Consider the following 41,441-nt stretch of genomic DNA (forward strand, 5'->3'; position numbering starts at 1 on the left):
TGGCAGCACTATGAAGCCAACCTGAAGGGGCGGCGTGTGGCGTTGTGGGGCGCTGCCTTCAAGCCAGGAACGGCACGCATCGACAATGCGCCTTCCTTGCGCCTGATAGAGGCCTTGTGGGCGCAAGGGGTAGAGGTGCACGTGCATGACCCCAAGGCCATGGGCACCCTCGGGGCCTGGGCCAAAGAACAAGGGCAGGTGCTGGCCTTGCATGATGACCCCTACGATGCGCTGCAGCAGGCGGATGCCTTGTTGCTGGTGACGGAGTGGAAGGGGTACTGGAGCCCGGATTTTGCGCGTATGGCGAAATTGATGCGCCATAGTGTCCTGCTGGATGGCCGCAATATCTGGGATCCGGATTTCGTCAAGGAAAGCGGTTTCGTGTACCACGGAATAGGCCGGCATTGAGCGCGGCGCCGGTGTCAGAGCGCAGGGCCGGGCAGTTCTGCCGGTTCTGGCGCGGCCCGGCGTGTGTGCAAGACCGGCAAGGGCGCCGGCAGGATATGCCGCCTGCGCGGCCTGCGAATCTTTCTGTGCCGCCAAGGTGCAGGGCATAAAGGTGTGAAATCTATGAGCTGGAACGCATTGCTGCAGCATGCGCTGGATATGAAGGTGCGCCATGTCGCATCGCTGTTTGCTGATGACCCTGAGCGCTTTGAGTCTTTGCATTGCCGCTTCGGGCCGCTGCTGTTCGACTATTCCAAACAACGCCTGCTGCCGCAAACCCTGGATATGTTGTGCGATGTGGCGCGTGAGGCCGGCCTGGAACACTGGATGAACGAGCTGTTTTCCGGCGCGTCGGTGAATGCGACGGAAGGGCGCGCTGCGCTGCATTGGGCCTTGCGTGTTCCCGACGATATGCCATGCGTGCTGGAAGATGAAGATATTGGCGTGCAGGTGCATGAGCAGTTGCGCCACATGGAACGCATCGTGCGCAAGGTGCATGCCGGGCAATGGCGCGGGGTAACGGGCGAAGCCATTACCAATGTGGTCAATATCGGTGTGGGCGGTTCTGATTTGGGGCCGCAAATGGTTTGCCGCGCCCTGACCGCCGATTTCGGCGATACCCCCGTGCGTTTGCACTTTGCCTCGACCATGGATGGCAGCCAGCTGGCTTATCTGCTGCGCACCTTGAATCCGCATACGACACTATTCATTATTTCTTCCAAGTCGTTCACGACGGTGGATACCCTGGCCAATGCGGAAACCGCCTTGCATTGGCTGCGCCGCAGTCTGGGGGATATGGAAGGCCTGCTGCGTTGCCACTTTATCGGTGTGTCTTCTGTCGCAGAAAAAATGACGCAGTGGGGGATTCCGGAAGAGAACCAACTGCGTATCTGGGATTGGGTCGGGGGCCGCTTTTCGCTTTGGTCGGCAATCGGCCTGCCGATTGCGCTGGCCCTGGGGATGGACGGATTCCGCAGCCTGTTGCGCGGCGCACGCGATATGGACCAGCATTTCCGGCATGCGCCCTGGCGTGAAAATCTGCCAGTGCTGATGGCCTTGATTGGTGTCTGGAACATCAATGCCCTGGGTGTTCATGCCCTGGCTGTTTTGCCTTATGACGGGCGTTTGCATCATTTGCCCGCCTATCTGGAACAGCTGGAAATGGAGTCGAATGGCAAAAGTACCCGCCGTGACGGCAAGCCTGTCAGCCGGGCGACTTGCCCCATTATCTGGGGCGGCGTTGGCCCGAATGCCCAGCACGCTTTCTACCAGCTGCTGCATCAGGGCACCGAGGCCGTCGCTTGCGATTTCATCGTGCCGGTGCGCCGCTACCGCGAACACGCTTATACCGAAGCCATGCGTGAACTGGTGGCGCAGCATGAGCTGGCGCTGGCGAATTGCCTGGCGCAGTCGCGTTTGCTGGCGCTGGGCGATGCCGCGCTGCCCGAAGCGGTGGCGGATTTGCCGGTGCACATGCGTTACCGGGGCAATCAGGCATGCTCCACCTTGTTGCTCGATGAGTTGTCACCCTATAGCCTGGGCGCGCTGGTTGCCATGTACGAACACAAGGTATTCGTGCAATCCGTGATCTGGGGCATTAACCCCTTCGATCAATGGGGGGTGGAAATGGGCAAACGCATTGCGACCGAGACCCTGAAACGCATACGTGCGCCGGAAGAAGACGTCAGCGGCACGGATGCATCGACCGCCGGGCTGCTGCGCCGTATCCGTCAGGCGTGAACAAGGCCTGGCAGGCTAAGGTCGCCTAAGCCTGCCAGGCCTGGCCTGCCAAGCCTGATCTGCCAACATGCCGCGGCGCAGCGCCGGGGTGCCTGGCCTTGGCCTTTCCCCGCGTTCAGCCTGGAGAGGGCGCCAGGTCGGTGGCAGACGCCACGCCATGGACTTCCACGCGGTTGCGGCCATTATGTTTGGCCTGATACAGCATGAGGTCCGCATACTTCAGGACGGCGCCAATATCGGCGTCATCTTCGGGCCAACTGGCCACACCCAGTGAAATCGTAATATGGCCGACGATGGTGAAGTCCACGGCGGCAATGCGCAGGCGCAAACGCTCGGCGACTTGGGCGGCCAGGGCTTTATCGGTGCGCGGCAGCAGAATCAGGAATTCCTCGCCGCCTACCCGGCAGGGCAAGTCCAGGTGGCGGGAGGCTTGCATCATTTCCTGCGCCAGCATCTGTAGCACGACATCGCCCGCATCATGGCCGTAGGTGTCGTTGACACGCTTGAAGCGGTCGATATCAACGGAAATAATCGAAAAGCTGGTGCCGGTCTGGCGGTGTTGCTCCAGGGCGGCATCCAGGCTGCGGCGGTTGGCAAGCCGGGTCAAGGGGTCGGTTTCCGCGTCTTCCCGCAATTTGCTGATTTTCTGGTTCAGCAGGGTAACGCCCAGCAACATGACGCGTTTGAGTTCGTGCGCTTCGAAATACCAGGATCGGACGCGATTGATTTTGTCCCCGGTATTCGGGTCTTCCATATTGCCTGCTTCATTGGCCAGCAATTGCAGCGGCTGCGACACCTTGCTGGCGCACCACCAGATCAGGATAAAGATCAGGACGGCGAAAGGCACCGTATGGAAGAGCATTTTCTGCATCAAGGCATCCAGTGGCGCCAGCGTGGCGCTGACTGGGCGCTGGGCCACAATACCCCAGTTGGTCAGGGGCATGATCGCATAGCCGGTAATCATCTCTATGCCTTTGCTATTGGTCACGACGCCGCTGCCTGAGCGTTTCTGCAGCAGGCTTTCTATCGTGGCATTGCGCCGCGCCGCAGCACCGATACGGGTACTGTCGGGGTGATAGAGGATAGTGCCGTGCTGATCAATGACGTACAGATAGGATCCGTCACGGTAATAGTGGGTGCCCAGCAGGCGGTTCAGAATGCTGTCCTGTTTCAGGTAGATGGAGCCGCCCACGACACCGAGAAAATCGCCATTCGTGGAGAAAACCGGCTGTGACATGAAAATCAGGAAATTGCCGACAGTGGAAAGATAGGGCTTGCTGATCAGCGGCTTGCGGGCAGCCAGGGCTTCCTGGATGCCTAGCGTGGTCAAGCGGCGGCCAAGGATGCCCAGGGTATTGGGTGAGGTCGAAAGCACATCGCCGTTAGCGTCGGTGATAACGACGGAGTTGAATGTATCAGTCTGGGTGTGCAGCCGCGCGGCTTCTTCTTCCAGCCGTGGCGTATTGTCCATCTGGGAGGCCAGAATCTGGGCGGCTGCATGCAATTGCTGCAGCGAGGCATTCAGAAACTCGTCGGTGCTGGTGGCCAGCTTGTTGGCATACAAATAGCTGCTTTCCAAGGTTTGGTCTATCAATTGCTGGCGCTGCACCGTATAGCTGGAATGAAAGGTGCTGATCAACGCGGCAAAGGCGCTGAGCAGTGAAAGAAACAGGATGAGGCGGCGAAGATTGATTCGGAGTGAAAAAGAGTGGGGCATCCTGTCAGTCCGCACGAATGGGTTCAAGCCGTGCCACTCAGGGATGGCACGCGCAGCATGGCGTTTGTCTGCGCGGCCCTGGTGGCAAGGGCCGCGCGCGAACGGAAATACGGAGAATTAAAACGTGGCTGCTGTGTGCTCGTGATGTAGCGGTTCGGCAGGGCTGCCGTCACATTGCGCGCAGTGTGACAGCCCCTGAATGATGGCACATTCTTCTACGGGATGGTCGCCATTGCATTGGCGGCGCAGGCTATCGAGCCGGGTGCGCAGATCGTTCAGGGCCGCCATGCGCTGTTCGATCTCTTCGATGTGGCGGTCCAGCAGGGTATTGACCTGCTGGCAGCCTTGCCGGGGTTCTTCGCGCAGGGCCAGCAAGGTGCGGATCTCGTCCAGTGACATATCCAGGGAGCGGCAATGGCGCACGAACAGCAGGCGCTCATGGTGCTCGGCGCCATAAACGCGGTAATTGCTGCTGTTGCGCAAAGGCGGCGGCAGCAAGCCGATTTGTTCGTAGTAGCGGATGGTTTCGACCCCGCAACCGGTGTGTTGGGCAAGCTGGCCTATTTTCATGGCAGTCTCCGGGACGATAGGGAAAGGGCGGTATCTCGTCTTTCTCATTATAGCGCTTGACCCTATAGCCACTACAGGGTTTGTAATGAGGGCAAGATTAATGCAACAGCAGGATGCATGCCATGGAAAACAATCGGCTCAAACAGGCGGAACATGAGGCCTTGCCTGGCGGCCCCGTCAGCGGGCGCCCCGATGGCAAGCGGGAGCACCAGCAGGATTCGACGCAGGCGCATCAGCATGAGGGTCATCATGGCCACAGCCATACGCATGCCCATGCCCATGCCGGCGCCCACAGCCATGACCATTCGCAGGGCCATGGCAACGGCAATGGCAAGGGCAGCGCATGCTGCGCGCCGGGGAATGTGCCGGGGAGTGTGACGGGCAATGCGGCGGCGTGCGCGGAACCATGTGCCGCGGATGCTGGCGGGGATGCCTTGTCCTGCTGCGACCATGGCGATCATGGGCATAGCACCGAATTCGGCTGGCCGCTCTGGGTAGCGGGGGCCGCCGCGCTGGGGTCGGAAATCGTTCACTGGATGCTGGGGGACGGCAACTGGGCCGTTTTGCTGCTCGCAGTCATCGCCATTGTTTGCAGCGGTTTTTCGACCTACAAGGCTGGTCTGGCCGCATTGGCGCGCCTGGATTTGAACATGAACGCGCTGATGACCGTCGCGGTCACAGGCGCGGTGCTGATCGGGCAATGGCCCGAGGCGGCAATGGTCATGTTCCTGTTTACCCTGGCGGAACTGATTGAAGCGCGTTCTCTGGAGCGCGCCCGCAATGCCGTCCGCACCTTGATGGATATTGCGCCTGAAACTGTGGATGTGCAGCAGGCAGACGGCAGCTGGTCGCCGCAGCCGGCCGCGCAGGTGCCGGTTGGCAGCCTGGTGCGGGCGCGCCCTGGTGAACGTATCGCCCTGGACGGCGACATTGTCGAGGGGCAGGCGGCGCTGGATCAGTCTCCCATTACAGGGGAAAGCTTGCCGGTCGAGAAAGGCCCGGGGGATGCTGTCTTTGCCGGCAGTATCAATACCTCCACGCTGGTGCTGTATCGCAGCACGGCACCGGCGGATGGCTCGAAACTGGCGCGCATTATTGCGGTCGTGGAAGGCGCGCAGGCTACCCGGGCGCCGACGCAGCGGTTTGTGGACCGGTTCGCCCGGATTTATACGCCAGCTGTGTTTGTGATTGCGCTGCTGGTTGCGCTGCTGCCGCCGCTTTTGTTGGGCGGCGCCTGGATGGACTGGATTTACCGGGCCTTGGTGCTGCTGGTCATTGCCTGCCCCTGCGCCTTGGTCATTTCGACACCCGTGACGATTGTCAGCGGCCTGGCGGCTGCGGCGCGAGTCGGGGTGCTGGTCAAAGGGGGCGCTTTCCTGGAGCAGGGGCGCAAGCTTTCCTGGGTGGCGCTGGACAAGACCGGCACGCTGACGCATGGCAAACCGGCATTGACCGATATCCGTCTTCATAACGGCATGGGAATGGCCGCGCCGCAAGAGGCGGCGCAGGGGGATGCCGTGCTGGTGCTGGCCGCCAGCCTGGCGGCCCTGTCGGATCATCCGGTCTCACAGGCGGTGGCGCGGCATGCGGCGAGCCGCGGCTTGGCGCTGCGTGAGGTGGATGGGTTTGAGGCTGTCAGCGGGCAAGGCACCAAAGGCCGGATGGACGGGCAGGATTACCGCCTGGGCAACTGGAAGCTGATGGCAGACGGCGGCGTGGCGGATGGCGCTGCGCAGGCCGCCATGGATGCGCTGGCCAGTGAAGGCAAGACCGTGGTGGCCCTGGCCTCAGGCACGCAGATGCTGGCCCTCTTCGGGGTGGCGGATACCTTGCGGGCCAGCAGCCGCGAGGCGATTGCCGAGCTGCATGCGCTGGGCGTTTCCACCTTGATGCTGAGCGGGGACAATCAGCATGTTGCGCAAGCGATTGCGCGTGAGGCCGGAATTGATGATGCCCGGGGCAATCAGTTGCCGGAAGACAAGCTGGCCGCTGTGCGTGGTTTGCAGCAGCGCGGCATCGTGGTGGGTATGGTGGGGGATGGCATCAATGATGCGCCCGCGCTGGCGCAGGCCGATATCGGTTTTGCCATGGGGGCGGCGGGCTCAGATACCGCGATGGAGACTGCCGATGTTGCCCTGATGGATGACGACCTGCGCAAGCTGCCGTACTTCGTCCGGCTCGCGCGCCGCACGGCGAGGGTGTTGTGGCAGAACATCGGCCTGGCTCTGGGCATCAAAGTCATTTTCCTGGTGCTGGCCATTGCCGGTGAGGCCAGCATGTGGATGGCGGTGTTTGCCGATATGGGGGCCAGCCTGCTGGTTGTCTTCAACGGCCTGCGCCTGTTGCGCGCCAAGGCATAGTCCAGATAGCCCCAGCCCCGCGCTAGCGGTGCCTCAAGGGCTGGGCAAGCGCTGCGTCATGCCCCGTATTTCATGCCCCGCTTGCCGGGGCATTTGTCTGCTTGCGGCGGTGGGAGGGGGCGGTCGGGGGCGGGCCGCAAGTCAGGTGGTCTGGAAGTTTCAGGGAAACTGGTCTGTCTGAGGCTGGCGCTGGCGCGATATAAATCAGCGCAAGCCCGATGCAATAGGCATGGGCGCAGCGTTACCGGCCGATTGCCGGTGCCAGAACATCGCCAGCCCAGGCTGGCAAGGATTGCACCATGACAACAGCAGTAAACACCTTGATCGCGGTTCGCCCGCTCACGCAAGCAGACTTCGGGGCATGGCATGCCTATTGGGCTGCGTATCAGATTTTCTATCAGGTCGAGCTGGATGCGGCGGTGACCCAGACCACCTGGGCGCGGTTTTTCGACCCGGCGGAACCGGTGCATTGCGCGGTCGCGGCCGACGAGACGCGGATCTACGGTTTTGTGACCTATGTCTATCATCGCTCCACCTGGGGGCGCCATGACTTTTGCTATCTGGAAGACCTGTATGTGGATCCGGCGGCCCGTGGCCATCATGTCGGCAAGCAATTGATCGAGTATGTGCAGGCCCAGGCTCGCGAACAGCAATGCGATCGCCTCTACTGGCATACGCAGGAAAGCAATCATACCGCTCAGCGTTTGTATGATTGGGTGGCGCAAAAGCCGGGTGTGATTGAATACCGGATGCCAGTGGGCAGCGCCGCCTGAACGGTTTGTACCTTCGCAACAGCCTAAGAAAAACCGGCCCTGCAAGCAGATTGCAGGGCCGGTTTTTTGTCTAAGGCCAAGTGCGGCAGCGCGGTTGCGGGCTGCTGGTTGCGAGCTGTTTTGAGCAACTGCCTTGAGCGGCTGTTGCGGGCTTTGATCCAGCTGTAATCCGGCAGCTTTATTCCGGCGGTTTTACTCTGGCGGCGTTACTCTGGCTTGTGGGCCGCCTGTTGCAGCTTCCGGCTGCGGCGCCGCTGAATCCAGACTTGCCCCATGGGCAGCAGCACCGAGATGGCAATGATGGCCAGCGCGAGCAGCGTCAGGTTGTTGCGCACAATGGGCAGGTTGCCGAACAGGTAGCCGGCATAAACGAATAGCGCCACCCACAGAATTGCGCCCAGTGCGTTAAAGAGCATGAAGGTGCGGTAGTGCATGCGGCTCATACCGGCTACAAACGGGGCAAAGGTGCGCACGATGGGGGCGAAACGGGCAATGATGATGGTGGAGCGGCCATGGCGTTCATAGAACTGTTCCGCCAACATCAGGTGGCTGCGCTTGAACAGCCGGGAATCCGGGTTGCTGAACAGTTTGGCGCCGAAATATTTGCCGATGGTGTAGTTCACTGTATCGCCAATAATGGCGGCAGCGAGCAGCAGCAGGGCGATGCCGTGCACGTTCAGCGGGGTATCCGGTAGCGCCGCAAAGGCGCCTGTCATGAACAGCAGCGAATCCCCTGGCAGGAAGGGGGTAACCACCAGACCGGTTTCGCAAAAGACGATCAGGAACAGGATCAGATAGACCCAAACGCCGTAATCCCGTATCAGCTCAGCCAGGTGGGCATCTATGTGCAGGATGAAGTCAAAAAGATAGACAAAAAGATCGCTGATGTAGCTGAAGAATTCCATTACAGGTCAGGCTAGGGGTCTGCGCGTATCGCGGAGCCGAAAGCATAGCGCTTTGCGATACGCAAGGGGATGACGAGGGGTAACTTATTGCTGAGGTTTATCGCCCGGCGCGTCGGCAGCCGCTGCTTTCGGTTTGCGGCGGCTGGTTTTTTTGGCCGGTGCGGCGGCTGCGGCAGCCGCAGTGTCCGTATCCGCGGCTGTCTCGGGGGCTTCCGCAGCGCGGGCCGTTTTGCTTGGTCTGGCTGTTTTGGCGCTTTTTGCGGCCGCCCGGGGTTTGCCAGGTTTGCTAGTGTTGGTCGTGGCGGTTTCAGGCGAGATAGGCGAGATGGCGGATGTTTGGCCGGGCAGCGCAGCCGATGGGGCCAATGGCGCCGTGCTCACACTATCGGCGCTGCTTGCCGCAGCAGGCGTGGCAGGCGCAGCAGCAGGTGCACCAGTGGCGGGCTGGCTGGTTTGCGGGCTTGCCGCTGCATGCGCTTGGCCGCCCTGGCTCTCCGCATGCTTGTCATGGCCGCTGGTATCGCGGCTCTCGCTGCTGTTGCGGTTTTGATTGCCGCCGCCACTGGTATTGCGGCCATTGCGCGGTCTGGCGGCTGACCTGCGCGCCGGTTTGGCCTGCTCCGCCAGCGCCGTCTCTTCGGCGGGGAGGGCGGCGCCAGGGGCGTTTCCGCCTTCTGGTGTTGCCGTTTGCGTGGCTGTCACTTGCGTGGTTGCTATTTGCGCGGCTGCCGTTTGTGACCTTGCCGGGGCAGGCGTAAGGTCTTCCGATGGCATGCGGGGGGTATGGCCGTCGGCCGGCTCAGTGCTCAGGTGTGCCTCTGTGTGGCGCTCGCGGGCCGCGGTATCGCCATGGCGGTGCTCATCCTTGCGCTTTTTCCGGTCGCCCTGGCGCTTGTCCTTATCGCGCCGTTCATCGCGTCTTTCGTCGCTGCGCCGGGCTTTGTCGCTGCCAGCGCCGCCTGACGGGTCGCTGCCTTCTTGCAGGCGTTCTGCGCGGTCCGCGCGTTCTTCGCGGTCTTCGTGCTGGGCTGGCGTGTCCGGGGCAACCGTACTGCCATCACGCCAGACATAGGTGCCGGAGCGCTCATCGCGGCCGACATGCAGCAGGCCGCGCGTCTGGGCATCTTCGAGCAGGTTGCCGAAGGCGCGGAAGCCATAGTAGGACTCGTTGAAATCAGGCCGGCGGCGCTTGATCGCGTCTTTCAGGACGGAAGCCCAGAGCTTGCTGCCATCCCCGCGTTCGGAAGACAGCGCATCATAGGTTTCCATGGCGATTTCAAGAGCCTGGGCGCGCCGCGTCTCCAGGTCTTCGCGGCGCGGCCGGTTGTCTTCGGGGCTGGCGCTGCGCTTGCCCTGGCCCGCGTCGCGAGTGCTCTGACGGCCGGAGCGGCGTGCCTGCTCACGGACCAGGTCATCATAAAAAATGAATTCATCGCAGTTGGCGATCAGCAAATCCGAGGTGGATTGTTTGACGCCCACGCCTATGACTTGCTTGGCATTTTCACGCAGCTTGGAGACCAGCGGAGAAAAGTCCGAGTCCCCGCTGATGATGACGAAGGTATCCACATGCGACTTGGTGTAGCACAGGTCCAGTGCGTCAACGACCAGCCGGATATCAGCCGAATTTTTGCCGGAATGGCGCACATGGGGAATTTCGATCAGTTCGAAGTTCGCTTCGTGCATGGCGTTTTTGAAGCCTTTGTAACGATCCCAGTCGCAATAGGCTTTTTTCACCACAATACTGCCTTTGACCAGCAGGCGTTCCAGTACGGGCCGGATATCGAATTGCTCGTACTGGGCGTCGCGAACGCCCAGGGCAACATTCTCGAAATCGCAGAAAACGGCCATGCTGATGCTGTCGCTATTGCCTGTTGCCATGCGTGAAAGCCCCAAAAAAACGTGCAAAAACTGCATATTAATGTGTTTCTCTGCGAGAGATGTGCAAAAACTAGAATTCGCATGATGGCGGATGCTGTAACACATGGTGTATAAATCAGCCTGATCGCAGTACGGCTGAACCGCTAGGACGATTCTGGGTTCGCTCTGAGGTATTTCGCGGCTGGATTGCAAAAGAGAGCGTATCAATGGAAAAAGAAGAAGACTTTGGTACGTGCGATGAAAGACTTCCTCTAGCCTTGCTGGGGGAAGCGGCGGTGGCCATGGTGTTTATGGACCAGGACGGCCGTATTTATTTTTTCAATCGTGCGTCAGAGCGGCTGTGGGGTTATGGTCGTTCGGAAGTTGTGGGGCGCGATGCCGGATTTCTGCTGCCTGCCGCGTTGCGGTGCAGCAATCCGCTATCGGGCGGCATACCGCCTGAAGAATATGGCCATGAGCAGGCTGAGGCCATTTGCTCGGCGCAAGGACGTGACGTCCGTGTGGCGCGCAAGGATGGCAGCTATGTGCATGCCGTGATGGCGCAAGTGCGCCTGGGCGATGGCGGCAGCCTGCTGGTAGGCTTGTGCCGTGGCGTGCAATGCGAGGAGGTCCACCTGGAGCCCTGGAAACGGCTGCAGGGCAGCGACGGCTGCCAGCTGTGGTCGCCGCATGAGCAGGCACGCCAGGCGCAGGAACAGAAAATCCGGGAGCTTGAGCGCGATATGCTGGCGGCTTTGACCAGCGGCATGTCGTTTGAAGAGTTGGGCCGCTACTTGTGCCAACTGGTGCATGGCATCGTGCCGGAAGTGTTGCCCTCGCTCATGACCGTGGATCAGGACGCAGGCACGCTGCAGGAATGGTTCATGGGGTTTTTATCGGAAGGCTACACCAGCACCATCGTCGGCCATGCCGTCGGGGAAGGTGTGGGCAGTTGCGGCACCGCCGCGGCGCGTGGCACCCGCGTGCTGGCTTACGATATTGCCACAGACCCGCTATGGCAGAATTTCCGCAGCGTGGCGCTGGCGCATAGCCTGCATGCATGCTGGTCGTATCCGATCAAGCGCCGTGACGGCAGTGTTGCCGCCATCTTTTCGTTCTACTCCCATGAAGCGCGCTGGCCGTCTGCGTTGCACGAGCGGATCATCAGCGCCTGCGTGCATTTGTGCGCCCTGGCGATCGAGCGTGAAGAAAGCCGCCAGCAGATGGCAAAACTGGTGCAATCGGATGCCTTGACGGGGCTGCCCAACCGCGGCCGCCTGCATGACTATGTCGATGCTTTGTTGCGCCGGTCGCCCGAGCAGGAAATGGGTTTTTTCTGCCTGGACATTGACCGTTTGCAGGATATCAATGCCACTTTGGGCCATGTGGCGGGTGACCATGCCCTGGTGCAGATTGCCAATGCCTTGCAGCAGACGCTGAAGTCCGGCGAGTTCCTGTCCCGTGCGGAAGGCGATTTGTTTGTCATCGTGATTCCAGGCTGCACCATTCGCCATGCCGCTGCCATGGCCGAGCGCTTGCTGGCCGCCGTGCGGGCGCCTGTCAATCTGGGCGGGCATCAGTTGAGCATGTCGGCCAGTATCGGGATCAGCCATTACCCTGATGGCAAACTGGATCGCGATATTCTGTTCAACAACGCCAAGAACGCCATGTATCGCGCCAAGCAGGCGGGGGGCGATGCCTATCAGTTCTTCAGTCCCGAAATGAATCAGCTGGCGCGCAGCCGTTTGCTGCTGGGGGCCGCTCTGAAACGGGCCATTGCGAATAATGCCTTGACGCTGGCGTATCAGCCGCAGGTATATACCGCCAACGGCCAGCTTCATTGCATGGAAGCGCTGGCACGCTGGAACGACCCGAAACTGGGCGAAATTCCGCCGGGACGCTTTATCAATCTGGCGGAGGAAATCGGCCAGATTGACGCGATAGGCGCCTGGGCATTGCGCGAGGCTTGCCGTCAGCTGGCGCAGTGGCGTCTGGACGGCCTGGATGTGCCTGCGGTGGCGGTGAATCTGTCACCCTTCAATTTCCGCAACCGCGATTTGCCGGACATGCTGGCGGGCTTGTTGAAAGAGTTCTGCCTGAATGGCACGGACCTGACCATAGAGATCACTGAAAGCGCCATGATGGCTATGACGCCTGAAATGCAGGATTTGCTGCATCGTGTGCGCCAGCTTGGCATAGGCTTGTCGGTGGATGACTTCGGGACGGGGTTCTCCAGCCTATCCAATCTGGTGAATCTGCCGGTCACGGAAGTCAAGATTGACCGCAGCTTCATCAGCAGGAGCCAGGAGGACCCCCGCTTGCAGGCGCTGGTCGCCTCGGTGATCGGGATTGGCCGCAGTCTGGGGCTGGCGGTGGTAGCAGAAGGGGTGGAAACCCGCGGGCAGTGTGAATTATTGGTGGCTTATCGCTGCCCGATTTCGCAAGGTTACCTATTTTCGCGCCCCTTGCCGGCGGCGGATGTGCCTGCCTGGCTCAAGCAGCTGGAAGAAGATAGCGGCTTTGTTTTTCAGCGCTGCCAGGGCGCCGAGTAATTTTCGCCTTGTTCTGTATCAGGCCCGCAGCGCGCCGCTGCGGGCCTGATACACCGTTGCCGGATTTCAGGCAACCTGCCTGCGGTTGGCTGCCAGCCGGCGCTTCAGGCTGATTTCCGCCATGTCGATTTCCTGCACCAGGCCGCGCATGGTTTCATCATTGATGAGATTCTTGCGGCGCAGGGCATAGATGGCGCGCCGTTCCGCCTGCAGGCCGCGCAAGCGCATTTCCTGTTCAATGAGATAGCGCTGCTTGCGTTCGATCACTGCACGCGAATCACTGAGCCCATCGACTTCTTTTTCGGGATCGTCCGCACCTTCGGCCTGATGGGCTTCCATCATTTCGATGCGGCGGCGGTACTCCTTGGTCAGCAAACCGATGATTTCCTGGTGTTGCGTCAGCCATTTTGCATCGTGTGCGGCAATCTCGGCATCGGTAATGGCCATGCTGTTGATGGCTTGCTGGCAGGCCTGGATGCGTGCCAGACGTTCTTCTTCCTCAGCGTGGTCTGTCGTGGCCTTGGGCAGACCGCGCAGCAGCAGCGGCAATGCCACGCTGCCCAGGATCAGCGTTAGCAGAATGACGCCCGTGGCCAGAAAGACGACCAGGTCGCGTGCCGGGAAGGGCGTTTTTGCATTGAGCATCAATGGAAAGGAGAGCGCTGCCGCCAGCGTGACCGCGCCCCGGATGCCGGCAAATGTGGTGGCGACCAATAGCCGCTGCGGCGGGCGTTCCGAGATTTTGTCTGCGGTACGGATGCGGAACCAGCGGCCATAGACCACGAAGGTCAGCCAAAGCCAGCGCACCAGCAGCAGCGCGGCAGCGATGATGAAGACAAACCCCGTGAGTTCCCACCAGTGATAGCTGTGGGAGTCCATCATGGTGCGGGAAATTGTGGGCAGCTGCAGGCCGAGCAACAGGAAGATGGCGCCGTTGAACGACGATTCCACCATGGACCAGGTGCTGTCCGTCTGCAGGCGTTCGTGAATGAATTCCCCCCGGTCCAGGTCAGCCATATTCGTGGTGATCCCGGCGGCAACCGCAGCCAGAATGCCGGAGGTGCCTATGACTTCCGCCAGCAGATAGACGGCAAAAGGCAGCAGCACCAGTAGCAGCACCATTTGCGTGGCGGCCATATCGCCCAGGCGCCGAGTAATGTTTTTGCGCGCGGTGCTGAAGCCCCAGCCCATCAGGGCGCCCAGGCTCAGGCCGCCGACACACATCCAGACGAAATCGCGGGCGGCGTCCAGCGCGGAAAAAGCGCCAGTCAGCGTGGCTGCCAGCGCGAATTTCAGCGCCACCAGGCCCGAGGCATCATTCAGCAGCGATTCCCCTTCCAGGATATGCATAGTTTTATGCGGCATGCCCAGGTTACGGGTAATCGCCGACACGGCCACGGCATCGGTGGGCGACACCACTGCCGCCAGGGCGAAAGCCACCGACAGCGGCATGGAGGGCAGCAGCCAATGAATCAGGTAGCCCAGCCCCAGCACGGTAATGAAGACCAGCCCGAACGCCAGCAGCAGCACCGGGCGGTGCAGGCCGAAGAGTTCACGCTTGGGAATGCGCCAGCCATCGGCGAACAGCAAGGGAGGGATAAACAGCAGCAGGAACAGTTCGGGATCGAAGCCGATGTGCAGGCCCGCCTGAGGCCAGGAAAGCAGCGCGCCAATGGTGATCTGGATCAGGGGCAGGGGGATGGCCGTCAGGTAGCGTGACGCTACGCCGGTGACGGCACCGAGCATCAATACCAGTAGGATGATCTCTACGGTGTGCATGGTGATTTAGGCTGCGGCAGAACAGGAATGGGAAGGATCAGGATGCCATTGTTGCATGTGCGTCCCGTCATCGTGCAGGAGATTGATCATTTTTGTCTGTAGGAATGCGCTTGATTTGAGGGGGCGGCTGCGGCTATTATTCGATATATAAAAATATATATTATTTATATGTATTTCGTTATGGAAAAGCTCAATTCGGGCCGATCATTCTTTGGGAGCGCATGACATGCAACAGACCGATTTCGTCGCAACCGTATTCGACGGGCGCAGCAACCCGAATAAAGTCACGGTGACGTTCACCATGGCCCTCAATGCCGTGCGCAAAGGGTATAGCGCGACCGTCATCCTGATGGTGGAAGCCGTTGAGCTGGGCAAGCCCGGTGCGGCCGAAGGCCTGGATATCGGCAAGCCTTTCGAGCCGGTCGCGCATTTGCTGGCGCAATACCTGGCGCTAGGCGGCAAGGTGGCCATCTGCGGTTCGTGCATGATTCACAATGGCTTGCAAGCCGAAGAGATGGACCCGCGCTATGCCATTATTACCGCGCCTGATGTCATTGATTTGCTGATGGGCGCGCGCGGGTCCTTGCAGATTACCTGATGGCGTTCATGGCTGGCTGGCAGCGGGCGTCAGGGTCCAGCCCTGGGCTTGTTGCTGGCTGCGCCAGAGACGGGCATAAAGGCCAGTTTGGGCCAGCAGCTCTTCATGCGTGCCCTGTTCGGCCAGGCGGCCCTGGTCCATGACCAGGATGCGGGCGGCGTGACGGATGCTGCGCAGCCGGTGGGCAATGGCGATGACAGTGCGGCCTTCGGCCAGTTCGGCGATGGCCCGTTGCAGCAAGGCCTCGGCAGAGGGATCCACGCTGGCGGTGGCTTCGTCCAGCAGCAGGATCGGCGCATCCTTGAGCAGGGCGCGGGCGATGGACAAGCGCTGGCGCTCGCCGCCTGACAAGGAGGCGCCGCCTTCGTCCAGCAAGGTGTCATAGCCTTGCGGCAGCGCCATGATGAAATCGTGGGCCTGGGCGCGGCGCGCGGCGGCCTTGACCTCTTCAAGCGTGGCTTGCGGGCGGCCGATGCGCAGGTTATCCAGCACACTGCCGGAAAACAGGACGACATCCTGAAACACCATGCCGACATAACGGTGCAAGGGTTCCGTGCCGATTTCACGCAGATCGACACCGCCCAGGCGGATGCTGCCGCGATCAACATCCCAAAGCCGCGCAATGAGATGCACCAGGGTGCTTTTCCCTGCGCCGCTGGGGCCGACGATCGCCGTCAGGCCCAGGGGGGCGATTTGGCAGCTCAAGTCTATCAGTGCCGGGGCCGCTTCGTCCTCGTAGGTGAAGCTGACATTTTCGAACACGATGGTACGGCCGGCAGGCTGGCGCGGCGTTTCCGGTTCCGGCAGGGGCTGCTGCGCGAGAATCGCTTCGATACGCGCCAGGGCGCGGGTGGCAAAGCGCAGCAGCAGCGTGGATAGGCCCAGGTCATACAGTTGCCGGTAAACCGGCAGCGCCAGCACCAGGAACAGCACCAGGACATCTGGCCGCAAGCTGCCGTCCAGCAATAGCCAGGCGCCTATCAGCGCCAGCAGGGCAAAGCCGGTTTCGAGGATAAAGCCGTAAAGCGAAATCCAAGGCGCTGGCCGGCATTCGACGGCCAGCGCGGCATTGAACTGATCATCCAGAGCTTGTTTCAGCCTGCGCCAGGCGCTGCCAAAGCGGCCGAAACTGCGTATCACCGCAATGCCCTGGATATAGTCCAGCAATTCTGACTGGGCGTGCGCATTGGCAGACAGAAATTTTTCTCCGGGTTTGGCCGCAACGCGCTGGCCCAGCCAGAGCGCCGCCAGCGCCAGCGGCGCCATGGCCAGCACGGCCAGCGCCAGACGCCAATCCAGCCAGAGCAGAAAGCACAACAGGAAGCCGGGCATGGCCAGGCCCGCGACGAAAATACCGAGAAAATGCGACCACAGGTTTTCCACCAATTCCAGGTCGGATGTCAGGCGCGCGCCGAGATCACCGCTGCGCTGGCGCCCGAACCAGCCCATGGGCAGACGGCGCAGATGGTCGGCAATGCGCAGGCGGGCCTCGCCCATCATGGCATAGGCGCCCGCGAAAATGAGGGGCATGCTGCGTATGCCGGCAAAGAGACGCAAGGCGATGCATAACACCATGGCCAGCGCCTGCCAGGCGATAGAGAAAGTGCTGGCGGTACCGGCGAACAGGTCGCGCAGCAGCAGGTACAGCACAGGGTAGGGGGCGGCGGCGAACAGGCCTTCCAGCACGGCCCAGCGCAAGCCTCGGGACAGGCGGGGGTCTTTGGTGCCGGAGAGGCGGAAGCCGGATTGAACCAGGGCGCGTATCATGAGGGCAGGTCTCCTTCGGCCGGCGGGAGGGTCGGGTGCAGTGTCCAGTTGCGGGCGGATTCGTGGTCCAGCCAGAGCTGGCGGTACAGCGGGCAATCTTGCAGCAGCGCCGCATGGATGCCCTGGCCGGCGATATGCCCCTGGTCGAGCACAACAATATGGTCGGCATGCATGATGGTATGCAGGCGGTGAGCAATGACGAGTACCGTGCGCCCTTGGCAAAGGGCTGCCATGGCTTCCTGCATCAGGGCCTCATTTTCAGGGTCCGCATAAGACGTGGCTTCATCGAGAATCAGGATAGGCGCGTCTTTGAGCAGGGCGCGGGCGATGGAGAGGCGCTGGCGTTCTCCGCCGGACAGGCGGGCGCCGCGATCACCCAGCGGGGTGTCGTAGCCTTGCGGCAGCGCCATGATGAACTCATGGGCGCGGGCCGCCTGCGCAGCCGCGATCATGTCGGCCTCGGCTGCGCCAGGGCGCGCCAGCAGCAGGTTGTCGCGCACGCTGCCATGAAACAGGTAAACCTCCTGGAACACGACGGCAATACGGGACAGCAGGGCATCCAGCGGCCAGGCGCGGATATCCTGCCCGCCAACCAGAATTTGGCCGGACTCGTATTCATAAAGCCTGGGCAGCAGCCGGGCGATCGTGCTTTTTCCTGATCCGCTGGGGCCGACCAGCGCCGTCAGCCGGCCGGCAGGCGCGTTGAAGCTGATGTCATCGAGGGCCAGCCGTGTACCGTAGCAATGGCGGACATGCTGGAAAGAGAGCGCCAGGGGCGCCGTTGGCAGGGGCGCTGTTTGCGGGATTTCCTGAAGAATGGGCGCGCGCAGGATGGCGTCGATGCGGCCCAGGGCTTCTGCTCTATGCATTTGTTCGCCCAGCGCGAAGGTCAGGCGCAGCAAGGGCAGCAGAACGCTAGGGGCCACCAGCAAGAACAGCAGATAGACCGGCATATCTATGCTGCCCGCCAGCAGCAGCCAGGCCCCCAGGGGGGCGACAACGGCGATATTGGCGGCCAGCAAACCAGTGAACAAGACCCAGCCGGTGGAACTGCTGCGCGCATAATCCGCGACCCAGGCAACCGCACCGCGCACGGCGTCAGCCAGTTCTGAGAACGACCGTGAGGAAAGCCCGAAGGCCTTGACGACATGCACGCCCCGCACATATTCGCCAACGCGGTTGGCGATCCGTTTTTGCAGGGCGCTCCATTCCGCCATGCGTGCGCCAGCGCGCCGCATCATCCAGGCCTGGGCCAGCAACGCCAGCGGCAAAGGGGTCAGCGCCGCCAGCGCCAGGCGCCAGTCCACCAGAAAGAGCAAGGTCAGCGCGGCCAGCGGCGCGGCGGCCGCGGCAGCGGCGTCGGGCAGCATATGCGCCAGAAAGCCTTCCAGGCTATTGATATCGTCGGACAGGGTGCGGCGCAGGCTGCCGGAACCCCGGTTGGCGAAAAATGACAAGGGCACTTCTCCCAGCCGGCGGGCCAGGGCCAGCCGCAATTGGTGCTGGGCGGCAAAAGCGCCTTTGTGGGCCAGGATGTGGCTGGCCGTCATGAGTATCCAGCGCAGGGCCAGAAACGCCAGCATAGCGCCCAGGTCCAGCCAGACGGCCTGCATATCCGGTACGGGCGCCAGCAACTGAATGAGGGCGAGATAAAGCAGCCAGAAAGGCAGAATGCTGAAGATGGCGGACACAATGGCAAACAGCGCAGCCAGTCCCAGGGTGCCTGGCGCCATGCGTATCAGCTGGCTGAAAGTCAGGGCCGTGGGCGGGCTGGCAGGCGGCGGGGCTGCGCCAGGCGAGGCGAGTTCGGGGGCGGGCGTGGGCATGAAGCAGTCTCTATCGAGATCGTGATGGAGAAGACATCATTGTGAGCGCCGCGCGGCCTGCTGACTTGTGCGCAATGCCGCAGATTCTTGGCATGCTGCCGGAAATGCTGAAGACCAGCGCCTGCGGCGGCTGCCTGGCACATGCCGCGCGCTTGCCGCCGCCAGCCCTGCCATGGCGGGGCTGGCCAGTTACCAGTGGCTGGGCGCGACGCCAAAGCGGCGGCGGAAGGCCGCGGTAAAGCTGCTGGCATGCCGGTAGCCGACACGCTCGGCGGCTTGTTCGATACTCCAGCCTTCCTGCCGCAGCCCCTGGCTGGCGCGCTGCAGCCTGCATTCACGCAGGAAATTGAAGATGGATAGGCCGTAAGCCGCCTGAAATTTTTCACGCAGGCTGCTGCTGCTCATGCAGGCCAATTGGGCCAGCTCGGCCAGGGTGTGATCCTGTTCCGGGTAGGTCAGCAGATATTCCTTGACGCGCTCCAGGCGGGCCAGATCACGGCTGGCGGGCGCGGCAGGCATGCTCTGGCCGCGCCGGTCGGGGTTGAGGGAGGTGGCCAGAATTTGCAGGGCGACACCTTCCTGCCACAGCCGCCCGAGACTGCCTTGCCAGCCCGGGTCGAACAGGCTGTTGGCCGCTTGCAGCAGGGCCGGGTCCAACTGCAACTGCTGCAGCCGCAAGTGCGGGTCATCCAGCCATGCCCCCAGCTCGGGCAAATGCGTGGCGGCGGCTTCGGCCAGTTGCTCAGACCGCGCCATCAGCGAGACGCTGCGCAATCTTTTGCCAGCCGGATGGCAGCCTGTCATGGGTTCGGTATGGCGGTGGCCAGCGGTGATAGCCTGATTTGGCGCCAGCGTCAGGGCCTGGCGGCTAGTGCCCAGGTTGGCGTGCGCATGCCCATCTAGCATCAGGATGGCGCTAAAGCCGGGCGCGATCAGGGAGCTGCTGTCGTGGCCGTGATGATTGATCACATCCGAGATGATCAGGGTGAACCCGTTGCTGACCGGGATTTCCTGGATGACGCCTTCGGCCAGAATATGATCTTCTTCGCGGATACCGGAAGCCTCGGCAAGTGGCCAGCGATACTGGAAACCATGCCGTTCGCCGAAGCGGCGGTAGTCTGCCAAACTGAAGCGTTGAATAGCAGCCATAGCCCTGAAGATAACAATGGAATGCGTGATGGCTGTCATGCCGCCCTGGGGAATACGGGGCAGCAGGGGGCATGACAGAATGACCGGGAACAGCATAAAGCGCGGAACCGATAGCGGATCTGCTAAGCGGCCTGTTAAGTGGTCAGGCCTGCTAAGTGATCGGCTCAATGAGCAGCTAAATGAGCGGCTAAATGCGCAGCTAACTGGCTTGTTAGTTGAGCCAATCACTGACGCCAATCACTGGAGTCAATCACCGGCGCCATGGCGGAACGGTCAGCAGAACAATCAGCGGAACTCGCAACGGAACTCGCAACGGAACCAATGGCGAAGCATATTCATTATTGATAATCATTGTCAATAATGGGCTGGCCAGGATAGTGGGGAAAAACCAGGGAGCCTTTCTAGACCATGCACTGGGGGGGCCATGCGCTGGCACCGCGCTGCATGCCCGGCAGCGCATGGCATAAAAAAACCGCCAGGCGGCGCGTGGCCGGATGGCGGTTGTAAAGCGGGTATCCCGTGCCCCGGCTGCCCGATGGGCAGCGCAGGCGGCCAGCAAGCAATCAGGCGGTAGGCGCCTGACGGCTGGCTTCAAACAGGAACCAGGTGCGGCGCTCGGCCTCGTCGATCCAGTTTTCCAGCAGGCTGGAGCTGGCGATATCGTTGTACTCGTCGGTGACAGCGTGCGCAGCGCGCAGGGTGGCGGCCAGCGCCTTGTTGTCATCGCGCAGTTCAGCCAGCATGTCTTGCGGCTCAACGTAATCAGCGTCATTGTCCAGCACGCGTTGCGAGCGGGCGATATGGCCGATGGAGCGCAGCGTGGTGCCGCCCACCTTACGGATACGCTCGGCGATGTCGTCGGTCATGGCAAACAGCTGATCCCCTTGTTCGTCGAACATCAGGTGATAGTCGCGGAAATGCGGGCCGCTGACATGCCAGTGGAAATTCTTGGTTTTCAGGTACAGGGCGAAAACATCGGCCAGGAGTTGATTGAGGGCGGCGGTGATGTCACGCGTTGCGCTCGTGCCGAGGTCGGTCGGGGTTGCCAGCGGACGCTTGCGGCGTTGTGCTGCGGAACTAGCTTGTTTCGAATCCAGTTTTTTTGCCATGGCAAAACACTCCTGTTGGGTTGAGTTCTGTTGCTACTGGCAATGCCTGGCTGTTTGCCCTGCATCGCCGAAAGTCTTGGCTCGACTGACTATCGTTAGCCTAGCATCAATCAAATGATTTAGTTGTGTTGCAGATCAAGCAAAAATTAAAAAATCTTTTCTGTCTGGCGCCAATCTTTACTCTGCCGGCATCAATACCGCAGCCAAAAAGGCGGCGGCAATGAAAAAGCGGTATGGCTGGGCTGCCATACCGCTTTGCGGATGATTGTCTTGCGCGGCGCCTGCTGACGCGGTATTGCCTAAAAACTGTAAACCGCTCCGATGCTGCCGAAGACATTGGTTTTCTGGGCGGTAAGCGGGCTGTTCTTGGCATCCCCGAATAGGCGGTTGACGCCGACGGTGGTCAGCGCGGACCAATTGCTGCTGAGGCGATAGCTCCAGACCGAAAACAGCGACGCGGATTTGAAACCGGCCGAGGGCGAGTAGGCGGACAGGCCAGCCTGGCTGCTCAGCGCTTCTTCTTGCGTCACGCCAAACCAGGTTTTCATGGCGCTGCGGCTATTCCATTGCGTATCGACGCCGATACGGACACGGTGCGGGCCGCTTTCCCAGGCGGCGTAGGAAGCGCGTAACTCAACCACGCTGCCATAGCCTGTGTGCGCAGCCTTGCGGAAGGCGGCGCCCAAGGAGAAGGGGCCGGGCGTCCATTCCAGATAGCCGCCATAACTGGCGTGAAAATGGATATTGTCCAGGCCTTCGGTGCGTGCTGTCCGGCTGGCTTTGCGGCCGAGATCCAGGCCGACAAACACACCAGCTTCCAGGTCTTGCGCCAGCTCGGTTTTCAGGCCCATGGCGGGCAGCCCGGCGCGCGGCGTAATGAAGAAATTGCCCGACTCATAGTTGATGAGGGGCAAAGGCAGTACCCGGTAGGTGCTGGAGCCTTCATAAACGGGGATGACAGCCACGCCTGCGCCGATATAGTTCTGGGCCTGAGCGGCGCCGGCCAGGGTGAAACAAGCAAGGGTGCTGGCGCTCAAGGCCAGGCGGCGGAAGTTCATGGGTTGTCCTTCGAAGCAGGGCCGGAGGGCCGGGAATCGTTGCGATGCAGCACCATTGTATAGAGGGCGCCCACAGCTGGCTTGAGGCGGAGGAGGATAGTCATGGATCGTGACGGTTTTTTGCCTTTATCGGCAGCTGCTTGTGGCGCGAAAGCATCGCGGGCGCGATTCAGGTAATTTGCCGCAGCAGCGGAATTCGGCGCATCAGCCAGGTTGCGCCCAGAGAAAGCGCCACGATACCGGCAGTCGCAAGCGGGATCTGCCAGGCGGCATGTTGCGAAGGAGCATAGAGCTGCAGGGTTTTGGCCACATCCAGAAAGACGGGGTGCAGCAGGTAAACGCCAAAGGTCAAGGGGGCGAGCACGCTGAGCCGGGGCAGTGCCCGTGTTTGCAGCAGCCACTGGAAAGCGGCCAGCGACATCAGAATGACCACAGGATTGAAGGCATCATAGAAGTAGAAATCCAGCGCCGCCGGTTGTGACATCACCGCCACGCCCAGCGCGCTCAGGCCTATGCTCAGGCCGAACAGCAGGCCAGGCCGGGGCAGCTTGAGCGTTTGGGCATAGATCAGCCTGCCAGCCAGAAAATAGGCGGTATAGGGCAGAAAAGCATTGAAGAAAAAGCCGGGCCTGCCGTCGGCGGCCAGGTGCCGGTACGCCGCATCGGCGGCCGCGCAGAGCAGCATGGCGCCCAATGCGGCCAGACGCGCGCGATCTGAACAGGCTTGATACAGGCGCTGCAGAAAGGGGGCGAACAGGTAAAGCCCGACAATCATGTAGAGATACCAGAGATGGTAATAAGGAGCGCCCTTGAGCAACTTGCCCAGCCAGGCAGCCAGGCCTAGCGGTTCCTGTTGCCAGGCATGCATGAAAGCGCTCCAGCCGAGATAAAAGACGCTCCAGAACAGCAGCGCGGGCAAAATGCGGGCGGCGCGGCGCCGGTAAAAGCTGGCAAGGCCGCTGACTCTGTCCGGGTCAAGCAGCAAGGCGCCGCTGATCATGACGAACACCGGAACGCACCAGCGCGCGGCGGCGTCATAAAAGTTGGACCAGTGCCAGGGCACGCTGCCGAAATCGGTCGTGGCCTGCAGGGGGTATGCCGCGCAGTGCACCAGCACAACGGCAATGGCCGCCACCCAGCGGGCGCGGTCTAGCGTTTGCAGGGAGAAACGGGGGGTATCAGTCATGCGGTTCCTGTTCTGCGTGCCAGGAACCAAGATAACAGCGCGGCCTCACGACAGACTGTTGCAGGCTGTGTCTGTTGCTGACCGTTCAAGGCGGGCATTGCCGTGCGGCGCAATGTCACCATGCCAGGGGCAGCGTGCGGGGCGGCCCGCGGGAGGGAGAACGGGGCAGGGGGGGAACGGCGGGAAGAGACGGAAAAACGAAAAAGGCGGAAAAACGAAAAAGGCGGAAGACCTTTCGATCTTCCGCCTTTTGGAATTAAGTGGTGCCCAGGAGAGGACTCGAACCTCCACACCCGAAGGCACTAGTACCTGAAACTAGCGCGTCTACCAATTCCGCCACCTGGGCACTGCATTGCTGTTATGCTTCCAGCAATTTCCTGCATGCTGCGCATATTACACTAGAAATCTTCCTAATGGAAGCCTGCCTAACCTTTTGCAGCTCGTTTAGCGACTCTTGTAGAACAGTGCGCTAAACTGTGGAAGCTGCGCATTATAGAAGAGAATTTTTTATTTTGGCAAATAGAACGCAAAAAAGTGGGGCCAGGCCCCGTAGACCGGCTGCTGATGCGGCTGAGCAGGCCGTTGCACCGGCCACAACAGGCGTGCCGCTGCCGCCGGATTTTGACCCGGATGTGCCTAGCCGCGAGAAATTGCTGGCCGCGCTGCGGACGGTGGGCGAGCCGCTGACGCCTGATGAATTGGCGCGGCAAATGAATGTCGTGCGCGAAGCGACGCGCCGCGGTTTTGACCGCCGTTTGGCCGCCATGGAACGCGATGGCCAGCTGCATACCAACCGTAAAGGGGTGCTGCTGCTGGCCAATAAACTGGATTTTGTGGCCGGACGGGTGCAGGGGCACCGTGACGGTTTCGGTTTCCTGGTGCCGGATGCCGGCGGGCAGGATTTGTTCCTGTCACCGCGCGAAATGCGCAAAGTGCTGCATGGCGACCGGGTACTGGTGAAGCCCACGGGAGAATACCGTGGTAAGCCGGAAGGGGTGATTGTTGAAGTGCTGGAGCGCCGCACGAATCGCCTGGTTGGCCGTTTCCTGAATGAAAGCGGCGTGAATATCGTGGTGCCTGAAGATCAGCGCATCAAGCATGATGTGCTGGTGCCGCCAGCGGAGACCGGCGGCGCGGAGCCTGGCCAGGTGGTGACGGTAGAGATCATCGCCCAGCCGTCGCGCCATAGCCAGCCGCTGGGACGGGTGGTGGAAGTGCTGGGGCAGGTGGACGACCCGGGCATGGAAATCGAGATTGCCGTGCGCAAATTCGATGTGCCGGTCGATTTTTCCGACGCAGGGGCAGCTCAGGCCGAGCGCACGCCGGATAGCGTGCGGCGCACGGATTTGCAGGGCCGTTTCGATTTGCGCGATGTCCCGTTCATCACCATTGATGGTGAGGATGCGCGTGACTTCGATGACGCCGTGTATGCGGAAGCCATAGAGCTCGGCACGGACAAGCGCCGCCGCCCGGGCTGGCGCCTGCTGGTGGCGATTGCCGATGTCAGCCATTATGTGCGCGAAGGCGATGCGCTGGATGTGGATGCGCGTGAACGCGGCACCAGCGTGTATTTCCCGCGCCGCGTCATTCCGATGCTGCCTGAAGCGCTGTCCAATGGCATCTGCTCCCTGAATCCTGGCGTGGACCGGCTGGTGCTGGTGTGCGACATGGTCATTCCGGCGTCGGGCGCCAAGGCCGGCCAGGTTACGGCTTATCAGTTCTATAACGCGGTAATAAATTCACATGCGCGCACGACCTACAACCAGGTGTGGGAAGGCTTGCAGCACCCGGAAGGCCCGGCTGGCCGGGTGCTGGGCGAACGCCTGAAGGATGTGCAGTCGCTGTATGAGCTGTACCGTTTGCTGGCGCAAGCCCGTGTCAAGCGCGGCGCCATTGATTTCGATACGGTGGAAACGCGCATTGTCTGCAATGCGCTCGGCCGCATCGAGCAAATCGTGCCGATGGTGCGCAACGATGCGCACAAGCTGATCGAAGAGTGCATGCTGGCGGCCAATACTTGCGCCGCAGATTTCATGCAGCGCAGCAAGCATCCTGGCCTGTATCGTATCCACGAAGGCCCGAGCAACGAGCGTTTGCAGGCCTTGCGTGAATTCCTGCGCCTGCAGGGGCTGACGCTGGGTGGCGGCGACGAGCCGCGTCCGGTGGATTACCTGACGCTGCTGGATTCCGTGCGCGCGCGGCCAGATTATGGCCTGCTGCAAACCATGTGCCTGCGCTCCATGCAGCAGGCCATATATGGCCCGGATAATGTCGGCCACTTTGGTTTGGCATATACCTCTTATACCCACTTCACATCGCCTATCCGCCGTTATCCGGACTTGCTGACGCACCGCGTGATCAAAAGCCTGCTGGCAGGCAAGCGTTATGTGCCGCATCTCGAAGGCAAAATGCCGGCGACCAGCGTGCGTGAGAAGCGCGCGCAAGAGCATGACACCTGGGAGCGCCTGGGCCTGATGCTGTCCGCGACCGAGCGCCGCGCTGACGAGGCATCGCGTGATGTGGAAGCCTGGCTGAAGTGCTGGTTCGTCAAGGAGCGCGTGGGCGAAAGCTTTAGCGGCCGGGTGACGGGCGTGGCGAGCTTCGGTATTTTCGTGACGCTCGATGGCCTGCATGTGGAAGGCATGGTGCATGTGTCGGAACTGGGCACCGAATACTTCCAGTTCAACGAGGCCTTGCACGAATTGCGCGGCGAACGTACCGGCATGCGCTATCGCCTGACCGATGCGGTGCAGGTGCAGGTGGCCAGGGTGGATCTGGAGGCGCGGCGCATTGAATTCCGCCTGGAGAAAAGCACCAGCTACGATGCTTTGCGCAAGGTGGCGCGCAAGGGCGCGGAGGAAGAACCGCGCCGGGTGCGCAAGGCGGCAGCGCCCAAGCCATCCGAATTGAAAGGAACGGCCTCGCAACGCCGTGCCGCCGCAGCCAAAGCGCTGAGGACGGAACGCACTGCGGGGCAGGCGAAGCAACAGTCCGCCAAACAGGCAGGACGCAAGAGGCGTTGATATGGCAGCAGATGTACAGGTGTTGGCAGGGTTTCATGCGGTGGCGGCGCGTTTGCGCCATGCGCCGGATTCGGTCAAAGAGGTTTATTACGATGCCCAGCGCCGCGATAAGCGCATGGGCACGCTGCTGGAGCAGGTGAAGCGGGCAGGCTGCGCGGCGCATGGCGTGCCTGCCGAACGGCTTGATGGCCTGGCCAAGGGCTTGCGCCATCAAGGCTTGGTCGCGCTGGCCGATACGCGGGTGCTGGCAGTCGATATCGACGAAGTGCTGGACGAAATCGAAGGGCCGCCGCTGCTGCTGGTGCTCGACGGGGTGACGGATCCGCATAACCTTGGCGCCTGCCTGCGGACGGCGGATGCCGCCGGGGTGCATGCGGTGATTGCGCCGCGTGACCGGGCGGTGGGTTTGAATGCGACGGTGCAGCGCGTGGCTTGCGGCGCGGCGGATACGGTGCCCTACATCATGGTCACCAATCTGGCGCGTACCTTGCGCGGCTTGAAAGAGCGGGGCATCTGGGTGGTGGGAACGGACGATCAGGCGGAAGCGTCCATTCATGACGTGGATGCGCGGCTGCCGACGGCCTGGGTCATGGGGGCGGAGGGCGAGGGCATGCGCCGCCTGACGCGTGAAACCTGCGATCGCCTGGTCAATATTCCCATGCTGGGGGCAGTCGAAAGCCTGAACGTCAGCGTTGCCAGCGCCGTCTGCCTTTATGAGTCCGTACGCCAGCGTCAGCAGGCGTAAACTATTTCGCTCTTCTTCCGTTAATGGCTGCCCGCGGGGCAGCCTTATTGCCGAACATGACCAAGCAGCAAGGTTTCACCACTACTATCCTGCACGCCGACAGGCGCTCCAATGTCGAGCACGGCGCAGTGCACAAGCCTATGCATACCTCGTCCGAGTATGCCTACCGGGACGCCAGGGAACTGGCGGAGGTCTTCCAGGGCAAGTCGGGCTTCACCTATGCGCGCCAGGGCACGCCGACCACCCAGGCGCTGGAAGCCAAGCTCACCGCGATGGAAGGCGGGCAGTCAACCGTCACGTTTTCCACCGGCATGGCCGCGCTGGCAGCGATTTTCACGACGTTGCTGCGCCAGGGCGACCATCTGGTATCCAGCCGGCATATTTTCGGTAATACCAATAGCCTGTTTCTGACGCTCAATGAAATGGGTGTCGATGTCACGCTGGTGGATGCGACGGACGCGGCCAATGTCGAAGCGGCCTTGCGCCCGGAAACGCGCATGGTCTTCACCGAGACGATAGCCAACCCGGGGACGCAGGTCGCGGATCTGATGGCCATCGGCGAAATCTGCCGCCAGCGCGGCCTGGTGTATGTCATAGACAACACTTTGACCTCCCCCTGGCTGTTCCGCGGCAAGGATGCGGGCGCGGCGCTGGTCATGAATTCCTTGTCCAAATATATCGGCGGGCATGGGCATGCGCTGGGCGGTTCGGTGACGGCTACCGGCTGCTATGACTGGCAGGATTATCCGAATATCTTCGATAGCTACCGGCAAGGGGATTCCCTGGGCTGGGGGCTGCTGCAGATCAAGAAAAAAGGCCTGCGCGATATGGGCGGCACGCTGGCGGCAGAGCCTGCGCACCGTATCGCTGTGGGGGCCGAGACCCTGTCGCTGCGCATGGACCGGGCCAGCAGCAATGCGCTGGCGCTGGCGCGCTTTCTGGAGCGTCATCCGCAGGTTGCCAGGGTGCATTACCCCGGGCTGGCTGCGCACGCCCAGCATGAGCGCGCAGGCCGTCTTTTCCGCGGACGTTTTGGCGGATTGATGGGCGTGGAACTCGCGCCAGGCCTGGATTGTTTTACATTCCTTAACCACTTGAGGGTTGTTGCCCTCTCGACTCACCTCGGTGATACCCGCACACTGGCACTGCCGGCGGCCCATACCATTTATTATGAAATGGGTGCGGCACGCCGTGCGGAGATGGGGATTGCGGACAGTTTGATCCGGGTTTCGGTTGGCATTGAGGAAGAAGAAGACCTGATTGCCGATTTCGACCAGGGGCTGGCGGCAGCACAAGCCAGTATCCAGGACGTCTGAGCGCAGTGCCGAAGATCGTGGCGGGCCAGGGCTGGCGGCATTTTTTTTCTTGACAGTGCCGTCTGCCGCAAGGCCTAATACGCATCTGCGTCTGCGATAAGCTGGTATGCCGACTGGCGGTGCAATATGACTGGGCCGACAGGCGGCAGCGCTGTAAAGGAAGCAGCTTCTGCCAACAGGATGCCTGCTTCGCGTAACGACAACTTCATACCTAATGAGGGGTAATTTCTAAATGAACAAGACCGAACTGATCGACCACATTGCCGGTGAAGCAGATATCTCCAAGGCTGCCGCTGGTCGTGCGCTTGACGCTTTCGTTGAGGCCGTGAAGGCTGCCCTCAAGCAAGGTGATTCGGTAACGCTGGTTGGCTTTGGCACGTTCGACGTGTCCGAGCGTTCCGAGCGTTCGGGCCGCAATCCGCGTACCGGTGAGGTCATCAAGATCGAATCCGCCAAGGTGCCCAAGTTCCGTCCGGGCAAGGCCCTGAAAGACGCGGTTAACTAAATCGCGCTTGGCGGGCACTGTACATCCATGTATAATGCTCGCTTTCGCTGTTCGGCGGGGCCTGCTTTGATCTTTACCGGCAGGCTATCGTGAGCAGCACGGATGGATGTTTAGCTCAGCTGGTAGAGCGGCGCCCTTACAAGGCGTAGGTCGGCGGTTCGAACCCGTCAACATCCACCAGAATTCAGCAGTGAAGCAGGCACTTAAGGCGACTTAAGTGCCTATTTTTTTGCCTATTTTTTGGGCGGTTTTTTGTCTGTCTTTTTCGCTTTTTTTGGCCTGTTTTCTATTTTTATCTGACCCTCTCTGCCATGGCTCTGCCCGGGGAGGGTGCCGTGCCAGGCCGCCAGCGGCCTGCGCGTTTTGCATTTCTTTCCCTATATCAGCGATTTCCAGCCAGGCGTCGCGCCAGGGCGGGCATCGCCAGACTGGAGAATCTGCTATAAGTTATGCAGGTATCTCATTGATGGAGTTGAATATGCGAGCAATGATACGGCGCAGTGGCGTTTGGGGAATGGTGCTCGGCGTGCTGCTGATCTCCGGTTGCTCGACCTTGGGCCTGGGCAGTTCAGATCGCGGCGGCAATTGCGAAGCAGACCCTAGCGCCTGCGCCTACGGGCCGGGAGAGCGTGAGTTTGCAGAAAAGGAAGCCGCGCGCCTCAATAAGGAATCTGCCGCCAAATTGCGCCGCAGTTCACGGCGCTGAAGGCTGCCCACCCCAAGGGTGGGCCCCGGAGGGATGGCGCCGGAAGACAGGCTCCGGCGCTTTGACTCGGCCGCCAGGCAATCAAGCCTGGCGGCCGTTTGCGTACAGCGCGGCCGATGTCTTGTCCATAAAAGGCAGGCGGCCATATTCAACCAGTTCCAGCTGGTTGCCAAAGGGATCCAGAAAGTATTGAACGCGCAGGCCGGCGCAGGGGCCTTCCGTGGTTCACATGCTGCAGACCAGGCAAGGTTTGGTGCTGGGGCATTAGTCTCTCTCCCTATTGCCGCATAGAGGCGCGGCATTATTTTCATTTGGATAAATATAGTTCTTAATGAATTGCGCGGCCAGTATGGCAGCCGGTATCTGTCTGGCGGCTGAATGGCAAGGCAAAGGGGAGAGCACAGGCAAGCGACAGGCAAGCGGGTGCCTTGGGGCAGCAGTTCTGACGGCGGCGGCGCTGTCAGAACTGCCGGCAGGCATGCCCGGCTATCAGGCGGGCTAGGCGAGCTAGGCGGGCTAGGCGGGCTGCGCCTGCCAGTAGCGCCGCCAGACGAAAATAGTCATGGTCAGCGCCAGGGCAATGAACAGGCCGCCCACGGTGCCCAGGCTGTTGATGTCATAGTGCAGCAGCACCGTGCTGCCCATCAGCGCGCCGCCGCCGATGCCGATATTGAAGATGCCGGAATAAATCGAGGTGGCGACATCGGCGGAATCTGGGGCGCTGGCCAGTACCTTGGATTGCAGCCCCAGGTAAACGATGGTCATGGATGCGCCCCAGATCATGCAGAGGATGACGGTCATCGTGGCCGTGGCGGCAGCGAAGTTGAGCGCCAGCAGGCACAGCAGCAGCACGGCCAGAGGGCCGGCGAATGCCTCGAAGGGGTGGCGCGGGGCATGACGGGTGAAGATCAAGGTGCCAACAATACCGGCGCCGCCGATGACCAGCAGCAGGGAGACGACAAAGTTTTCGCTGAAGCCGCCAACACGCGTCATGAAGGGCGTGAAATAGGTATAGGCCGTAAAGTGGCCGGTGACGATAATCAGCGTCAGCAGATAGGCTTGCAGCAGGGCCGGGCGCCGCAGCACATGGGAAAGATTCTTCAGCGGTGCGGGATTGGTGCTGGGCAGGGTGGGCAGGAGTTTGCGCAGGGTCAGCATGACGAGCAGGCTGATACCGGCGATGCACATGAAGGTAATGCGCCAGCCGGTCTGGTGGCCCAGCAGGGTGCCCAGCGGAACGCCCAGCACAGTCGCCAGAGAGCTGCCGGTCACAATCAGTCCCAGGCCTTTGGCTTGTTTTCCGGCAGGCGACAGGCGCACGGCCAGGGGAATGGAGATCGACCAGAAAATGGCGTGACTACAGGCAATGCCTATGCGTGCGGCCATCAGCGAAGCAAAGCTCCAGGCGAAACTGGCCAGAATGTGGCTGCCGATGAAAATCGCGAACAGCACGAGCAGCAGGCGGCGGCGTTCCTGCGCGGCTGTCATCAGGGTGAGCGGCAGCGACAGAATGGCGACGGTCCAGGCATAGCCGGTCAGCAAGAGGCCGGTGTGGGCGACATCCATATCGAAGCTATGGGCGATGTCGGGCAGCAGGCCGATGGGAACGAATTCCGTGGTGTTGAAGATGAAGGCTGCCAACGCCAGGCTGACGACAGGCAGCCAGTCACGCCAGCCGGGGGTGGGGGAGGTTTCCATAGGGTGCGCAGCAAAGCAAAGAGGGGGCCGGGAAATTATAGAAGCGTATCAGGGTTTATACGGGGCCGTCGGTATTCCCCTGCTGCTGACTGTTGCCATCATGCGCGGCAAAATCCTGCAGCAGCCAATGGCGGAATGTTTGCAGCGAAGGCAAATGTTCATTGCGCGCAGGATAGACCAGAAAATAATTGCGCCGGCTTTGTACAGGCTCGAAAAGCTGCACCAGCTGGCCGCTGGCGAGTTCTTCGGTCACCAGTACCTGCGGCACGAGTCCGACCCCAAGCCCGGCGGTGACGGCCTGGATCAGATGGCCGGTCAGTTCAAAGCTGGGCCCCATGCGCATGCGGCGGTGTTCGAGGCCATGTTTGTCGAACCATTCGCTCCAGGCTTCAGGCCGCGTAGTGATACTGAGCAGCGGATAGGCCATGATGTCCGCGGGGGTGGCTTGCTGGGCGGAAGGAACGGTGTCCGGGCTGGCAATGACAACGAATTGTTCGGCTTGCAGCGCATGGGCGCGTAAATCGGGCCAGGGGGCAGTGCCGCTGCCGGCGCAAATGGCGGCATCGAGCTCGCTGGCATTGAAATCCGGCGGGGCGATGCGTGAGTGCAGGTGAATCATGATGCCAGGATGCTGCGCATGGAAATCCGCCAGGCGTGGCATTAGCCATTTGGAGCCGAAAGTCGGCAGAACTGCCAGATGCAGCGAGCCTTGGCCCGATTCGTGCGCCAATGCCTGGAGCGTCGCGCTGCGGATGCGGCCCAGCCCGGCAGCCAGCTCCCGCAAATAGAGCGACCCTACGGCCGTCAGTTCGATCTGGCGGCCATGGCGCACCAGCAGGTTCAGGCCCAGGGTTTGCTCCAGCGCCTGCACCTGGCGGCTGACGGCGCTTTGTGTCAGGCCCAGTTCTTCGGCTGCGCGGGTGAAGCTGAGCAGGCGCCCGGAAGCTTCAAAGGCCGTCAGCAGTGACATGGATGGGGTCAGTTTACGTGGATTCATTCATAAAACTCATGCAAAGCGGGCATAAAATCCATTTTGCATTCTATCTCCGAAGTCGCACAATAGCGCCATTGCACTCCGCGTTCAGTGAAGCAGGATAGTTCCCGCAGGAACGGACGGACGCGCTGCACGGGCATGAATCCAGTGATTTGCGATTCATTCACATTTGTCATTTACTATTATTCATCAGACAGACGTGCCCCGCACTGGCGCCGCTGCCGCGGCTGGGCCGGCTGTCAGGTAAGAAGCCCATGATTGCTACCCTTCCCGTAGAGCGCAAGCTCGCTCCCCATTGCCATGCTTTCCTCGATGCGCTGGCCCGCAGCGGTTTTGAGGGGGATATTGCGCGCGATGACGCCATGCTGACGGTGTTGTCCACGGATAACTCGGTGTATCAGCGCTTCCCCCAGGCAGCGGTTTTCCCGCGCCATGCGGAAGATGTGCAGCGTTTGGCGCGGCTGGCTGACCAGGCCGAGTTTCAGCAGGTGGTGCTGACGCCCCGTGGCGGCGGCACCGGCACGAATGGGCAATCCCTGACAGACGGCATTGTGGTGGATGTGTCGCGCCACATGAACCAGATTCTGGATATTGATGTGGCGGCGTGCCGGGTGCGGGTGCAGGCCGGGGTAGTGAAAGATCAGCTGAACGCGGCGCTCAAGCCGCTGGGCCTGTTCTTTGCGCCGGAACTGTCCACCTCCAACCGAGCCACGCTGGGCGGCATGATCAATACGGATGCCAGCGGGCAGGGCAGCTGCCGCTACGGCAAGACGCGCAACCACGTGCTGGAACTGGATTATGTGCTGCTGGGCGGGCAGCGGATTTCCAGCCATGTGGTCGATGACGACGAGCTGGCGCGCCGTTGCGGCCTGCCGGGGCGCGCGGGGCTGGTGCACCGCGTGGCCAAGGATATTTTCGATCGCCACCACGAACGTATCGTGGCGGGTTTCCCGCCGCTGAACCGTTGCCTGACGGGTTACGACCTCGCGCACTTGCGTGATGAGGCAGGGCGCTTCAACCTCAATAGCGTGTTGTGCGGCGCGGAAGGGTCTCTGGGCTTTGTCGTGGAGGCAACGCTGAATGTGCTGCCGATTCCCAAGCATGCCACCCTCGTTAACGTGCAGTACGCTGGCTTTATGGATGCGCTCAAGGATGCGCGCGCCTTGATGGCGACCGAACCTTTATCCATTGAAACCGTGGATTCCAAGGTGCTGGGCCTGGCCATGAAGGATATCGTCTGGCACAGCGTGGCGGAATTCTTCCCCGAGCAGGAAAGCGGCCCGGCGCTGGGGATCAATCTGGTCGAGTTCAGTGATGACGATCCGGTGGCCTTGCAGGCCATGGTGGACCGTTTCCTGGAAGTGCTGCGCACCGACAATAGCGTGCGCCGCCTGGGTTATACCCTGGCCGAAGGCCGTGACAACGTGACCAAGGTGTATGGCATGCGCAAGCGTGCCGTGGGGCTGCTCGGGAATGCGCAAGGGGAAGCCCGGCCGCAGCCTTTTGTTGAGGATGCCGCCGTGCCGCCGGAAAACCTGCCGGAATTCATTGCCGAGTTCCGGGCGCTGCTGGATAGCCACGGGCTGCAATATGGGATGTTTGGCCACGTGGATGCGGGGGTGCTGCACGTCCGTCCGGCCCTGGATATGAAGGATAAAGTCCAGGCGGCCCTGTTGCGGACGATTTCTGACGCGGTGGCGGCGCTGGCGCAGCGCTATGGCGGCCTGCTGTGGGGCGAGCATGGCAAGGGCGTGCGCTCGGAATACGCGCCCAAGTTCTTTGGCGAACTGTATCCCTTGCTGCAATCCCTGAAGACGGCCTTTGACCCGCGCAATCAGCTCAATCCGGGCAAGATCGCCACGCCGACGGCGGCGACCCAGCCCTTGCTGCGCATTGATGGCGTGCCGCTGCGGGGGGATCGTGACCGTGAAATCGACGAACGCGTCTGGCGCAGCTATGGCGCTGCCATGCATTGCAATGGCAATGGCGCTTGCTATAACTATGACCCGGACGACGCCATGTGCCCGTCCTGGAAGGCCACGCGTGACCGGGTGCATTCCCCCAAGGGGCGCGCGTCGCTGATGCGTGAATGGCTGTGGCGCCAGCAAAAGGAAGGGGTGGATGTGCTGGAAAGCGCGGAAGCCGCGCGCCGCCAACCCTTGTGGCGCAGCCTGCCCGCCAAGGCGGGCAATGCCTGGCGGCGCTGGCGTGGCGAACAGGACTTTTCGCACGAGGTTTACGATGCCATGGCGGGATGCCTGGCCTGTAAGTCCTGTAGCGGGCAGTGTCCGATCAAAGTCGATGTCCCGGCGTTCCGTTCGCGTTTTCTGGAGCTTTATCACAGCCGCCACTTCCGGCCCCTGAAAGATTACCTGGTGGGCTCGCTGGAATCGACGCTGCCCACGCTGGCGCGTTACCCCAGGGCCTATAACGCGGTCATGGCGGCGGGCATGACCCGCAAGCTGCTGGCCCGCACTGCCGGTCTGTCAGACAGCCCCTTGCTGGATACGCGCGACTTCGGGGCCGTCAAGCGGCAGTGGCAGGCCGAATTGGCCACGCCGCAGCGTTTGGCGGCCTTAAGCCCGGCTGAGCGGGCGCGCAGCGTCGTGCTGGTGCAGGATGCATTCACCCGTTATTTCGATACCGGGGTGCTGGGCGACTGGATGGCGCTGGTCTCCATGCTGGGGTTCCGGATTTACCTGGCCCCCTTCATGCCCAATGGCAAGCCTATGCAGGTGCAGGGTTTCCTGAAAGGCTTCGAAAAGGCGGCGCGCCGCAATGCGGCCCGGCTCAAGGCCCTGGCGGCCAGCGGCGTGCCGCTGGTGGGGCTGGACCCGGCCATGACACTGACGTACCGGCAGGAGTATCTGCGCCTGCTGGGCGAGGATGCGCCCGAGGTGAAGCTGCCGCAGGAGTGGCTGCTCGATATGTTGCCTGAGCAGGCGGCCGAAGGTGTGGCGGATGCCCAGCCTTATCTGCTGATGGCCCACTGCACCGAGAAAACCAACGCGCCGGCCAGCGTGGATATTTGGAAGAAAGTCTTCGAGAAGTTTGGGCTTATTCTGAAAGTACAGGCAAGCGGATGTTGCGGAATGTCAGGCACCTATGGCCATGAAACCCGTAACCAGCAGACCTCGCGGGTCATTTTCTCGCAGTCCTGGGAACCTGTCTTAATTAGCAATGGCGCGACTTCGCGCGTGCTGGCCGATGGTTACTCCTGCCGCAGCCAGGTCAAACGTTTCTCTCCCTACGAGACGCGTCATCCGTTGCAGGCGTTACGTGATCATGTGCAGCAAAGGATGCACATAAGTTCAGGTGCAGCTATTATTGAGGCTCAGCTAAACACTACAGAATTGTCTGTCTCAATATCATCATGACGATCAGCCCACGTGAAGATCTCGTGCAGCACGAGGAAACCGCCAATCCGGCTTCCCGTTCCGCTGCGGAAACCCCAGGCCGGAATGCCGACGCCGGCTCGCGCCCCGGCGCCGCCAAGGGCAAGAGCGGCAGTCTGGCAGCCAAGGCGCTGTGTCAGTTCCTGGATGCCGATGCCGAACAGGCCGCAGCCCTGCTGCGCGCTGCGGGCAATCCGCGCCGTCTGCTGGTTTTGTGCCTGCTGATAGAAAACGAAGAAATGTCAGTTGGCAGCCTGCTGGAGCATCTGGATCTCAGCCAGTCGGCCCTGTCCCAGCATTTGGCGCGCATGCGCGAGGAAGGCCTGTGACGTACCGCCGGGCTTCCCAGACGCTTTACTACCGGATAGACGATGAGCGCGTGCGCCAGTTGATCGCTGCGCTCAAGCAAATCTACAGCCCGCATCAGGCCTGAGCGCCAGGCGCCCGGATCTTAATCCGGCGTCTCGTCGCTGGCGCCGGTTTCCGCGAAGCTGCTGCGTTGTATGCCATGACGCTGCAGCTTGTCGTAAAAGGTCTTGCGCGGAATGCCCAGGGCGGCAATCGTATCCTTGACACTGCCCCGGCAGGCGGCCAGCGTCTGCTTGATGACCTGCGCTTCGTATTGTTCCATCCGCGCTGGCAAGGTTTGCCCGGCGGGCAGGGTGGCGCAGGCATCATATTGCGTCAGGCCCAGCACATGGCGTTCGGCATAATGCGCCAGCTCGCGGACATTGCCGGGCCAGTCATGCGTTTCGAGCTGGGCCAGGGTTTGCGCGCTAGGCGGCGGGGCAGGGCGGGAAAATTTCCTGGCTGCCAAGGCACAGAAGTGGGCAAATAGCAGCGGAATGTCTTCGCGCCGCTCGCGCAGCGGCGGCAATCGCAGCGTAATCACATTGAGCCGGTAATACAGGTCTGCCCGGAAGCTGATGCGTTGGGCGGGGTCGCCCAGATCGACTTTGCTGGCGGCCACGACGCGCAGGTCAACTTCGCGTTCTTCATTGCTGCCCAGCGGCTGCACCTTGCGGTTCTCCAGCACGCGCAGCAAGCGGGTCTGCGCGGCCAGCGGCATGCTTTCGATTTCATCCAGAAACAGGGTGCCGCGGCTGGCATGCTCAATCAGGCCGGTGCGGCGCTTCTGCGCGCCAGTGAAAGCGCCGGCTTCGTGGCCGAACAGCTCGCTTTCAATAATGTTTTCCGGCAGCGCGCCGCAGTTCACCGCCACCAGGCGGTGGGGCGCGCGTTTGCTCCAGCGGTGCAGCAGGGTGGCGACCACTTCCTTGCCGCTGCCGGTTTCCCCTTCGATCAGTACATCGGCGTCGGCATCGGCAATGTGGCGCAGGGTATTGCGCAGCCGTACCATGATGGCGGAATCGCCCAGCAAGGGCGGCCCGCCCGCTTCGGTTTGTAGGGCCTGTTGCAACTGCCGGTTTTCCATATAGAGGCGGCGCTGGGTGGCTGCATGCCTGGCGGCGGTCAGCAGGTGGTCTGGCGCATAGGGCTTGGTCAGGAAGTCATAGGCGCCTTCCTGCATGGCCTGAACCGCCATTTCAATCGTGCCGTGGCCGGTAATGAGGATGACGGGCAGTTCCGGGTCGCGGGCACGCAGGGCGCGGAAGAACTCGATGCCATCCATGCCAGGCATGCGGATATCACTGATGATGGCGCCGGGGTAGTCCGGCGGCAGCTGATCCAGGGCTTGTTGCGCGCTCTGGAAGGCGGCGACCTCAAAACCCGCCAGTTCCAGGCTCTGGGTGGTGGCTGCCAGCAAGTCGGGATCGTCGTCGATGAAGGCGATGTGCAGGGTCATGGGTGGCTAAGTGGCAGGGTAATGACGAAATGCGCGCCAGCGCCAGGCTGGGAACGCTCTTCCAGCTTGCCGTCGAAGGCGTGAATGATGTCGTGGGAAATCAGCAGGCCTAGCCCCAGGCCGTCACGGCGCCCCGAGGCAAAAGGCATGAATAGGCGCTGGCGCATCTCCGGGGCGATGCCGGGGCCGTTGTCTTGCAAATGGATTTCGGCCATGCCGTTGCGGGCCTGGGCCTGGATCCGCAGGCGGCCTGCCGGGGCATCCAGCAGCGCATCGAGCGAATTGCGGATCAGGTTGATGAAGACCTGCTCCAGGCGTACCTGGGCCGCACGCACGCTCAGGCGCGGCGGCACGCCATGAATATCCAGTTCGACGCCTTGGCGTCTGGCACGCGGCGCCAGCAGCAGCAGGGCATTATCCAGGGCTTCGCGCACACTGATATCGGCGCTTTCATCGGCAGTTTTGCGCGAGTAATGGCAAAGCTGGGAGGTGATCAGGCCAATCCGGTTGGTCAACTGGTCGATGGCATCCAGGATGCGGGCGGCGCTGGCCGTATCCTGGCGTTCCAGATAGGTGCGGCCATTGGCGGCATACATGCGCAAGGCGGCAACGGGCTGATTGATTTCATGGGCCACACCGGCGGCAATTTGCCCCAGGAATGACAGTTTGTCCGCTTGTTCGAGTTGTTCGCGCAGTTCACGCGCCTTGGCGCGGGAGGCTTGCAGCGCCTGCATTTCGCTTTCCAGTTGCCGGTTAGCCAGACGCAGCGCATCGGTGCGTTCTTGCACCAGGCGTTCCAGTTCAAGCCGCTGGTGGTGTTGATGCAGGGCATTTTCTCGGGCCCGCTGATGGCGTTGCAGCCAGAGGGCGGCAAGCGCCAGGCAAGCGAAGACCGCCAGCAGGGCTGTCAGTCTGGCCGTGGCCGCCTGGCTGGCGAGCAAGCTGCGTGTGGGGGTCAGGGCATGCAGTTGCCAGCGGCTGTCGCCTACCCGGATGGTTGTTTCAAGATAGGTTTCCGCCATGTCCTGCAAAAGAGGGTAGCCGTCGTGTGTCGCGGCGCGTAATGGCAAGGGTTCCAGCGGCGCCGGGCCGAAGGGCTGGGCGGCCTTCAGCGCGTTCATGCGCGCGGCGGGCAGGGGGAAGGTCGTCATGAAGCGCCATGCCGGCTGGCTGCTCAGGATGACGATGCCATCGGCATCTGTCACGAATAGCGTATCGGCATAGTGCTGCCATTCGCGCTCCAGCTGGTGGAACTCCAATTTGGCCACGATGACGCCGGTACCGGCTGCTTCTGGCCCGCCCAGGCGCCGTGAAAAGTACAGGCCGGGCCGCTGGCTGGAGGTGCCCAGCGCAAAATATTCGGCTTGCCCGTCGCGCAAGGCATCCGTGACATAGGGCCGGAACAGGAAATTCTGCCCGACAAAATTTTCAGGGCGCTGCCAGTTGCTGGCGGCCAGTGTTTGCCCCTCAGCGTTGATGAGGTAAAGCACGCTGGCGCCGGTGGCATGCGCCAGTTCCGCGAGTTTGCGGTTCAGGGCGTTGACGGCGGCTGCATCGGCAGGATGGGCCAGCACCTCGCGGAGTTCCGGGTCCTGTGCCAGGACATAGGGCAAGTCGCGGTACTTATTGCGTATGTTGCTGATGACTTCCGCCTGGCTGCGCGCCAGGCTGTTGAGCCGTTCCTGCAGCCCGTTCAGGGTTTGCGTCCGGCTGGCATTGCCCGCCAGCCAGAACGCCAGTATCAAGGCGATCAGTCCGGTCACGCCCAGGGCCAGCCATTCCCGGCGCAGGGCGGGAGCCAGCGGGGACGGCGCAGACGACGGGGAAGGGGCCACAGGCATGATCGGGTACGGGGGGAATGGCGTTGCAGGATAAACCGCTGTATCGAAATCGCTGTATTGAAACTGCTGTATTGAAAACCCATTTGTGCGGGAAATCGCACTTTAGCTATTTCGATGTGTGGATTTTCGCACAAATAAGTGATTCAGGCGCCAGGCAGGTTGGCAGGCAGTTACCGGCTGCCGCGCCGTTTGCCTGGGAAGGCAGTGAATTGCTGGCGGTTTCTCAGGAGTTTCTACTATTGGCACGGAAATTGCTTGGCTGCACGGAAGCAAGGCGGTAGTCCGTCTTGCCTGGGCGCCTGGAGGGCGGCCTCTAGCGCAGCGGCAGGCCCATTCGCTGCGCAGCAAGCAAGACCGGGCACGAGGCGCGCCGCTCAAAAATAGACGCGCCGTGATAGTCGAAACCAGAAAGGGGACAAACGACATGGCCGATATGTTCATCGGTGGCGGTGCGCCCGTGCGCAAGCCTAAAATCTATCAAATCCTGTATGTGCAAGTGATCGTGGCCATCACGATAGGTATCCTGCTTGGGCATTTCAACCCTGATCTTGGCGAGAAAATGCAGCCTTTGGGCGATGCGTTCATCAAGCTGGTGAAGATGATTATCGCCCCGGTGATTTTCCTGACGGTCACGACCGGCATTGCCGCCATGAGCGATTTGCAGAAAGTCGGGCGCGTGGTCGGCAAGGCCATGATTTATTTCCTGACCTTTTCCACGCTGGCCCTGATTGTCGGCCTGGTGGTCAGCAATGTGGTGCGGCCGGGGCACGGCATGCATATTGATCCGGTGACGCTGGATCCGGCCCTGGTGCAGGGCTATGTTGATAAGGCGCATGACAGCACCATCACGGGTTTCCTGATGGGGATTATTCCCGATACGCTGCTCAGCCCGTTCAATACCGGCAATATCCTGCAAGTGCTGTTCGTTTCGGTGCTGTTCGGTATTTCGCTAGCCATGGTCGGTGAGCGCGGCAAGCCCGTGCTAACGTTCATGCAGTCGCTGATGAGCCCGGTGTTCCGTCTGGTCGCGATGCTGATGAAGGCGGCCCCCATCGGAGCGTTTGGCGCCATGGCATTCACCATTGGCAAATATGGGATCGAATCGGTCTCCAGCCTTGCGCTGCTGGTGGTGACTTTCTATCTGACTTCGGTGTTTTTCGTCTTGGTCATTCTGGGCGCGGTGGCGCGTTACAACGGCTTTTCCATTGTGAAGCTGGTGCGTTATATCCGCGAGGAATTGCTGCTGGTTCTGGGAACGAGTTCGTCCGAAGCCGCGCTGCCGACACTGATGCAGAAAATGGAGCGGGCAGGGTGCGCGAAGTCCGTGGTGGGCCTGGTGGTGCCGACGGGGTATTCGTTTAATCTGGATGGCACGAATATTTATATGACCATGGCCGCGCTGTTTATTGCCCAGGCCTGTGATATTCCGCTCACCTTGCAACAGCAATTGCTGTTGCTGCTGGTAGCGATGCTCAGCTCCAAGGGTGCGGCCGGTGTGACTGGCGCGGGCTTTATTACCCTGGCGGCGACCTTGTCGGTTGTGCCCAGCGTACCTATCGCAGGCATGGCGCTGATTCTGGGAATTGACCGTTTCATGTCTGAGTGCCGGGCGCTCACGAATCTGACCGGGAATGCGGTTGCGGCGATTGTGGTGGCCCGCTGGGAAGGCGAGCTGGATCAAGAGCGGCTGGCAGCAGTGCTGGATGGCGAGCCTGTGCCGGATATCCTGGCCAGCGCGCCGATCTCCGATCTGGAGTCGGAAGCGGACCGCCGCGATGTGCCGGCGGCAGGCATTCCGCAGCACGGGGTCTGAACCAGACGAGCCGGCCTGCAAGGGAAGGGGCCGGGCCAGGCGCCGCCGGCATGGCGGCGGCGCCCAGAATAGAGTAAACGCGTGGCGGGCAAACCTCTGAGGGTTGCCCGCCACGCGCAATTGGATACGGCCCCGCCAGCCCTGGCGACCGGCAGGTCAGAAGTGATTTTTTTTTTTCTGGCAGAGATTATTGCTTGTCTAATAA

At 61.5% G+C, this 41,441-nt stretch carries 28 protein-coding genes, 2 tRNA genes and 1 pseudogene; 15 read left to right on the forward strand and 16 right to left on the reverse strand.

The genetic code is table 11. The annotated features are described in order from the left end of the window. Positions 1–408: UDP binding domain-containing protein (locus ACTJGZ_RS07220; RefSeq protein WP_441662266.1), on the forward strand; the 408-nt coding region annotated here is incomplete at its 5' end. A gap of 162 nt (positions 409–570) precedes the next feature. Next, a complete protein-coding gene (gene pgi, locus ACTJGZ_RS07225; protein ID WP_441662267.1) occupies positions 571–2,187 on the forward strand; it encodes a glucose-6-phosphate isomerase in 1,617 nt (538 codons plus the stop codon). A 115-nt stretch (positions 2,188–2,302) separates the two neighbouring features. Here pgi and ACTJGZ_RS07230 read toward each other — a convergent pair whose 3' ends face one another. Both ACTJGZ_RS07230 and cadR read right to left on the reverse strand, forming a co-directional pair. Then, on the reverse strand, positions 2,303–3,904 hold the full coding sequence (locus ACTJGZ_RS07230; RefSeq protein WP_441662268.1) for a sensor domain-containing diguanylate cyclase: 1,602 nt from the start codon (positions 3,902–3,904) through the stop codon (positions 2,303–2,305). 117 nt (positions 3,905–4,021) lie between these two features. Continuing rightward, positions 4,022–4,474: a Cd(II)/Pb(II)-responsive transcriptional regulator gene (cadR, locus tag ACTJGZ_RS07235; RefSeq protein WP_441662269.1), complete on the reverse strand. Its 453-nt coding sequence runs from the start codon at positions 4,472–4,474 to the stop codon at positions 4,022–4,024. A 122-nt stretch (positions 4,475–4,596) separates the two neighbouring features. Between cadR and ACTJGZ_RS07240 the strand changes: the two genes are divergently transcribed. Both ACTJGZ_RS07240 and ACTJGZ_RS07245 read left to right on the forward strand, forming a co-directional pair. Beyond that, a complete protein-coding gene (locus ACTJGZ_RS07240) occupies positions 4,597–6,834 on the forward strand; it encodes a heavy metal translocating P-type ATPase (RefSeq protein WP_441662270.1) in 2,238 nt (745 codons plus the stop codon). A gap of 299 nt (positions 6,835–7,133) precedes the next feature. Continuing rightward, positions 7,134–7,607 (forward strand): GNAT family N-acetyltransferase, encoded by a 474-nt coding sequence (locus ACTJGZ_RS07245; protein WP_441662271.1) that lies wholly within the window; start codon positions 7,134–7,136, stop codon positions 7,605–7,607. A gap of 206 nt (positions 7,608–7,813) precedes the next feature. On the opposite strand, the gene ACTJGZ_RS07250 is transcribed toward ACTJGZ_RS07245, so the two are convergent. Together ACTJGZ_RS07250 and ACTJGZ_RS07255 are read right to left on the reverse strand one after the other, a co-directional pair. Further along, entirely contained in the window at positions 7,814–8,512 is a 699-nt protein-coding gene (locus ACTJGZ_RS07250; protein WP_441662272.1) for a DedA family protein, read from the reverse strand. 84 nt (positions 8,513–8,596) lie between these two features. Further along, on the reverse strand, positions 8,597–10,390 hold the full coding sequence (locus tag ACTJGZ_RS07255) for an NYN domain-containing protein (RefSeq protein ID WP_441662273.1): 1,794 nt from the start codon (positions 10,388–10,390) through the stop codon (positions 8,597–8,599). A gap of 206 nt (positions 10,391–10,596) precedes the next feature. On the opposite strand from ACTJGZ_RS07255, the gene ACTJGZ_RS07260 reads away from it, so the two are divergent. Further along, positions 10,597–12,921, forward strand: coding sequence for an EAL domain-containing protein (locus tag ACTJGZ_RS07260; protein ID WP_441662274.1), 2,325 nt, complete (start codon positions 10,597–10,599; stop codon positions 12,919–12,921). Between the two features lie 66 nt (positions 12,922–12,987). On the opposite strand, the gene ACTJGZ_RS07265 is transcribed toward ACTJGZ_RS07260, so the two are convergent. Further along, entirely contained in the window at positions 12,988–14,700 is a 1,713-nt protein-coding gene (locus ACTJGZ_RS07265; RefSeq protein ID WP_441662275.1) for a Na+/H+ antiporter, read from the reverse strand. A gap of 226 nt (positions 14,701–14,926) precedes the next feature. Here ACTJGZ_RS07265 and ACTJGZ_RS07270 point away from each other — a divergent pair, with 226 nt between their 5' ends. After that, positions 14,927–15,298, forward strand: coding sequence for a DsrE family protein (locus ACTJGZ_RS07270; RefSeq protein ID WP_441662276.1), 372 nt, complete (start codon positions 14,927–14,929; stop codon positions 15,296–15,298). 6 nt (positions 15,299–15,304) lie between these two features. Here the strand turns inward: ACTJGZ_RS07270 and ACTJGZ_RS07275 are convergent, their stop codons facing one another. From ACTJGZ_RS07275 to ACTJGZ_RS07305, 7 genes are all read right to left on the reverse strand, one after another. Further along, entirely contained in the window at positions 15,305–17,065 is a 1,761-nt protein-coding gene (locus ACTJGZ_RS07275) for an ABC transporter ATP-binding protein (protein ID WP_441662277.1), read from the reverse strand. After that, positions 17,062–18,891, reverse strand: coding sequence for an ABC transporter ATP-binding protein (locus ACTJGZ_RS07280; protein ID WP_441662278.1), 1,830 nt, complete (start codon positions 18,889–18,891; stop codon positions 17,062–17,064). Before ACTJGZ_RS07280 ends, ACTJGZ_RS07275 begins: the two co-directional genes overlap by 4 nt. A 189-nt stretch (positions 18,892–19,080) precedes the next feature. Then, complete coding sequence (locus ACTJGZ_RS07285; protein WP_441662279.1) at positions 19,081–20,040, reverse strand: helix-turn-helix transcriptional regulator; 960 nt, start codon at positions 20,038–20,040, stop codon at positions 19,081–19,083. 563 nt (positions 20,041–20,603) lie between these two features. After that, on the reverse strand, positions 20,604–21,149 hold the full coding sequence (locus ACTJGZ_RS07290) for a Dps family protein (RefSeq protein WP_441662280.1): 546 nt from the start codon (positions 21,147–21,149) through the stop codon (positions 20,604–20,606). A gap of 299 nt (positions 21,150–21,448) precedes the next feature. Beyond that, positions 21,449–22,207: a MipA/OmpV family protein gene (locus tag ACTJGZ_RS07295; RefSeq protein ID WP_441662281.1), complete on the reverse strand. Its 759-nt coding sequence runs from the start codon at positions 22,205–22,207 to the stop codon at positions 21,449–21,451. Between the two features lie 169 nt (positions 22,208–22,376). Further along, positions 22,377–23,393 (reverse strand): acyltransferase, encoded by a 1,017-nt coding sequence (locus ACTJGZ_RS07300; RefSeq protein ID WP_441662282.1) that lies wholly within the window; start codon positions 23,391–23,393, stop codon positions 22,377–22,379. Between the two features lie 261 nt (positions 23,394–23,654). After that, positions 23,655–23,739: transfer RNA gene (locus ACTJGZ_RS07305), tRNA-Leu, on the reverse strand. A gap of 262 nt (positions 23,740–24,001) precedes the next feature. Here ACTJGZ_RS07305 and rnr point away from each other — a divergent pair. The 6 genes from rnr to ACTJGZ_RS07335 all read left to right on the forward strand — a co-directional run bounded on the left by rnr (position 24,002) and on the right by ACTJGZ_RS07335 (position 29,688). Then, on the forward strand, positions 24,002–26,416 hold the full coding sequence (gene rnr / locus ACTJGZ_RS07310) for a ribonuclease R (protein ID WP_441662292.1): 2,415 nt from the start codon (positions 24,002–24,004) through the stop codon (positions 26,414–26,416). 1 nt (position 26,417) lies between these two features. Then, a complete protein-coding gene (gene rlmB, locus ACTJGZ_RS07315; protein ID WP_441662283.1) occupies positions 26,418–27,161 on the forward strand; it encodes a 23S rRNA (guanosine(2251)-2'-O)-methyltransferase RlmB in 744 nt (247 codons plus the stop codon). A 56-nt stretch (positions 27,162–27,217) separates the two neighbouring features. Next, on the forward strand, positions 27,218–28,477 hold the full coding sequence (locus ACTJGZ_RS07320) for a cystathionine gamma-synthase family protein (RefSeq protein ID WP_441662284.1): 1,260 nt from the start codon (positions 27,218–27,220) through the stop codon (positions 28,475–28,477). Positions 28,478–28,709: 232 nt separating this feature from the next. Then, complete coding sequence (locus ACTJGZ_RS07325) at positions 28,710–28,982, forward strand: HU family DNA-binding protein (protein WP_068369645.1); 273 nt, start codon at positions 28,710–28,712, stop codon at positions 28,980–28,982. Between the two features lie 104 nt (positions 28,983–29,086). Beyond that, positions 29,087–29,162 (forward strand) — tRNA-Val (locus tag ACTJGZ_RS07330). A 298-nt stretch (positions 29,163–29,460) separates the two neighbouring features. Next, positions 29,461–29,688, forward strand: a complete 228-nt coding sequence (locus tag ACTJGZ_RS07335; protein ID WP_441662285.1) for a hypothetical protein — start codon at positions 29,461–29,463, stop codon at positions 29,686–29,688. Between the two features lie 516 nt (positions 29,689–30,204). Here the strand turns inward: ACTJGZ_RS07335 and ACTJGZ_RS07340 are convergent. Both ACTJGZ_RS07340 and ACTJGZ_RS07345 read right to left on the reverse strand, forming a co-directional pair. Then, entirely contained in the window at positions 30,205–31,386 is a 1,182-nt protein-coding gene (locus ACTJGZ_RS07340) for a sugar transporter (RefSeq protein WP_441662286.1), read from the reverse strand. 55 nt (positions 31,387–31,441) lie between these two features. After that, the gene (locus tag ACTJGZ_RS07345) at positions 31,442–32,383 is read right to left on the reverse strand and encodes a LysR substrate-binding domain-containing protein (RefSeq protein WP_441662287.1); all 942 of its coding nucleotides are present in this window, start codon (positions 32,381–32,383) and stop codon (positions 31,442–31,444) included. 251 nt (positions 32,384–32,634) lie between these two features. Between ACTJGZ_RS07345 and ydiJ the strand changes: the two genes are divergently transcribed. Both ydiJ and ACTJGZ_RS07355 read left to right on the forward strand, forming a co-directional pair. Further along, positions 32,635–35,757, forward strand: a complete 3,123-nt coding sequence (gene ydiJ, locus ACTJGZ_RS07350) for a D-2-hydroxyglutarate dehydrogenase YdiJ (RefSeq protein WP_441662288.1) — start codon at positions 32,635–32,637, stop codon at positions 35,755–35,757. A 134-nt stretch (positions 35,758–35,891) separates the two neighbouring features. Beyond that, a pseudogene (locus ACTJGZ_RS07355) lies at positions 35,892–36,208 on the forward strand (ArsR/SmtB family transcription factor). Between the two features lie 18 nt (positions 36,209–36,226). Here ACTJGZ_RS07355 and ACTJGZ_RS07360 read toward each other — a convergent pair. Beyond that, a complete protein-coding gene (locus ACTJGZ_RS07360) occupies positions 36,227–37,582 on the reverse strand; it encodes a sigma-54-dependent transcriptional regulator (RefSeq protein ID WP_441662289.1) in 1,356 nt (451 codons plus the stop codon). Continuing rightward, positions 37,579–39,423, reverse strand: a complete 1,845-nt coding sequence (locus tag ACTJGZ_RS07365; RefSeq protein WP_441662290.1) for a sensor histidine kinase — start codon at positions 39,421–39,423, stop codon at positions 37,579–37,581. The genes ACTJGZ_RS07360 and ACTJGZ_RS07365 overlap by 4 nt, the downstream gene beginning before the upstream one ends. Before the next feature lie 424 nt (positions 39,424–39,847). Here ACTJGZ_RS07365 and ACTJGZ_RS07370 point away from each other — a divergent pair, with 424 nt between their 5' ends. Next, complete coding sequence (locus ACTJGZ_RS07370) at positions 39,848–41,236, forward strand: dicarboxylate/amino acid:cation symporter (protein ID WP_441662291.1); 1,389 nt, start codon at positions 39,848–39,850, stop codon at positions 41,234–41,236. Positions 41,237–41,441: the final 205 nt, after the last annotated feature.

Source organism: Kerstersia sp. (assembly GCF_052103615.1).
In the GTDB taxonomy this organism is placed as follows: Bacteria; Pseudomonadota; Gammaproteobacteria; order Burkholderiales; family Burkholderiaceae_B; genus Kerstersia.

Excerpts from the sequence above, each read along its gene's own strand:
- pgi (WP_441662267.1), top strand. The coding sequence starts at position 571 with ATGAGCTGGAACGCATTGCTGCAGCATGCGCTGGATATGAAGGTGCGC.
- ACTJGZ_RS07230 (WP_441662268.1), bottom strand. The coding sequence starts at position 3,904 with ATGCCCCACTCTTTTTCACTCCGAATCAATCTTCGCCGCCTCATCCTG.
- cadR (WP_441662269.1), bottom strand. The coding sequence starts at position 4,474 with ATGAAAATAGGCCAGCTTGCCCAACACACCGGTTGCGGGGTCGAAACC.
- ACTJGZ_RS07240 (WP_441662270.1), top strand. The coding sequence starts at position 4,597 with ATGGAAAACAATCGGCTCAAACAGGCGGAACATGAGGCCTTGCCTGGC.
- ACTJGZ_RS07245 (WP_441662271.1), top strand. The coding sequence starts at position 7,134 with ATGACAACAGCAGTAAACACCTTGATCGCGGTTCGCCCGCTCACGCAA.
- ACTJGZ_RS07250 (WP_441662272.1), bottom strand. The coding sequence starts at position 8,512 with ATGGAATTCTTCAGCTACATCAGCGATCTTTTTGTCTATCTTTTTGAC.
- ACTJGZ_RS07255 (WP_441662273.1), bottom strand. The coding sequence starts at position 10,390 with ATGGCAACAGGCAATAGCGACAGCATCAGCATGGCCGTTTTCTGCGAT.
- ACTJGZ_RS07260 (WP_441662274.1), top strand. The coding sequence starts at position 10,597 with ATGGAAAAAGAAGAAGACTTTGGTACGTGCGATGAAAGACTTCCTCTA.
- ACTJGZ_RS07265 (WP_441662275.1), bottom strand. The coding sequence starts at position 14,700 with ATGCACACCGTAGAGATCATCCTACTGGTATTGATGCTCGGTGCCGTC.
- ACTJGZ_RS07270 (WP_441662276.1), top strand. The coding sequence starts at position 14,927 with ATGCAACAGACCGATTTCGTCGCAACCGTATTCGACGGGCGCAGCAAC.
- ACTJGZ_RS07275 (WP_441662277.1), bottom strand. The coding sequence starts at position 17,065 with ATGATACGCGCCCTGGTTCAATCCGGCTTCCGCCTCTCCGGCACCAAA.
- ACTJGZ_RS07280 (WP_441662278.1), bottom strand. The coding sequence starts at position 18,891 with ATGCCCACGCCCGCCCCCGAACTCGCCTCGCCTGGCGCAGCCCCGCCG.
- ACTJGZ_RS07285 (WP_441662279.1), bottom strand. The coding sequence starts at position 20,040 with ATGGCTGCTATTCAACGCTTCAGTTTGGCAGACTACCGCCGCTTCGGC.
- ACTJGZ_RS07290 (WP_441662280.1), bottom strand. The coding sequence starts at position 21,149 with ATGGCAAAAAAACTGGATTCGAAACAAGCTAGTTCCGCAGCACAACGC.
- ACTJGZ_RS07295 (WP_441662281.1), bottom strand. The coding sequence starts at position 22,207 with ATGAACTTCCGCCGCCTGGCCTTGAGCGCCAGCACCCTTGCTTGTTTC.
- ACTJGZ_RS07300 (WP_441662282.1), bottom strand. The coding sequence starts at position 23,393 with ATGACTGATACCCCCCGTTTCTCCCTGCAAACGCTAGACCGCGCCCGC.
- rlmB (WP_441662283.1), top strand. The coding sequence starts at position 26,418 with ATGGCAGCAGATGTACAGGTGTTGGCAGGGTTTCATGCGGTGGCGGCG.
- ACTJGZ_RS07320 (WP_441662284.1), top strand. The coding sequence starts at position 27,218 with ATGACCAAGCAGCAAGGTTTCACCACTACTATCCTGCACGCCGACAGG.
- ACTJGZ_RS07325 (WP_068369645.1), top strand. The coding sequence starts at position 28,710 with ATGAACAAGACCGAACTGATCGACCACATTGCCGGTGAAGCAGATATC.
- ACTJGZ_RS07335 (WP_441662285.1), top strand. The coding sequence starts at position 29,461 with ATGCGAGCAATGATACGGCGCAGTGGCGTTTGGGGAATGGTGCTCGGC.
- ACTJGZ_RS07340 (WP_441662286.1), bottom strand. The coding sequence starts at position 31,386 with ATGGAAACCTCCCCCACCCCCGGCTGGCGTGACTGGCTGCCTGTCGTC.
- ACTJGZ_RS07345 (WP_441662287.1), bottom strand. The coding sequence starts at position 32,383 with ATGAATCCACGTAAACTGACCCCATCCATGTCACTGCTGACGGCCTTT.
- ydiJ (WP_441662288.1), top strand. The coding sequence starts at position 32,635 with ATGATTGCTACCCTTCCCGTAGAGCGCAAGCTCGCTCCCCATTGCCAT.
- ACTJGZ_RS07360 (WP_441662289.1), bottom strand. The coding sequence starts at position 37,582 with ATGACCCTGCACATCGCCTTCATCGACGACGATCCCGACTTGCTGGCA.
- ACTJGZ_RS07365 (WP_441662290.1), bottom strand. The coding sequence starts at position 39,423 with ATGCCTGTGGCCCCTTCCCCGTCGTCTGCGCCGTCCCCGCTGGCTCCC.
- ACTJGZ_RS07370 (WP_441662291.1), top strand. The coding sequence starts at position 39,848 with ATGGCCGATATGTTCATCGGTGGCGGTGCGCCCGTGCGCAAGCCTAAA.